This window comes from Streptomyces sp. F001 (assembly GCF_004187715.1).
GTDB classification, from domain to species: domain Bacteria; phylum Actinomycetota; class Actinomycetes; order Streptomycetales; family Streptomycetaceae; genus Streptomyces; species Streptomyces flavusporus.
This window is the reverse complement of sequence record NZ_QZWF01000016.1, coordinates 1-57,671: the sequence shown is the minus strand read 5'-3', so window position 1 is coordinate 57,671 and position 57,671 is coordinate 1. Positions and strand designations below refer to the sequence as shown.

General features: G+C 69.9%; 43 protein-coding genes and 9 pseudogenes (1 of these 52 running past the window's edge). 28 read left to right on the top strand and 24 right to left on the bottom strand.

The window, feature by feature from the left end:
* The 6 genes and pseudogenes from StrepF001_RS34560 to StrepF001_RS34535 all read left to right on the top strand — a co-directional run.
* Positions 1-748 carry the 3' portion of an amino acid ABC transporter ATP-binding protein gene (locus StrepF001_RS34560; RefSeq protein ID WP_129802126.1) on the top strand. 17 nt of this gene lie to the left of the window's left edge, so the window shows 748 of its 765 coding nt (coding positions 18-765); its start codon lies beyond the left edge, outside the window; its stop codon occupies positions 746-748.
* Between the two features lie 37 nt (positions 749-785).
* Positions 786-1,772, top strand: coding sequence for an ABC transporter substrate-binding protein (locus StrepF001_RS34555; protein ID WP_129802125.1), 987 nt, complete (start codon positions 786-788; stop codon positions 1,770-1,772).
* Positions 1,773-1,845: 73 nt separating this feature from the next.
* Positions 1,846-2,232, top strand: a pseudogene (locus StrepF001_RS34550) (FMNH2-dependent monooxygenase); the annotation flags it as partial.
* Positions 2,233-2,348: 116 nt separating this feature from the next.
* The gene (gene ssuE, locus StrepF001_RS34545) at positions 2,349-2,906 is read left to right on the top strand and encodes an NADPH-dependent FMN reductase (RefSeq protein ID WP_129802123.1); all 558 of its coding nucleotides are present in this window, start codon (positions 2,349-2,351) and stop codon (positions 2,904-2,906) included.
* Between the two features lie 141 nt (positions 2,907-3,047).
* Positions 3,048-3,289 (top strand): annotated as a pseudogene (locus StrepF001_RS34540) (acyl-CoA dehydrogenase family protein); the annotation flags it as partial.
* Positions 3,290-3,334: 45 nt separating this feature from the next.
* Positions 3,335-4,438, top strand: a complete 1,104-nt coding sequence (locus tag StrepF001_RS34535; protein WP_129802122.1) for an LLM class flavin-dependent oxidoreductase — start codon at positions 3,335-3,337, stop codon at positions 4,436-4,438.
* A 126-nt stretch (positions 4,439-4,564) separates the two neighbouring features.
* On the opposite strand, the gene ssuE (StrepF001_RS34530) is transcribed toward StrepF001_RS34535, so the two are convergent.
* From ssuE (StrepF001_RS34530) to StrepF001_RS45880, 10 genes and pseudogenes are all read right to left on the bottom strand, one after another.
* Positions 4,565-5,119, bottom strand: coding sequence for an NADPH-dependent FMN reductase (gene ssuE / locus StrepF001_RS34530; RefSeq protein ID WP_129802121.1), 555 nt, complete (start codon positions 5,117-5,119; stop codon positions 4,565-4,567).
* A gap of 12 nt (positions 5,120-5,131) precedes the next feature.
* Complete coding sequence (locus StrepF001_RS34525; RefSeq protein ID WP_129802120.1) at positions 5,132-6,517, bottom strand: FAD-linked oxidase C-terminal domain-containing protein; 1,386 nt, start codon at positions 6,515-6,517, stop codon at positions 5,132-5,134.
* The gene (locus StrepF001_RS34520) at positions 6,514-6,732 is read right to left on the bottom strand and encodes a hypothetical protein (RefSeq protein WP_206307025.1); all 219 of its coding nucleotides are present in this window, start codon (positions 6,730-6,732) and stop codon (positions 6,514-6,516) included. Before StrepF001_RS34520 ends, StrepF001_RS34525 begins: the two co-directional genes overlap by 4 nt.
* Positions 6,729-7,831: pseudogene (locus tag StrepF001_RS34515) on the bottom strand (LLM class flavin-dependent oxidoreductase). Before StrepF001_RS34515 ends, StrepF001_RS34520 begins: the two are co-directional and overlap by 4 nt.
* An 8-nt stretch (positions 7,832-7,839) precedes the next feature.
* Entirely contained in the window at positions 7,840-8,859 is a 1,020-nt protein-coding gene (locus StrepF001_RS34510) for an ABC transporter substrate-binding protein (RefSeq protein WP_129802119.1), read from the bottom strand.
* Positions 8,856-9,593: an ABC transporter ATP-binding protein gene (locus tag StrepF001_RS34505; RefSeq protein WP_206307024.1), complete on the bottom strand. Its 738-nt coding sequence runs from the start codon at positions 9,591-9,593 to the stop codon at positions 8,856-8,858. The genes StrepF001_RS34510 and StrepF001_RS34505 overlap by 4 nt, the downstream gene beginning before the upstream one ends.
* A gap of 8 nt (positions 9,594-9,601) precedes the next feature.
* A complete protein-coding gene (locus tag StrepF001_RS34500; protein ID WP_240797805.1) occupies positions 9,602-10,561 on the bottom strand; it encodes an ABC transporter permease in 960 nt (319 codons plus the stop codon).
* A 41-nt stretch (positions 10,562-10,602) separates the two neighbouring features.
* Entirely contained in the window at positions 10,603-11,466 is an 864-nt protein-coding gene (locus tag StrepF001_RS34495; RefSeq protein WP_129802118.1) for a sulfurtransferase, read from the bottom strand.
* A complete protein-coding gene (locus StrepF001_RS34490; RefSeq protein WP_129802117.1) occupies positions 11,463-12,209 on the bottom strand; it encodes an alpha/beta hydrolase in 747 nt (248 codons plus the stop codon). Before StrepF001_RS34490 ends, StrepF001_RS34495 begins: the two co-directional genes overlap by 4 nt.
* A 176-nt stretch (positions 12,210-12,385) precedes the next feature.
* Positions 12,386-12,547, bottom strand: coding sequence for a hypothetical protein (locus tag StrepF001_RS45880; RefSeq protein ID WP_165396454.1), 162 nt, complete (start codon positions 12,545-12,547; stop codon positions 12,386-12,388).
* A 96-nt stretch (positions 12,548-12,643) separates the two neighbouring features.
* Between StrepF001_RS45880 and StrepF001_RS34485 the strand changes: the two genes are divergently transcribed.
* The 5 genes and pseudogenes from StrepF001_RS34485 to StrepF001_RS34465 all read left to right on the top strand — a co-directional run bounded on the left by StrepF001_RS34485 (position 12,644) and on the right by StrepF001_RS34465 (position 18,006).
* Entirely contained in the window at positions 12,644-13,522 is an 879-nt protein-coding gene (locus StrepF001_RS34485; protein ID WP_129802116.1) for a LysR family transcriptional regulator, read from the top strand.
* A gap of 369 nt (positions 13,523-13,891) precedes the next feature.
* A complete protein-coding gene (locus tag StrepF001_RS34480) occupies positions 13,892-14,848 on the top strand; it encodes a glutathione S-transferase C-terminal domain-containing protein (protein WP_129802115.1) in 957 nt (318 codons plus the stop codon).
* Positions 14,849-15,135: 287 nt separating this feature from the next.
* Positions 15,136-15,720 (top strand): annotated as a pseudogene (locus StrepF001_RS34475) (LLM class flavin-dependent oxidoreductase); the annotation flags it as partial.
* Positions 15,721-15,734: 14 nt separating this feature from the next.
* Positions 15,735-16,862: an LLM class flavin-dependent oxidoreductase gene (locus tag StrepF001_RS34470; protein ID WP_129802114.1), complete on the top strand. Its 1,128-nt coding sequence runs from the start codon at positions 15,735-15,737 to the stop codon at positions 16,860-16,862.
* 16 nt (positions 16,863-16,878) lie between these two features.
* Positions 16,879-18,006 carry an LLM class flavin-dependent oxidoreductase gene (locus tag StrepF001_RS34465; protein WP_129802113.1) on the top strand — a complete coding sequence of 376 codons (1,128 nt, stop codon included), beginning with the start codon at positions 16,879-16,881 and terminating at the stop codon, positions 18,004-18,006.
* Between the two features lie 49 nt (positions 18,007-18,055).
* Here StrepF001_RS34465 and StrepF001_RS34460 read toward each other — a convergent pair whose 3' ends face one another.
* From StrepF001_RS34460 to StrepF001_RS34445, 4 genes are all read right to left on the bottom strand, one after another.
* Positions 18,056-20,122, bottom strand: a complete 2,067-nt coding sequence (locus tag StrepF001_RS34460; protein WP_129802112.1) for an iron ABC transporter permease — start codon at positions 20,120-20,122, stop codon at positions 18,056-18,058.
* Between the two features lie 3 nt (positions 20,123-20,125).
* Entirely contained in the window at positions 20,126-21,112 is a 987-nt protein-coding gene (locus StrepF001_RS34455; protein ID WP_129802111.1) for an iron-siderophore ABC transporter substrate-binding protein, read from the bottom strand.
* Complete coding sequence (locus StrepF001_RS34450) at positions 21,109-21,969, bottom strand: ABC transporter ATP-binding protein (RefSeq protein WP_129802110.1); 861 nt, start codon at positions 21,967-21,969, stop codon at positions 21,109-21,111. The genes StrepF001_RS34455 and StrepF001_RS34450 overlap by 4 nt, the downstream gene beginning before the upstream one ends.
* Before the next feature lie 278 nt (positions 21,970-22,247).
* Entirely contained in the window at positions 22,248-22,649 is a 402-nt protein-coding gene (locus tag StrepF001_RS34445) for an aldo/keto reductase (RefSeq protein ID WP_346656979.1), read from the bottom strand.
* Positions 22,650-22,770: 121 nt separating this feature from the next.
* Here StrepF001_RS34445 and StrepF001_RS34440 point away from each other — a divergent pair.
* Positions 22,771-23,427, top strand: a pseudogene (locus StrepF001_RS34440) (nucleotidyl transferase AbiEii/AbiGii toxin family protein).
* Between the two features lie 32 nt (positions 23,428-23,459).
* Here StrepF001_RS34440 and StrepF001_RS34435 read toward each other — a convergent pair.
* Entirely contained in the window at positions 23,460-23,912 is a 453-nt protein-coding gene (locus StrepF001_RS34435) for an ATP-binding protein (protein ID WP_129802109.1), read from the bottom strand.
* 168 nt (positions 23,913-24,080) lie between these two features.
* Between StrepF001_RS34435 and StrepF001_RS34430 the strand changes: the two are divergent.
* The 4 genes and pseudogenes from StrepF001_RS34430 to StrepF001_RS34415 all read left to right on the top strand — a co-directional run.
* Positions 24,081-24,524: pseudogene (locus StrepF001_RS34430) on the top strand (Scr1 family TA system antitoxin-like transcriptional regulator); the annotation flags it as partial.
* A gap of 11 nt (positions 24,525-24,535) precedes the next feature.
* Positions 24,536-25,207, top strand: a complete 672-nt coding sequence (locus StrepF001_RS34425; RefSeq protein ID WP_129802108.1) for a hypothetical protein — start codon at positions 24,536-24,538, stop codon at positions 25,205-25,207.
* Between the two features lie 29 nt (positions 25,208-25,236).
* Positions 25,237-25,542, top strand: coding sequence for an RNase A-like domain-containing protein (locus StrepF001_RS34420; RefSeq protein ID WP_129802107.1), 306 nt, complete (start codon positions 25,237-25,239; stop codon positions 25,540-25,542).
* A gap of 37 nt (positions 25,543-25,579) precedes the next feature.
* Positions 25,580-26,275 (top strand): contact-dependent growth inhibition system immunity protein, encoded by a 696-nt coding sequence (locus tag StrepF001_RS34415; RefSeq protein ID WP_129802106.1) that lies wholly within the window; start codon positions 25,580-25,582, stop codon positions 26,273-26,275.
* 173 nt (positions 26,276-26,448) lie between these two features.
* Here the strand turns inward: StrepF001_RS34415 and StrepF001_RS34410 are convergent, their stop codons facing one another.
* The 3 genes from StrepF001_RS34410 to StrepF001_RS49725 form a co-directional block, all read right to left on the bottom strand.
* Positions 26,449-27,978 (bottom strand): UDP-N-acetylglucosamine 1-carboxyvinyltransferase, encoded by a 1,530-nt coding sequence (locus tag StrepF001_RS34410; protein ID WP_129802105.1) that lies wholly within the window; start codon positions 27,976-27,978, stop codon positions 26,449-26,451.
* A 64-nt stretch (positions 27,979-28,042) separates the two neighbouring features.
* On the bottom strand, positions 28,043-28,240 hold the full coding sequence (locus tag StrepF001_RS34405) for a DUF4236 domain-containing protein (RefSeq protein WP_129802104.1): 198 nt from the start codon (positions 28,238-28,240) through the stop codon (positions 28,043-28,045).
* Positions 28,241-28,286: 46 nt separating this feature from the next.
* Positions 28,287-28,409, bottom strand: coding sequence for a hypothetical protein (locus StrepF001_RS49725; RefSeq protein ID WP_276322864.1), 123 nt, complete (start codon positions 28,407-28,409; stop codon positions 28,287-28,289).
* Positions 28,410-28,649: 240 nt separating this feature from the next.
* On the opposite strand from StrepF001_RS49725, the gene acnA reads away from it, so the two are divergent.
* Positions 28,650-31,382: an aconitate hydratase AcnA gene (gene acnA, locus StrepF001_RS34400; RefSeq protein WP_129802103.1), complete on the top strand. Its 2,733-nt coding sequence runs from the start codon at positions 28,650-28,652 to the stop codon at positions 31,380-31,382.
* A 127-nt stretch (positions 31,383-31,509) separates the two neighbouring features.
* On the opposite strand, the pseudogene StrepF001_RS34395 reads toward acnA, so the two are convergent.
* Positions 31,510-32,419, bottom strand: a pseudogene (locus StrepF001_RS34395) (sigma-70 family RNA polymerase sigma factor).
* 172 nt (positions 32,420-32,591) lie between these two features.
* Positions 32,592-36,395, bottom strand: coding sequence for a GH92 family glycosyl hydrolase (locus StrepF001_RS34390; RefSeq protein WP_129802102.1), 3,804 nt, complete (start codon positions 36,393-36,395; stop codon positions 32,592-32,594).
* Positions 36,396-36,746: 351 nt separating this feature from the next.
* Here StrepF001_RS34390 and ngcE point away from each other — a divergent pair, with 351 nt between their 5' ends.
* The 10 genes and pseudogenes from ngcE to StrepF001_RS34340 all read left to right on the top strand — a co-directional run bounded on the left by ngcE (position 36,747) and on the right by StrepF001_RS34340 (position 50,442).
* Positions 36,747-38,228: an N-acetylglucosamine/diacetylchitobiose ABC transporter substrate-binding protein gene (gene ngcE / locus StrepF001_RS34385; RefSeq protein ID WP_129802101.1), complete on the top strand. Its 1,482-nt coding sequence runs from the start codon at positions 36,747-36,749 to the stop codon at positions 38,226-38,228.
* Positions 38,229-38,363: 135 nt separating this feature from the next.
* The gene (locus StrepF001_RS34380) at positions 38,364-39,299 is read left to right on the top strand and encodes a sugar ABC transporter permease (protein WP_129802100.1); all 936 of its coding nucleotides are present in this window, start codon (positions 38,364-38,366) and stop codon (positions 39,297-39,299) included.
* A 15-nt stretch (positions 39,300-39,314) separates the two neighbouring features.
* Positions 39,315-40,238, top strand: a complete 924-nt coding sequence (locus tag StrepF001_RS34375; protein ID WP_129802099.1) for a carbohydrate ABC transporter permease — start codon at positions 39,315-39,317, stop codon at positions 40,236-40,238.
* A 182-nt stretch (positions 40,239-40,420) separates the two neighbouring features.
* Positions 40,421-41,632 carry an ROK family transcriptional regulator gene (locus StrepF001_RS34370; RefSeq protein ID WP_129802098.1) on the top strand — a complete coding sequence of 404 codons (1,212 nt, stop codon included), beginning with the start codon at positions 40,421-40,423 and terminating at the stop codon, positions 41,630-41,632.
* Between the two features lie 132 nt (positions 41,633-41,764).
* On the top strand, positions 41,765-42,865 hold the full coding sequence (locus StrepF001_RS34365; RefSeq protein WP_165396458.1) for a substrate-binding domain-containing protein: 1,101 nt from the start codon (positions 41,765-41,767) through the stop codon (positions 42,863-42,865).
* A 191-nt stretch (positions 42,866-43,056) separates the two neighbouring features.
* The gene (locus tag StrepF001_RS34360; protein WP_165396453.1) at positions 43,057-43,848 is read left to right on the top strand and encodes an ATP-binding cassette domain-containing protein; all 792 of its coding nucleotides are present in this window, start codon (positions 43,057-43,059) and stop codon (positions 43,846-43,848) included.
* On the top strand, positions 43,845-45,140 hold the full coding sequence (locus StrepF001_RS34355; protein WP_129802095.1) for a sugar ABC transporter permease: 1,296 nt from the start codon (positions 43,845-43,847) through the stop codon (positions 45,138-45,140). The genes StrepF001_RS34360 and StrepF001_RS34355 overlap by 4 nt, the downstream gene beginning before the upstream one ends.
* A 190-nt stretch (positions 45,141-45,330) precedes the next feature.
* A complete protein-coding gene (gene dxs / locus StrepF001_RS34350) occupies positions 45,331-47,253 on the top strand; it encodes a 1-deoxy-D-xylulose-5-phosphate synthase (protein ID WP_129802094.1) in 1,923 nt (640 codons plus the stop codon).
* Between the two features lie 137 nt (positions 47,254-47,390).
* Positions 47,391-48,914, top strand: a complete 1,524-nt coding sequence (locus tag StrepF001_RS34345; RefSeq protein WP_129802093.1) for an amino acid permease — start codon at positions 47,391-47,393, stop codon at positions 48,912-48,914.
* A 74-nt stretch (positions 48,915-48,988) separates the two neighbouring features.
* Positions 48,989-50,442, top strand: a pseudogene (locus tag StrepF001_RS34340) (glycosyltransferase family 39 protein).
* A gap of 148 nt (positions 50,443-50,590) precedes the next feature.
* Here the strand turns inward: StrepF001_RS34340 and StrepF001_RS48605 are convergent.
* Positions 50,591-50,949: pseudogene (locus StrepF001_RS48605) on the bottom strand (NTP pyrophosphohydrolase).
* A gap of 67 nt (positions 50,950-51,016) precedes the next feature.
* On the opposite strand from StrepF001_RS48605, the gene StrepF001_RS34330 reads away from it, so the two are divergent.
* Entirely contained in the window at positions 51,017-52,045 is a 1,029-nt protein-coding gene (locus StrepF001_RS34330) for a hypothetical protein (protein WP_129802092.1), read from the top strand.
* Between the two features lie 93 nt (positions 52,046-52,138).
* Here StrepF001_RS34330 and StrepF001_RS34325 read toward each other — a convergent pair whose 3' ends face one another.
* The 3 genes from StrepF001_RS34325 to StrepF001_RS34315 all read right to left on the bottom strand — a co-directional run bounded on the left by StrepF001_RS34325 (position 52,139) and on the right by StrepF001_RS34315 (position 57,021).
* Positions 52,139-54,268, bottom strand: a complete 2,130-nt coding sequence (locus StrepF001_RS34325; protein ID WP_129802091.1) for a 3-hydroxyacyl-CoA dehydrogenase NAD-binding domain-containing protein — start codon at positions 54,266-54,268, stop codon at positions 52,139-52,141.
* Complete coding sequence (locus tag StrepF001_RS34320) at positions 54,265-55,482, bottom strand: acetyl-CoA C-acyltransferase (RefSeq protein WP_129802090.1); 1,218 nt, start codon at positions 55,480-55,482, stop codon at positions 54,265-54,267. Before StrepF001_RS34320 ends, StrepF001_RS34325 begins: the two co-directional genes overlap by 4 nt.
* A gap of 237 nt (positions 55,483-55,719) precedes the next feature.
* Entirely contained in the window at positions 55,720-57,021 is a 1,302-nt protein-coding gene (locus StrepF001_RS34315) for a ribonuclease D (RefSeq protein WP_129802089.1), read from the bottom strand.
* Positions 57,022-57,671: the final 650 nt, after the last annotated feature.

Sequence of the window (57,671 nt, the reverse complement as noted above, 5' to 3'; positions counted from 1 at the left end):
GGACGTCCACGGTGTCCACAAGAGCTTCGGCCCCCTGGAGGTACTGCGCGGCGTCGACCTCCAGGTCCGGGCCGGTGAGGTCACCGTGATTCTCGGCCCGTCCGGCTCCGGCAAGTCCACGCTGCTGCGCACCATCAACCACCTGGAGAAGGTCAATCGCGGCTGGATCAGCATCGACGGCGAGCTCATCGGCTACCGCCGCTCCGGGAGCAAGCTGCACGAGCTGAAGGAGAAGGACGTTCTGAAGCAGCGCACCCACATCGGGTTCGTCTTCCAGAACTTCAACCTCTTCCCCCATCTGACCGTGCTGGAGAACCTGATCGAGGCCCCCGCCTCCGCACTGCGCCGCCCGCGCAAGGAGGCCGAGGACGCCGCCCGCAGGCTCCTGGAGCGGGTCGGCCTCGCCGACAAGGCCGGCGCCTTCCCGCGGCAACTCTCCGGCGGCCAGCAGCAGCGCGTGGCCATCGCCCGCGCACTCGCCCTCGAACCGAAGGTGCTGCTCTTCGACGAGCCCACCTCGGCACTGGACCCGGAACTCGTCGGCGAAGTCCTCGACGTCATCAAGGACTTGGCCCGCACCGGAACCACCATGATCGTCGTGACCCACGAGATCGGCTTCGCCCGCGAGGTCGCCGACACCGTGGTGTTCATGGACGACGGAGTCGTCGTGGAGCAGGGGCCGCCCGCGGCCGTCCTGGACACCCCGCAGCACGAGCGCACCCGCGCATTCCTCTCCAAGGTCCTCTGACCAAGCCTCACCTCACGCCAACGCAAGGAGAACGACCGTGTCCACCAGCCTCGCCCGCCGCCGCGCCGCCGCAGCCGCGCTCGGACTCGCCGCCGCCCTCGTCCTGGCCGCCTGCAGCAACCCCTCCGACGGCGGCACGACCGAGGTCGCGGGCAAGTCGGGCAAGACGACGAAGATCAATATCAGTCCCGATCAGGACCGCATCACCACGGACAAGGTCGACTCCATAGCCGCCGAGGTCCCGGAGGAGATCCGCAAGAGAGGCACCCTGGAGATCGTCGACTCGTCCGGCTCCGCCGCGCCGCTCACCTTCTACGCCACCGACAACAAGACCGTCATCGGCGTCGAGTCCGACATCGCCTCTCTGGTCGCCGACGTGCTCGGCCTCGAGCTGCACATCAACACGGTCTCCTGGGAGAACATCTTCGTCGGCCTCGACAGCGCCAAGTACGACGTCGGCTTCAGCAACATCACCGTCACCGAGGAGCGCAAGGAGAAGTACGACTTCGCCACCTACCGCGAGGACAACCTGGGCTTCGAGGCGAAGAAGGGCAGCGGCCTGAAGGTCACCGGACCCGAGGACGTGGCGGGCAAGAAGGTCGCCGTGGGCAGCGGCACCAACCAGGAGAAGCTGCTCATCGAGTGGAGCAAGGAGAACGAGAAGGCCGGCCGCAAGCCGGCGGACATCAAGTACTACCAGAACGACAGCGACACCTACCTCGCCCTCCAGTCCGGCCGCATCGACCTCTACCTCGGCCCCAACCCGACCGCCGCCTACCACGCGGCCACCACCGGCAAGACCGAGGTCGTCGGCACCTACTCCGGCGCCGGCGCCACCCTCCAGGGCCTCATCGCGGCCACCACCAAGAAGGACAGCGGCCTGGTCAAGCCGCTCGCCGATGCCCTCAACCACGTCATCGAGAACGGCATCTACGCGAAGGTACTTGAGCGCTGGGGCCTGTCCGACGAAGCCGTGACCAAGTCCGAGATCAACCCGCCCGGCCTGCCCAAGACCAACAAGTAGCCGACCCGGGGTGCGCAGGCCGCACGACGCCTGCGCACCCCTGCCTTCGCACACGAGCACAGGACACGAGGTCATGCCCCGCGAACTCCACCCCTTCCTCGCCCTCGACGGGGCCGGCCACCGCCCCGCCGAGTCCCTCATCACCGCCCACCGGACGGACCTGATCGGCCTCGCCGAGCAAGGCGCCCTGGACTTCGTCACCGTCGGCGACTCCCTCGCGCCACCGCCCGACGACAGCGCAGGCCGGCTCGACGCGGTGACCGTCCTCGCCCGCGTCGCGCCCCTGACCAGCAGGATCGGCCTGGTTCCGACGGTGACCACCACCCACACCGAGGCCGAGGCCCGTGCCGTGGGCCGCCGCGAGGTCCCGCCCGCGGCCGAGCTGTGGGCCGAGGCGGCCGACGCCGCCGAGGTCGCCGCCCGGCTGTGGGACAGCTGGGAGGACGACGCGGAGATCCGGCAAGTGGGTGCTGCCTCTCGTGCGCGAACTGGAGGCTGCCGAACCCGCCGTCGACAGGCCCGTCCTCACCAGCCCCACTCCCTGACCCCAGTCCGACATCTCTGAAAGGTCCCCTCATGGCGACCGTTCTCTCCGTTTCCGGAAGCCCTTCCCCCACCTCCCGCACCGCCCGCCTCCTGCGCGACCTCGACGCCCGGCTCACGGCCCAGGGACATGAGGTGGTCCCGCTCGACGTGCGGACGCTCCCGCCCCAGGCCCTGCTGCACGCCGACTTCCGTCATCCGGCGATCGTCGAAGCCACCGCCCTGTTCGAGCAGGCTGACGGGGTCGTGATCGGTACCCCCGTCTACAAGGCCGCCTACTCCGGCCTGTTGAAGTCCCTGCTCGACCTGCTCCCGCAGTACGCGCTGGCGGGCAAGACCGTCCTCCCGCTGGCCACCGGCGGCACCACCGCCCACGTCCTGGCCATCGACTACGCCCTGCGCCCGGTCCTCGCCTCCATGGGCCCCGCCCACATCACCCCCGGCTGGTTCACGCTCGACAAGGACATCACCGTGGGCGACGACGGCACGCTGACCGTCGCGCCGGGCTCGGCCGAGGCCCTGGCCCAGGTCACGGACCAGTTCTCGCTCGCGCTGGGCGGTCGTACGACGTTGCTGGCGGCCACCGGATGAGCGCCCCGACCGTGATCGTCGACGACGCCGAGGCCCTCGCCGTCGCCGTAGAGCGGGACGCGCGGCGCCGGCTGCCGCACGCGGAGCTGGAGCGGCTGTCCGCCTCCGGGCTGCTCGCGGTGACGGTGCCAGCCGAGTGCGGACGCAGCCCGCGCCGACCTGACCGACGACTCGGTCGCCGAGGCTTCGATCGCGGTGGCCGCGGCCAAGGTGACGGCGGCCGAGACGGCCGTGGAGGTCGGCAGCTCCCTCTTCGAGGTGTCCGGCACCCGCTCGGCGCTCGACTCCCTGGACCTGCACCGTCACTGGCGCGACGCCCGCACCCGGCCCGCTGGAAGGTCCAGCACATCGGCCGTTACGTGCTGAACGGCACCCAGCCGCCCGCCACGGCCTGCTGTAAACGGACACCCCCTGAACGGAGAACCCCCGTGTCCCTCACCTTCCACTGGTTCCTGCCCACCAACGGTGACAGCCGCCACGTCGTCGGCGGCGGCCACGGCACCCCCGCCACCGCCTCCGGCCGCGACCGGCCGCCGACGGTCGCCTACCTCAGCCAGATCGCCCGCGCAGCCGAGGACCTCGGTTTCGTCGGCGCACTCACTCCCACCGGCGCATGGTGCGAGGACGCCTGGCTGACCACCGCCATGGTCAGCCAGAACACCGAGCGACTTAAGTTCCTGGTCGCCTTCCGCCCCGGCTTCGTCTCGCCCACGCTCGCCGCGCAGATGGCGTCCACCTTTCAGCGGCAGACCGGCGGACGACTGCTGCTCAACGTCGTCACGGGCGGTGAGAGTCACGAGCAGCGCGCCTACGGCGACTTCCTCGACAAGGACGACCGGTACCGCCGTACCGGTGAATTCCTGGAGATCGTACGGGGGTTGTGGGAGGGCAAGTCTGTCGACCTGCGCGGTGAGCACCTCCAGGTCGAGAACGCGAAGCTCGCCCGGGTGCCCGCCCCGGTTCCCGAGGTGTACTTCGGCGGATCCTCGCCGATGGCCGGGGAGGTCGCCGTCCGGCACGTCGACGTCTATCTCACCTGGGGCGAGCCGCCCGCGCAGGTCGCCGAGAAGATCTCGTGGATCCGGGGGCTGGCCGCGAAACAGGGGCGCACCCTGCGCTTCGGCATCCGCCTGCACGTCATCACTCGCGACACCGCCGAGCAGGCCTGGGCCGAGGCCAACCGGCTCGTGGACGGCTTCGACCCGGAGAGCGTCAGGGCCATCCAGGCCGGGCTGGCTCGCAGCGAGTCCGAGGGGCAGCAGCGCATGCTCGCCCTGCACGGCGGCGGGAGCCGCGAGCGCCTGGAGATCCACCCCAACCTGTGGGCCGGCATCGGCCTGGTGCGCGGCGGCGCGGGCACCGCGCTGGTCGGCAGTCACAACGAGGTCGCTGAGCGGATCAAGGAGTACGCGGCCCTGGGCATCGAAGAGTTCATCCTCTCCGGCTATCCGCATCTGGAGGAGGCCTACTGGTTCGGCGAGGGCGTCCTGCCGAAGCTTCAGGCACAGGGCCTGTGGCAGCACCCCTCCTGACGTGCGCGTCAAAGGCAAGGCGGCTGCCGCTTGTCGTGCTCGACGCCGATGCGGCAGCGGCGTCGGCGTCGCACCTCGGCGCGCTCCGGTACATGAAGGTTGCCGTACGGCCCGCACGACGATCGCTCACGCCGCCGCCCTCTGCGGCCGACGTTCGCTGAGGGCCGTGGAGAACTGGTCGACGACCTGGTCCAGTGCCTCCCTCGTGCCCGGCTCGACGACGATGTTGCTGTCCTGCCGTATCTCGATGTGCTTGTCCAGGACGAACCAGCCGGGGGTGATGTGGGCGGGGCCCATGGAGGCGAGGACCGGGCGCAGGGCGTAGTCGATGGCCAGGACGTGGGCGGTGGTGCCGCCGGTGGCCAGCGGGAGGACGGTCTTGCCCGCCAGCGCGTACTGCGGGAGCAGGTCGAGCAGGGACTTCAACAGGCCGGAGTAGGCGGCCTTGTAGACGGGGGTACCGATCACGACCCCGTCAGCCTGCTCGAACAGGGCGGTGGCTTCGACGATCGCCGGATGACGGAAGTCGGCGTGCAGCAGGGCCTGGGGCGGGAGCGTCCGCACGTCGAGCGGGACCACCTCATGTCCCTGGGCCGTGAGCCGGGCGTCGAGGTCGCGCAGGAGGCGGGCGGTGCGGGAGGTGGGGGAAGGGCTTCCGGAAACGGAGAGAACGGTCGCCATGAGGGATCTCCTTCAGAGGGCCTTGCCTGGGTTGAGGATGTGGTGGGGGTCGAAGGCCGCCTTGATGCGTTGCTGCAACGCGTGCTGTTCCGGGCCGAGTTCGTCCGCGAGCCATCGCCGCTTGAGGGTGCCCACGCCGTGCTCCCCGGTGAGGGTGCCGCCCAGGCGCAGGGCGGCGGCGAAGATGTCGCCGGCTGCCTGCCAGGCCGCGTCCGGGATGCCGACGGTGTCGGGGTCGAGGACGAGGATGGGGTGGAGGTTGCCGTCTGCTGCGTGGGCGAAGGTGAAGATCCGTACATCGTGGCGCTCGGCGATGGCCTTGATCTCCCGTACCGCGGCGGCCAGTTGGGTCCTGGGCACCGCGATGTCCTCGATCAGCACCCGGCCCAGCCGCTCCAGGGCGGGCAGCGCGAGCCTGCGGGCCGTGAGCAGCCGGTCCGCCTCCGCCGGGTCGGAGGTGGTCTCGACCGATGTCACGCGCCCGCGCAGCAGCCGTACCGCCAGTTCCGCCTCGGTCGCCGCCGCGCGTCCGTCGCACTGCAGCAGGAGCAACGCTCCACCACGGGATCGCAGGTCCGTGCCCTGCGTGTCGTCCACGGCGCCGAGCACCGGCCCGTCCAGCAGCTCCGCCATGGAAGGCTCCAGGCGGGCGGCGGTCAGCGCCGAGACGGCCTCGGCGCCCTCGGCGAAGGTGCCGAAGAACGCGGCGACGGTGGCCGTCGACTCCGGCAGCGGACGCAGCCGCAGCGTCGCGGCGGTGATCACGCCCAGGGTGCCTTCGGAGCCGGTGAACAGGGCCGTCAGGTCGTAGCCCGTGACCCCTTTGACGGTGCGCCGGCCGGTCCGTATCGGAGTGCCGTCCGCGAGCACCACGTCGAGGCCCAGCACGGCGTCCCGGGTCACCCCGTACTTGGCGCAGCGCAGCCCGCCCGCGTTGGTGGCGATGTTGCCGCCCACGGTGGAGATCGCCGCGCTCGCCGGGTCCGGCGCATAGCGCAGTCCGAACTCGCCTGCCGTGCGGTCCAGGTCGGCGGTGACGACGCCCGGTTCGACGACGGCGATCTGGTCGTGCGGCTCCAGGTCGAGGATCCGGTTCATCCGCGACAGGTCCAGCACGACCGTGCCCGGGCCGGCGTTCGCGCCGCCGGACAGTCCGGTCCCGGCCCCGCGCGGCACGACCGGCACCCGCAGCGCGTGCGCATGCCGCAGCGTCGTCCGCACGTGCTCGGCGTTCGCCGCGTGGACGACGGCCAGGGGGCCGCCGTCCGGACGACTGCCGGAGCGGTCGGCGGCGTACGGGGCGGTGGCCTCGGGGCCGGTGGTGAGCGCGTCCCCCGGCAGGTCGCGGCTCAGGGCGGTTAGCAGGGCCTCGACGGTGCCGAGTCGGGTGACGGTCATCCGGCGGCCTCCAGCGCACGGCTGCCGACGGCGAGCAGCGCGATGTCCTCCTGCGGGGCGTGCACCGCGGCCTCCCGCTTCCAGCCCGTCGCGCCGACGCGCAGGGTGACCGAGGATGCTTGTCCGTTGTCCTCCGCTCCTGCCGATCCTCCGCAGCCGGTCAGTGCCGTCCCTGTCAGGGGCACGGCAGCGAGCACCCGTCCGACCCGCCTCACGCGGCTGCTCCCGAGGCGGCGCGGTGCGCCAGCTCCTGACGGACCAGCGGAAGGACGTAACGGGCGTAGTCGATCGCGTCGTTGAGCGGGTCGTAGCCGCGGATGGACAGCAGCTCGCAGCCGATGTCGACGTAGTCGAGCAGTGCCTTGGCGACCGTCTCCGGCGAACCGACCAGCGCCGTGGAGGCGCCGGCGGCGTTGGTGGCCGCGGCGGGCGCGGTCCACAGGCAGCGGTCGTGGACCTCACCGCGCTCGGCGATGGCCAGCAACCGCTGGGAGCCGACGTTGGCGGGGGTGCCCTGGCCGACCGGCGGATAGTGACGGTGCTCGGCCCGCTCGGCATGGCCGGCCTTGACCGCGCCCAGGATGCGGTGCGCCTTCTCCCAGGCGAGCTCATCGGTGGGGGCGATGATCGGGCGGAAGGAGACCCAGATGCGCGGGCGGGGCCGGCCGGCGGCGTCGGCGTACTTGTTGACCGCGGCGATCTGCTCGGCGGTCTCCTTCAACGGCTCGCCCCACAGCCCGAAGATGTCGCCCTGCTGCCCGCCCACCGGTAGGCGTCCTGCGAGGAGCCGCCCACCGAGATGGGAATGGTGCCGTGGTACGGGGTGACGTCGGAGCGGAAGCCCTCGAAGCGGTAGTACGGGCCCTCGTGGGAGACCGGCCCGTCGGCCGCCCACACCTCACGCAGGATCCGGATGTATTCGTCGGACCGCGCGTACCGCTCGCTCTTGCTCAGGTAGTCGCCCTCGCGACGCTGCTCCTCGTCGCTGCCGCCGGAGATGATGTGCAATACCAGGCGCCCCTTGCTGATCCGGTCCAGGGTGGCCAGGGCGCGGGCCGCGTGGGTCGGGAAGATCACGCCGGGGCGGTGGGCGAGGACGGGCTTGATGCGCTCGGTGTGGGTCGCCACGAACTGCGCCAGCTGCAGCGCGTCGGGGGAGGCCGAGTGGTAGGTGACGAGGGTGTAGTCGAAGCCGCCGTCGTCCAGTGCGCGGGCGTAGCGGCGGGCGTAGTCGACGTCGATGCCGTTGCCCGCGGTGGGGTCACCCTCGGTGGCGGGGTTGGGATGGACGGCGCTGATGAACTCGACCGGCATGGCGGGGCTCACTCCTTGATCAGGCTGGTGTCGACGTGGTCGGCGACGGTCGGGTTCGGGGTGAGGACGCCGATGCCGTGCATGGTGTCGCCTACCCTCTGCACGGCCTCGACCACCTGCGAATTCACCGGCAGCAGCTCGCTGTTGGACTGGCTGACCAGCGTCTTGGCGATCTCGGCGGAGGCGCCGTTGTTCTGCTGGATGGCCTTGGCGTAGTCGTCCGGGTTTTTCTGCGACCAGGCAAGGGCCTCGTCCAGGCGGCGCAGGTAGTCCGCGATCGCGGCCTTCTTGCCCCGGTCGGCGAGTGCCTTCTCGGAAGCGCCGATGAAGCCGTAGCCGCTCACGCGCCCGTCGGCGCCGTTGACGAGGAGGCGGCCGCCCTGCTGTTCGGCGACGGCCTTGTAGACCCCGAAGGTGGCCCAGACCTCGATCTTGCCGGAGGTGAACGCGGCCTGGGCGTCGGTCGGCAGCAGGTACTGCACCCTGACGTCGTCGTAGCTCAGCCCCGCCTGCTCCAGCACATGCGCGAGCAGGTATTCGGCGATGGACCCCTTGGCCGAGGAGACCACGACCTTCTTGCCCTTGAGGTCCTTGACGCTCCTCACCGACGAGTCCCCGCGGACCACGATCCCGGTGTGCGTGCCGTCGTTGTGCAGAGCGCCCACCGCCTTGACCGGCACACCGCCGGAGAGGGCCTGGAGCGTGGGGAGATCGGCGGCGTACGAGGTGTCCGCGGCGCCCGCCTGCACGGCCTGGAAGAGCGGTGCGGCGCCTTCGAACTCGGCCCATTTCACCTTGTACGACGTCCCCTTGAGGGCGCCGGAGGCGTTGAACAGGGTCTGCAGGTTCTTGGCCTGGTCGCCGATGGTGAGTGTGACCGATGAGCCGCTCCCGTCGGATGCGGCCTCGCTGCTGCCACCGCAGGCGGTGGTGGCGAGCAGAGCGGCGAGGGAGAGTGCGGCGCCGAGGGCGCGCACCGTGCGGGGGGTCGTGCGGGTCATGAGGTGTGTGCCGTTCCTGTCGTTCATGTCGTGGCCTCTTTGCGAGGTGCCGAGGCGTCGTGGACGCCGAGCCGGTGAAGCAGTTCGCCGCGCAGCCGTACGAAGTCGGGGGAGCCGAGGTCGCGGGGCCGCTCCAGGCCGGCCTCGGCCTCGTACGCGATCCGCCCGCCGTCCATCACGAGCACCCGGTCGGCGAGCAGCAGCGCCTCCTCCACGTCGTGGGTGACCAGCAGTACCGAGCAGCCGTGCCGCTGCCACAGGTCGGCCACCAGCCGCTGCGCCCGGCCGCGGGTGAGGGCGTCCAGTGCGCCGAACGGCTCGTCCAGCAGGAGGAGTTCGGGCTCGCGGACGAGCGCGCGGGCCAGCGAGACGCGCTGGGCCTGGCCACCGGAGAGCGTCTTGGGCCAGCTGCCCGCGTACTCCTCGATGCCGACCTCGGCCAGATAACGCTCGGCGAGCGCCCGGTCCGGGGAGCCGGGCAGGCCGAGCACCACGTTGCGCCACACCCGCAGCCAGGGCATCAGCCGCGGCGACTGGAAGGCCACCGAGCGGCGCTCGGGTACGGTCACCTCGCCCTCGGTCTCGCTGTCCAGGCCGGCGAGAATCTTCAGCAGCGTCGACTTCCCGCAGCCGCTGTGACCGAGCAGGGCGACGAACTCGCCTTGGCGGATGGTGAGATCGAGCCTGTCGATGACGGTCTTGTCGTCGAAGGCGCGGCTCAGGCCGCGGACCTCGACATGCGTGCGCACAGTTGTGCTCATCAGCTCTCTCACGCCCCTTCGCCGTCGAACGAGGCCCGCCAGGCCAGTAGCCGCCGCGACAGCAGCCGTACGGCGAAGTCGCACAGCAGCCCGAGGACCGCGTAGACGGCGAGGCACAGGACGATGACGTCGGTCTGGAAGTACTGCTGGGCGTTGCTCATCAGGTAGCCGATGCCGGCGTCCGCGTTGACCTGCTCGGCGAAGACCAGGGCCAGCCAGGCGGTGGACAGCGCGTAGCGCAGGCCGACCAGGGCGCCGGGCAGCGCGGACGGCAGGATCACATACCGGATCAGGCCGATGCGGCCGAGTCCCACCATCCGTCCGGCCTCGATGAGTTGGGCGTCGGCGGAGCGGATGCCGCCGTAGATGTTGAAGTACAGCGGGTAGGTGACGCCGAGTGCGACCAGCGCGACCTTCGGGGTCTCGTCGATGCCGAACCAGACGATGAACAGCGGGATCAGGCCCACCCACGGGATGGCCCGGAACATGCCCATCGACGCGTCGATCACGTCCTCACCCAGCCGGAACAGCCCTGCGGTGAGCGACAGCGCGAGCGCGGCCGCCGCGCCGATGAGGAATCCGATCGCCGCGCGGCGACCGGACGCGGCGATGGCCTGCGGCAGTTCACCGGTGCCGGTCAGGTCGACCGCGCGCCGGACGACGTCCACGGGGGAGGCCAGTACGGACTCGGGGAGCACGCCCGTGGTGCTTGCCAGGAACCAGACCAGCAGCAACCCGACGGGCCCTGAGGCCCGTCGCACGCCACGCGGCACATGGAAGCGGGATCGGGGCCGCTTGCGCGGTGCGCCGGGGTGGGCGTTCTTCGTGACGCTGGGGCGAAGAGGCTTCGCCGAGGGGGCGGCTGGTTCGGTGGGTGCCGTGGCCTTTTGCACGGTGCGGGTCGTCGGCGGTGCGGACCCATGGGCGGGCGGTGAGGTTCCGGACACGGCGGAGTGCGGGGAGGGCATGACGCGGCCTCTCGGTCGGGACGGGGGAGGAGGGGCAGGGGTCAGCCCGGCTCTTCTCCCTGTGCTGCGGGGCGTGCGGGGTCGGCGGACCAGGCGGACCAGGAGCCGGCGTAGAGCGCGGCCGGGATGCCGGCGTGGGCCAGGGCCGCGATGGTGTGGGTGGCCGTGACGCCGGAGCCGCAGTAGACACCGACCTCGGTCGCGTCGTCGGCGCCCAGCGCGGTGAAGCGCAGCGCGAGGTCCTCGGCGGGGCGGAAGGTGCCGTCCGCCGCCAGATTCTCGCCGGTCGGGGCGGACAGAGCGCCGGGGATGTGTCCGGCGCGCGGGTCGACCGGCTCGTCCTCGCCCCGGTACCGCTCGGCGACCCGTGCGTCCAGCAGTACGCCGGTACGGGCGACTTCGGCCGCGGCGTCGGCGTTCAGGACGGGCAGCTGCCCGGGGGCGAGCACAATGTCGCCGGGCGCGGGCGCCTCCGGCTCGCCTGTCTCCGTCGGCAGCCCGGCGGCACGCCAGGCGTCCAATGCCCCGTCCAGCAGCCTGACGTGCTCGACTCCGGCCCAGCGCAGCAGCCACCAGGCGCGGGCGGCGGCGGTGTTGCCGTTGTCGTCGTAGACCACCACCGCGCGGCCTGACGAGAGTCCCCAGCGGCGCGTCGCCGCCTGCAGCGACGCCGGGTCCGGCAGCGGATGACGGCCGCCTCCCGGTGTCGCGGGAGCGGCGAGCTCGGTGTCGAGGTCGACGTACAGCGCGCCGGGAAGGTGCTCCTTGAGGTACTGCTCGCGGCCGTACGGATCGCCGAGCCGCCACCGGACGTCGAGGACGACAGGGGCCGGATTGCCGGTGCGCAGCAGGGAGTCCAGTTCGGCGGCGGTGATCAGGACGGGGACGGTCTCGAACGCGGTCATGCGATGTCCTCGGTGACGGCGATGGGCGGCAGGTCGGGGGAGAGTCGCAGCCGCTCCAGGAAGAGCACGACGGTCGCGGCGGCAGCGCGGTGGGTGACGTCGTTGAGGACGTCGTGCCGGGTCCCGGCCAGGCTCACCAGCTCCGCTCCCGGGAGCGCGCTGTAGACGCGACGGGCCTCTTCGAGAGGGCTGATGCTGTCGTCGGTGCCGTGCAGACCGAGCACCGGGAGGGAGATCCGGTCCAGCGCGGGCAGTTCGTGTGCCGGAGCGCTTTCCAGGGCACCGCGCCGGAAGGCGGTGTCGGCGGTCAGTCGGCCCCGGTGCGTGGGGCAGGCGGTGCGCTGCTCCAGCTCGCCCTCCCAGTCCGAGACCGTGGTGTCGGTGTCGGTACCGGCGGAGTGGGAACCGGTCGGCAGGCCGGCGAGGATCAGTGCGTCCAGGCCGGGGGTGTTGCGGGAGGCCAGCGTCGCCGCGTACGACGCGCCGGTGTCGGAGCCGGCCAGCACGCGCGGGCCGGGCAGCGTTTCGTCGCGCAGCAGCTTGGCCGCGGCGTCGGTGACGGAGGCCGGGTCCAGGGAGGCGTCCCCCAAGGCCCGTACGCGGTACCCGTCGGCGGCGATGCGACGGCCGAACCGCTCGTACACACCGCCGTGTTCACCCCGACCGGGGAGGAGGACGAGGGTGCCGCGCGGGGCGATTCCTTCTGGTTCGTCCCAGGCGTGGACAGGTTGAGAAGAGCTCATGGCGACTCGATTCATCGACAGCGGCGATGCGCCCGCACGGGGGCGGGCGTGCCGGTGCGGTGGGCAGGAGTGGAGGAGGGGCGCAGGGCGGTTCCGAAACCCGCGCGGCGTCCGCGGCATCGCGCGGATTGGCGAAATGGGGTGCGCTCGAAGAGTGCGCGAAAGGGGCGAAGGGGTCAGCGACAGCGCATGGCGCCGCTGCGGCCGAAGTCGACCACGCGCCGCTGCGTCAGCCAGGTGCCCGCGCCGCAGCGCGCCGCCGACCCGGTGGCCGACGGCCAGGGTCCGATGCGGTGGGCGCGCGGCCGACGGGCCGTCACGATGGCTGTACGCAGCATGGGCTCAGCATGCCCGAGGCAGGAGACCGGCGTCCAACGACGATTCGCCATCAAAATCGATCATGATTCGTCATCAATGGATGCTAGCCTGCGGCCATGCGGCCGGTCCTGGACATCGTGGCACTGCGCAGCCTCATCGCCGTCGCCGACTACGGCGGCTTCCACCGGGCTGCCGGGGAGCTCACCCTCAGCCAGTCCGCGGTCAGTCAGCACGTACGACGCCTGGAGAAGGCCCTCGGGCTCCCCGTCGTCGAACGCGACGGCCGCAAGACCCGGTTCACCGCCCACGGCGCCCAGCTGCTGGAAGAAGCGCGGCTGATCGTCGGTGCGCACGACGCCGCTGTCCGACGCCTCCTGGGCGAGGAAGGGGCAACAGCCGCAACCGTCGTCGTCGGTGCCACCGAGCACGGCGCCGACCAGATCCTCCCGGCGCTCACCGAGGCCGTCCGTGAGGTCCGGCCGGACGCCGAGGTGCGGGTGCGGATCGACCGCTCGGCGCGGCTGACCGAGGCGGTCGAACGCGGTGAGCTCGACCTCGCCGTCTACGTCACCGAGGCGACCGCCACCGAGGGCGCTCCTGCGGGCGACCTTCCGCTGCGCTGGTACGCCGCCCCCGGCTGGAAGCCGCCCGCCGCCGGCCCGCTGCCGCTGGTCGCCGTCAACGCGCCGTGTGTCATCCGCCGTCGCGCCCTCACCGAACTGGCCGCCCGCCGTACCCCGGCCACCGTGGTCGCCGAGGCCGGATACCTCGCCGGCGTCCTGGACGCGGCCCGGGCCGGACTCGGCGCCGCGCTGCTCGCCGTCCCCGGCGGGCAGGACCCCGACGGGCTCACCCAGTGCCGGGACTTCCCCCCGGTTCCGCCGGTCCGGCTCAGCGCCCTCGCACGACGGGGCTCCGACCCCTCCCTGACCGGTGCCGCCGTCGAGGCCGTGCGCACCCTGCTCGCCTCCTGCGGGACGGACCGGGTGGCGTAGCGTCCTCCCATCATGTGAGACGGCGGGCGAGAGACGGGAAGGCCCTCTTGACGTGGCACGAAGGCCGCCTGACACTCCAGAGCAGAGATCCCTAGTGAATCGGTAGGAAATTATGGAGCGTCTGGAGTCGCTCGCCGACCGAGCCCTGCGCGCGGGCCGGTCGCCGCTCCTCCTGACCTCCCGCCGCCACATCGATCTCCTGCGTGTCTGCAGCGCGGCGAGCCCTCGGCGCTGAACCGCGGTGCCCACCGGCACCGCATCCCCGCCGCGTACGGGTACGCGCCGACGCCGCCGCGCGCCCATCACCCCACGTGCGCCGCCCGCCACACCTCTGAGAACCAGAAGCCGGACCCGGACCCAGGGAGACACATGCCCGCCGCACCCCTGACCACCGTCCCGTCCCTCCCCTCCCCGCCGTCGTTCCGGGGCAGAATCGGCTGCGACGCGAACAGCGGCTACTACGCCGTGTCGCGCCGTTACCGCCTCCACCTCTCGCTGTCCTGCCCCCACTGTCTGCGGATCGCCATCACCCACAGCCTGCTCGGTCTGGAAGAAGCCCTCCCGGTCGTGCTGCTGCCGACCGTGCCCGACAGGCCCAACGGCGGACACTCCGCTCTGCGCCCCTTGTACGAGGCCAGTTCGCACCGGCATCCCGGACCGGCCGCCGCACCGGTGCTGAGCGACGACTGGACAGGGCGGATCGTCAGCACGCACACGCCGGACATCCTCCGGGACCTGGCCCGGCACTTCGGTGGTGACGGCTCCGACCGGCCCGCCCTCTACCCGCACGGCGCGGAGGAGGAGATCGAGGCCGTCGAACGCCTCTGCGAGTACCGCATCAACGAAGCCGCACAGCACGCCGGGCAGGCCGACGCCGACGCCACCGTGCGTCGGACCGCCCTCAGCTCCCTTCTCCGCGTCCTCGGCTCACTGGAGTGTCGGCTCGCCACCCAGGACTTCCTCCTCGGCGACGAAATCACCGCCGCCGACGTGCAGTTGTGGGTGACCCTGGTGCAACTCGACACCGTGCACCGTCTGCACCTGGACGCCGCCGCGGTCCACCGCATCGCCGACCATCCGCACCTGTGGGCCTACGCCCGGCGACTGGCCGCCCACCCCGGCTTCGGCTCCCACCTCGACCTGGACGGCATCGCCCGCAGGCACCATGCCCACTGCCAAGGACTGGAAGCCGCAGGGGCGGCGGTGCAGATCCTGGACTGGGCGGTGCACATCGCGGACGGGTCAGCTCAGCAGCCCCAGGAGGATCTGGACGGTTTCATGGAACCGCAACACGCTCTCCACCTTCGTCCGTCCAGCTCCGCCTAACCTGCGACGACATGGGGCCTGCCATGCCGGAACACGGCAGGCCCCATTCCGAGCAGGACAAGCGGCCGGAAGAGCGGAGGCGACGGTGTTGTCCCCCGTTTCCCGCGTGCTCGTCCCGGCTGTCGGGGCTCTCGTCGCGCGCGGCTGCGTCCGCCTGTACTCCCGGCCCCACATCGATCTGCAACGGGTGGCAGGCGCCCTCTGTCGTTCCTGACCTGTTCCCCGCCATCGAGCCCTCTGCAGGGGGCCGGTGATCACGTACGGTCTACCAGGAAGGCACCCTTTTCGTGTCCGCACCTCCCCCTCTTCACCTTGCCGTGGTGCTGGACGGCACCGGCTGGCACCCGGCTGCATGGCGTGAGCCGGGCGCCCGGCCCCACGACCTGTTCACTGCCGGTTACTGGGCCGACCTCGTGACCGAGGCCGAACGCGGCCTGCTCGACTTCGTGACCTTCGAGGACACGCTCGGGCTGCAGTCCTCGCACCTCACGGAGCCGGACGGGCGCACCGACCAGGTGCGGGGCCGACTGGACGCCGTGCTGGTCGCCGCCCGGGTCGCGCCGCTGACCCGGCACATCGGGCTGGTGCCGACCGTGGTCGTCACCCACACCGAGCCGTTCCACATCTCCAAGGCGATCGCCACCCTGGACTACGTCAGCACCGGTCGCGCGGGCCTGCGCGTCCAGGTGACGGCACGGCAGAACGAGGCCGCGCACTTCGGCCGCCGTACCTTCCCGCCCCTCCGCGTCGAGGACTGGGACACCCCGGCCGGCCGGGACCTGATCACCGAACTCTTCGCGGAAGCCGCGGACTACGTCGAGGCGGTGCGCCGCCTGTGGGACAGCTGGGAGGACGACGCGGAGATCCGCGACCCGGGAGCGGCGTCGTGAAGTTCCTGGCCATCACCCTCATCGTGCACGCCCCGGATCCGGTGACCGGCATCCAGAAGCCCACCAACGAGCGCTTCCGCGAGGTGATCGACAATGCGCTGCTGGCCGAGGAGCTCGGATTCGACGGCTTCGGCGTCGGCGAACGCCACGAGCGGCCGTTCATCTCCTCCTCGCCACCGGTCGTACTGAGCCATATCGCCGCCCTGACCTCCCGGATCCGGCTGTTCACCGCCGTCACCACCCTCAGCCTGCTCGACCCGGTGCGCGCGTACGAGGACTACGCGACCCTGGACCATCTGTCCGCGGGCCGACTCGACCTGATCATCGGCAAGGGCAACGGCACCGCCCAGCGTGAGCTGTTCCACGTCACGCCCGAGGACCAGTGGGACCGCAACGCCGAGAGCTACGAGCTGTTCCGCCGGATCTGGCGACAGGACAAGGTGAGCGCCTCCCCGCGCTTCCGCCCCGAGCTGACCGACGCCGAGGTGTGGCCGAGGCCGCTCCAGCAGCCCATCCGAGTCTGGCACGGCAGCGCGACCAGCCGGGAGTCGGTCGACCTCGCCGCCCGCTACGGAGATCCGCTCTTCTCCGCCAACGTCACCCACCCGATCGAGCCGTACGCCGAACTGATCCGCCACTACCGGGAGCGGTGGGAGCACTACGGCCACGACCCGGCGCGGGCCGTCGTCGGCGCGGGAACGGCCGGCTACTACACGGCCCGCACCTCGCAGGAAGCCATCGCCGCGTACCGGCCGGTGTTCGAGGGCCATCTCGCGTTCCAGAAACGGCTGGGCGTCGAGCCGGTGTTCGCCACGCTGGAGGACTTCGTCGAACGCAGCTCGGCCCTGATCGGCAGCCCTCAGCAGGTGATCGACAAGGTGCACCGCTACCACGAGCAGTTCGGACACAGCGTGCTCCACCTGCACGCCGACGCAGGCGGTCTCACCCACGCCCAGCACCGTGCCTCGCTCGAACTCTTCCAGTCCGACATCGCCCCCGTTCTGCGGCGCGAGATCCCCGACCCGCCGTTCCCCTGGGCTCCGGTCCTCGCCGAGCCCGAGCCCGAACCTGAGCCCGAGTCCGCATCCGCGCCCGCATCGGCACCCGCGTCCACCGACCGCTGAGGAGCAACACCCGACCATGTCCGGCATCCCACTCGGAGTCCTCGACCTCGTTCCGATCTCGTCCGGCTCCACCGCCGCAGAGGCGCTGCGCAACACCATCGATCTCGCCCAGCAGACCGAACGTTTCGGCTACACCCGCTACTGGTTCGCCGAGCATCACCTCAACCCGGGCGTGGCCGGGACCTCACCCGCCGTCGTGCTGGCCCTGACCGCCTCCGCGACCTCCACGATCAGGATCGGCTCCGGGGCCGTACAGCTCGGTCACCGCACCGCCCTGTCCGCCGTGGAGGAGTTCGGGCTGATCGACGCCCTGCACCCCGGCCGACTCGACCTGGGCCTCGGCCGCTCGGGCGGACGTCCTCCCGGACAGACGGCAGGGCCCCGGCCGACCACGACCCCCGTCGTCGACGGGCGCGCCCCCAACGGGCTGAAGATCCCGCCACGGTTCTCCCCCGAGCACCTGATCGGTTCGCCCCGTTTCCTGCTCCAGCAGCAGCTCCTGCACCAGCCCGGCGCCGGCCCTCAGGACTACGGTGAGCAGGTCGACGACATACTCGCGCTCCTGCGCGGCGACTACCGCTCCGCGGACGGGACCGAAGCGCACGCCATCCCCGGCGAGGGCGCCGAGGTGCAGGTATGGATCCTCGGCAGCAGCGGCGGACAGAGCGCCGACGTCGCGGGTCGCAACGGTCTGCGTTTCGCCGCCAATTACCACGTCAGCCCGGCCACCGTACTGGAGGCGGCCGAGGGCTACCGCGCCGCGTTCCAGCCGTCCTGCCACCTCGACAAGCCCTACGTCAGCGTCTCCGCCGACGTCGTCGTCGCCGAGGACGACGAAACCGCCCGCGAACTGGCCACCGGCTACGGCCTGTGGGTCCGCAGCATCCGCACCGCCGAGGGCGCCATCCCCTTCCCGACCCCGAAGCAGGCCCGCGCCCACGCCTGGACCGACGCGGACCGGGCACTGGTCGCCGACCGCGTCGACACCCAGTTCGTCGGTTCCCCGGGGCGCGTCGCCGACCAGCTCGAACAACTACAGGAGGCCACCGGCGCCGACGAGCTGATCATCACCACCATCACCCACAACCACGCCGACCGCGTGCGGTCCTACCAACTCCTCGCAGAGGAATGGCAACGCCGATGAACCGGTCGCGGCCGCGAGGACATCGCCCGTGCGTCCGTCGAGGCTGTCGTCACCGGCGGCCGCGCATGAGCAGATGGAGGAAGTACGGGGTGCCGATCACGGCGGTCATCAGGCCGGCGCCCAGCTGAGCCGGCGCGATCACGGTTCGGCCTGTCAGGTCCGCGGTGCAGACGAGCACCGCGCCCAGGAGTACCGCGACCGGGACCACCCGGGCGTGCTGCCGGCCCACCAGGGCCCGGGCCGCATGCGGTGCCACGAGCCCCACGAAGCCGATCGTGCCCGCGGCGGCCACGGCGGTGGCGCTGAGCAGGACGCTCAGCACGAGGAAGCCCAGGCGGCCACGTGACAGGTTGAGCCCCAGGAGTTTGGGGGTGTCCTCGTCGAGCGATATGAGGTCGAGTTCGGTGCGCCGCAGCACCGCGACGAGCACGCCTGCGGTGAGCACGGCCGCGAGCGGTGCCACGTCCGGCAGGGTTCGGCCGTAGGTGGAGCCCGACAGCCAGGTCAGAGCCTTCGTCGCGTTGAACGGGTCGGTGAGGACGATGAGCAGGCTGATGAGTGCGGCGGTCCCGGTGGCGATGCCGAACCCGACGAGGACGAGCCGGTTCTGCTGGAACCCGCCGCGCGCGGCGAGCCCGAAGACGATGACGGAGCTGATCGCGGCGCCCGCGAACGCGGCACCGGCCAGGCTCCATGATCCGGCCACGGGCGCCGTCGTCACAAGGAGCACGGCGCCGAGCGCGGCCCCGCCGGAGACGCCCAGGATGCCGGGTTCCGCGAGCGGGTTGCGGGTGACGGCCTGGACGAGCGTGCCGGCCAGAGCGAGGGCCGCGCCGGCGAGGAGTGCCGCGAGGACCCGGGGCACCCGGGTGTCCAGGACGAAGCCGACGGTCCGTCCTGCCCTGCCCTGGGCCCAGTTGACCACGTCGCCCAGCAACAGCTTGCTGTCACCGAGCAGTACGGCGGCGATCGTCACGCCGACGAGGACGGCCACCAGGACGGCCGTGGTGGTCAGGAAGACGGCCCGGCTCCTGATGCGCAGCCGTTCGGACGCGGCGGCTCCCGCGGTGTCCCGGACCCGTGTGGCCATCACGATCAGGAACACCGCGCCGACGAGGCTGGTGGCGACGCCCGTCGGTACGGCGACCGCGAGGTCCGCCGGTACGACGGCGCGCAGAAGTACGTCCGAGCCGAGCACCAGCGCGGCACCGGTCAGGCCCGCGAGGGGAAGGCTCGCGCGCGCCCGGGTGAACGCACGGAATCTGCGGGCGAGGGGGCGTACGAGGGCGGGGGCGCACAGGCCGACGAAGCCGATCGGTCCGGCGAGGGTGACGGCCGCCGCGGAGAGCAGCGCCGCGAGCACGACCGCGGTGATCCGGGTGGGGCGGACCGGGACGCCAAGTCCGCGGGCGGCGTCGTCACCGAGGGCCAGGGCGTCGACCCGGCGGGCGACGAGGAGCAGCCCGACGAGACCGGCGACTGCGAGCGGCGCCATCTGCAGCACGCCGTCGAAGCCGTTCTGGGAGATGCTGCCCTGGTTCCACTGGTAGAGGCCCTCGGTCTGCTGGGGGAACAGCAGGAGGAGCCCTTCGGTGATGGCGGTGAGGCCGAGGGTGAGGGCGCTGCCGGCGAGTACGAGCCGGACGGTGCCCGCGCCCAGGCCGGACAGGCCGAGCACGACGGCCGCCGCCGCGAGGCCGCCGACGAACGCGACGCCGGAGGAGGCGAACAGCGGAAGCGAGACACCGGTGACCGCTGCCAGGCCGAGGGCCAGGTAGGAGCCGGCGTTCACCGCGAGGGTGTCGGGTGAGGCGAGTACGTTGCGGCTGACCGCCTGCAGGGCGGCGCCCGCCATTCCGAGGACGGCCCCGACGAGCAGCCCCGCGGTCGCCCTCGGCAGCCGGGAGGCGATGACGACGGAGGCGTCGGCGGGGTCGGCCCGGCCGGTGAGCGCCTTGAGCACCTCACCGGCGCCGACGGCGGCCGTGCCCTGCGTGATGTCCACGACCGCGAGGGCCGCGACCAGCAGGGCCAGGGCGGCCGTCACCGCGGCCGCGCCCGTCCGGGACGTGGCCGCCGACGGACGGGTGGCGGGGGTCGTTGCGGTGACGGCCATCGGTTACTTCGTCAGCGCGGCGACGACGGAGTCGATGTACTGGTCCATCGACTCGGGACCGCCGAACATCCAGATGCCGTCGGGCAGTCGGTGCACGTTGCCCTTCTTCACGAACGGCAGCGACGTCCACACCTTGTCCTTGACCAGGGCGTCGGTGAACGGGGTGCTGCTCTTGTCGCCGTCGTTGCCGATGTAGGCGAACTGGACGTCGTCGCTCAGCTTGGTGAGTCCCTCGACGTCGGTGGTGCCGAGCCCGTAGTCCTTGTCGCCTTCGACCGTCCAGTCGTTCTTCAGGCCGAGCTGTTCGTTGACCGCGCCGATGAGCGAGCCGCTGGTGAACGGCCGGATCGAGACCTGGTTGGAGATGTCGTAGCCGTCGGCGAAGGCGTACTTGGCGCCGTCGAGACCGGCGTCCGCGAGGGCCTTCTTGCCCTCGGCGATCTTGGCGTCGAAGTCCTTCTTGAGCTTCTCGGCCTGCTCGGTGGTGCCGGTGGCCTGCGCGAGGAGGTCGAGGTTCTTGTTCATCTGCCCGATGGGGTCGGCGGCGTTGGCGGACTGCACCTCCACGACCGGGGCGACCTTGCGCAACTGCTTCACGGCGGCCGGCGGCAGGTCGGTGCTGGCGACGATGAGGTCCGGCGACAGGGCGGCGATGGTGTCCATGCTGGGCTCGCCGCGGGTGCCGATGTCCTTGGGCTCGTTCTTCAGCGGGACCGCCTGGTCCCAGGTCTGGTAGCCCTTGACGTCGGCGACGCCGACCGGGTCGACACCCAGCGATATCAGGAGCTCGACTTCGTGCCACTCGGTGCCGACGACCTTCTTGGCCGGCCCGTCGAGTTCCACCTTCGCGCCGGAGGCATCGGTGAGGGTGATGCCCTCACCGGCCTTCTTCGCGTCGTTGCTGTCGGCGGCGGGCTCGGTCGTGCCGCACGCGGTCAGGGCAAGGGCCGCGGCGGTGGCGGCCGCCGCGGTCATCATCAGGCGTCTCATGAGGGTGTGGTGAGCCTTTCGCTTCGCGTGTGGTGTCGGCCGATCGCGCGGGTGCGCAGCCGGCCCGTGACGGGGTCGGTGTCGACCTCGACGCGGGTGCCGTACGTGTCGGTCAGCCGCTCCGGTGTCAGTACGTCCTGGGGGAGGCCGTCGGCGACGACCCGTCCCTTGTGCAGCAGCACGATCCGGTCGGCGACGGCCGCAGCCTGGTCGAGGTCGTGCAGGACGGCACCGACGGCGATCCCGTGCTCGTCCGCCAGATCGCGGACGAGGTCCAACAGCTCGATCTGGTACCGCAGATCGAGATAGGTCGTCGGCTCGTCGAGCAGCAGCACACCGGTCTCCTGCGCCAGGCAGCCGGCCAGCCAGACGCGCTGGAGCTGCCCTCCGGACAGGTGCTCGACGCCGCGCTCGGCGAGCTCCGTGACGCCCGTCATGGCGAGCGCGCGGTCCACCGCCGCCCGGCCGTCCGGATCCGCCCTGCCCCAGCGGCCCCGGTAGGGGTAGCGGCCGAACTCGACGACGTCCCGTACGGTCAGCCCGCTGGGGGTGGGGCGCCCTTGGGTCAACAGGGCGACATGGCGCGAGAACTCACGAGATGTCAGGGCCAGGCCGTCGATGTCGGCGTCGATGACGAGCGTGGCGGTCCGGGGCCGCTGCAGCCGTGCGAGCGTACGCAGCAGCGTCGACTTCCCGCTGCCGTTCGGACCCACCAGGACGGTCACCTCGCCGGGCCGCAGCGCCAACGACGCGTCGTGCACGACGTCCACGCCCTCGTACGCCACGGTGACACCCGTGGCCGACAGTTCATGGCCGCGGGGACGCATGGCCGCAGAGATCTCATCACCGGCTTTCACGGCAGGTAGGTTAGCCTACCCTTAGGGGCTGCTGTGAAGGGGGAGAGGTGGCCGGGCGCAAGACGAAATTGCGCCAGGCTCAGAAATGCCCGGGATCGGGCAAGTCGCACGGCCCAGTGGGTGTCACTGTCGATCCACTTGCGGGGACGCTCCCGGCCCAAAGTCCCATACGGGTGAATGGCGTTTGGCCTGTGCCCTCCGGGACCGTGGGCTGCCGGGTCCTACGGGCCAGGACCCCGGCGCCATCCGCGGAGGTGGGCGGCCATGCCCGGGCGGTGTCAGATCCAGGTGGGCACGTGACCCTCGGCGTAGCGGGCGCCGAAGCCGCCGTGGGGCAGGATCTCGTCGATCGCGGCGAGGTCGGCCTCGGTCAGGGTGACGTCGGCGGCGCCGGCGTTCTCCTCGATGTGCTTGGGGCTGCGGGTGCCGGGGATGGATACGATGTGTTCGCCCCGGGTGAGCAGCCAGGCCAGGGCCAGTTGGGAGACGGTGATGCCCTTGGCGGCGGCCAGGTCGGCGAGGCGGTCGGCGGCCTCAACGTTCTTCTCGAAGTTGCCGGGCTGCCAACGTGGGTCGTGGTTGCGCATGTCGGTGGCGTCGTACTGGCCGGCGGGCTTGGCGGTGCCGGTGATGAAGCCGCGGCCCAGCGGCGAGTAGAGGACCTGGCGGCCTTCCTTCACCACCGGCTGCTGGCCGAGCAGTGGCCCGTTCTGCGTCGCTTGGTCAGCCCCTGCATCCGCGAGGTCTGGGAGGACGCCTTCCCCAACTGCCCCGCACCGCTCCGGCCGGCACGACCGCCGCGTGAAGCTCACTGCGCTCCACGAGCGTCTCCTCGCCGACATCCTCGACCTCGGCTCCCTCTACCCTCTGGTCCTCACCGGCGGATACGCTGTGCAGGCCCACGGCCTGTCGAACGCTTCAGCCGCGACCTCGACGTCGCCACCGAGAACCCCGCCCCCGATGCAGGAGATCGTCGCCTCACTCACAGCGGGCCTCAGCGCGCGGATGGCGAACCACACACGTCCAGACCGACCCGCTCAGCGGCCGGTTCCTCGTCACCGACCCGGACACCGGCGAGGAGTGCGAGGTCGACGTCCTCAAGGAGGCGTTCTGGGCCCGCCTGCCCAGACCCCCTACGGCCCCGTCCTCTCCCTCGACGATGTGATCGGCACCAAGGTCCGTGCCCTCGCCGACCGCGGCACCGTCCGCGACCTCATCGACGTTCAGGCTGCCTCTCGCCACCGCTCCACCGCCGACCTCGAATTCCTGGGCCGCCGTCGGGCCCACGACGAGTTCAGCCTCGAGGACCTCCACGACCGGCTCACCGGCGCGGACTGCTACGAGGACGAGGACTACGCCGCGTACGGGCTCACCTCCCGGCAGATCGAAGAGCTCAAGACGTGGGCGCTGGAGTGGGCGGAGGGCCTGGGGGCGCAGATCCACGACGAGAACGCCTGACAGGAGGCCGTACCTCTCTCCCATTGGCATGATCACGCGCTGGTCGTGGTGTCGAGGAGCTCGGCCCGGACGGTCTTGCCGCCGGACGGGTAGGGGACGCAGTCCCAGTGGTCGGCGAGGGTGGCGACGAGCGACAGGCCGCGCCCGTCGGCGCGGAGCGCATCGGACTCGGCGCCCGCCGGAAGGATCTGCGGGTAAAAGTCCCCGCGGGCGTCGGTGACTTCCGCGCGCAGGCGCCCGGCCGACGGTTCGAAGACGAGCGTGAGCCGGAAGCCGCGGCCCGGCACGCGGCCGTGAAGGACGGCATTGGCAGCAAGCTCTGCGACGACGATTTCAGCATGCTCCGTAAGGCCCTGCGGAGCGCCACAGGAGCGCAGCTCGGTCACGGTGAGGAGCCGGGCGAGCCGGGCGGCGCGCCGCGTGGACGACAGCAGTTGCGTGAAGATGCGAGCGGGGGCGTCGAGTTGGGGAACGGCGTGGTTCATGACGCCAGCGTGGCGGCCGGGGGCGGGTGGGTACGAGCGTGACGCCCCGTACGCGGAGTCAATGTACGGACACGCGGAGTGGACGGTACGCCGGGAGTGCCATCACGCTGTGAGTGGGGGGCGGTAAGGAGCTCGTCGCGGTGCGGTACGGAGAGAGAGGGGCGGCGGATGGGCATCGTCGAAGGGGACGCGGCCGGGGCCGAGCACGCAACCGGAGGCGCCGGCGCACGGGCGGTTCCGGCGGGGGAGTGGGAGAGGGAGCCTCACCCGTCCGACAGCTTGCGCACGTTCGGCGCGGTCGTCCAGGCACTGCGCGAGCACGCGGGGCTCAGCCGGGTCGACCTCAGTGGCCGGGTCCAGTACTCCAAACACGCTGTGGAATCAGTGGAGTTGGGTCGCCGGATGCCGGACCAGGCGTTCGTGGAGCGCGCGGAGGAGGCACTCGGCAACACCGGTGCGCTGCGGAAGGCCGCCCGTCATCTGACCCGGGGCGAGGCGGGTCTCGCGACGTGGTTCCGCCGGTGGGCGCGGCTGGAGCGGGAGGCGGTGAGCCTGTGCACGTACGAGTGCCGGTTGGTGCCGGGGTTGTTGCAGTCGGAGGCGTATGCGCGGACGGTGACGGCTTGATCTTGCACACCGCGCGTCTCTTCACCGACGGCCCGATGAGAAGGGTCCTGGAGCTCGCCGCCGCGGTGCGGGATTCCGGGGGATCGCTGTCCCTCGACACTGAGCTGCGGCGTTTCATCCGGACTACGCGCGCGACCGTCGCCACGGACTGGGTGTGCCCGCTCGCCACCGTGACTGCGCTGCTCGACCATGTCGCCGGTCTCTGCGCCGACGGTACAGAAGCCCCGCCCCGGGAATTCCGGCAGCTCCTGGAGCGAGCCGGCGCCGGAGCGGACGCCGCCGCGTACCTGCACTCCCTGGCGGAGAAGCTCCGCGCCCTGGAACAGGACCCGCAGGACGACTACGACGAGCTCCCTTTGTCCCGCTGGGAGATCGACGTCAGATTCCCCCAGCTTTCCGGATTCGGGGTCAACTGGGTGTACGAGGGGGAATTCGCGACTCTTAAGGAGTCCCTGGAGGCCGCGATCGATTCCGAGCATCCCTACTGCGGTGAGTTCCTGGCTCCGCTCGCCGCGGAGGCCCAGTCCGCGCTGGTGCTCTTCCCGGGGGAGCGGGCCATGCAGGACGGCTTGTCCCCCGTCGTCGGCTGGGCGACCCCCCAGGCGCTGCGTGACCTGCTCCAGGCCGTCGACGACCACATGCAGCAGGAACACGTCGCACTGCCCTGACCCCACATCCACCAGAGGTCCCGTCTGCCATGCCGTCCGTGAACCGGTCCGCCACCTATTCCGACCGTGAAACCGCCCTGTGGGCCACGCAGCAGGTCATCACCGCCAACGAGCAGCTCATCCACCGCTGGCTCGCCCAGGGCACTCGCCCGCGCCTGACCATCGAGGCGTCCTGGCCGTCGCGGCCGGAACCGGTCGGCCGGGTGCTGTTGCAGGCGATGATGCTGGCGGGACGGGAGCCCGTCGATGTGCGTGCCGCGCGGGTCGTGCTCAGGCGGGACCCGTCCGCCCCGCACGGTTTCGTCGTCCACGCCACGTTCCCCGTCTACCTGTAGCCAGTCCACCACCGATCATCCGTAAAGGCCGATCCCCGTGCCCTTGAGCCCTCTCGAACACGACCGCCGCTACGGCGAACTGGACCAGGTGGTCCGTGCCTACGTCGGGCAGCCGGCGGACGACACCCCGGACGCGCCCGGCGAAGCCTTGACGGCCTACCTCCGGTATACCTGGCACACCCGGCCCTGGGCACTGGCTGTTGCCGAACGACAGGTGCGGGAGTATGCCGAGAACCCGCCCGGACGGCTCCGGCTGCGACTGGGCGAGTTCTACGCCATTCCCGACGTGGGTCTGCCCGAAGGCGAGGTCCAGGGGTGGCTGTTCACCCTCGCCGACCACCTCAAGCGCAGCATCGAGCAGGGCGAGGTGCCGCCGCCCGCCACGCCCGCCACCCACTGGGAGTGGCATGCTCGCTTCCCGGAGCTGGGCCAGTTCCTCGGCGGATGGTTCTCGCAGGACATGCCGGACGAGTTCGCGGACCACGACGCGGCCGTCGCCGACTACCGGGCCGCCACGGCCCCGTGGCTTGTCGCCCGCCTCGTCGGTGAGCTGCACGAACTGCTCGCCCTCGACCTCGATGAGTCCGACTACGCACTGGCTGTCGGTGAGCTGGGCATGGAGGTTGACCCGCCCGCCCCGTACACCCCGAGTGGCTGGCTGGCCCACGTAGCCGACCGGCTCGCGCAGCCGATCGCCGAGTACGGGCCGTCGCCGCGGGCCGGGCAGGAGTAGCCCGGACTCTGCCGACACCAGGTCGACGACAAGGTGTTGTCGCAGTCCAGAGGTACCGGATCACACCGACCGTCGTCAGGCGAACAGCGCGATGCCCCGCGACTCTCCGAGAAGAGTGACGGGGCCTCGGCCGAACGAGAACGCGTGGCATTTTCGCCGATCTGTTCTGCTCGCTAGATGTCCCGGAAGATCTCGATCTGCGCCCCGATCGAGTTCAGCCGCTCGGCCAGATCCTCGTAACCCCGGTTGATGACATACACGTTGCGCAGTACGGACGTGCCCTCCGCCGCCATCATCGCCAGCAGGACGACCACGGCCGGACGCAGGGCCGGCGGGCACATCATCTCGGCGGCGCGCCAGCGGGTCGGGCCCTCGACCAGGACGCGGTGCGGGTCCAGCAACTGGAGGCGGCCGCCGAGGCGGTTGAGGTCGGTCAGATAGATCGCGCGGTTGTCGTAGACCCAGTCGTGGATGAGGGTCTTGCCCTGTGCGGAGGCCGCGATCGCCGCGAAGAACGGCACGTTGTCGATGTTCAGGCCGGGGAACGGCATCGGGTGGATCTTGTCGATCGGCGCCTCCAGCTTGGAGGGCTTGACGGTGAGGTCCACCAGTCGCGTACGGCCGTTGTCGGCGACGTACTCGGGCGTGCGGTCGTGGTCGAGGCCCATCTCCTCCAGGACCGCGAGCTCGATCTCGAGGAACTCGATCGGTACCCGACGCACCGTCAGTTCCGACTCCGTGACGACTGCGGCGGCGACCAGGCTCATCGCCTCGACCGGGTCCTCGGAGGGGGAGTAGTCGACGTCGACGTCGATGTTCGGCATGCCGTGCACGGTGAGCGTGGTGGTGCCGATGCCCTCGACCTTGACACCGAGCGCCTCCAGGAAGAAACACAGGTCCTGGACCATGTAGTTGGAGGAGGCGTTGCGGATCGTCGTCACGCCGTCGTGGCGGGCGGCGGCCAGCAGCGCGTTCTCGGTGACCGTGTCCCCGCGCTCCGTCAGCACGATCGGGCGGTCGGGGCGGACGGAGCGGTCGACCACCGCGTGGTACTGGCCCTCCGTCGCCGCGATGTCCAGGCCGAACCGGCGCAGCGCGATCATGTGCGGCTCGACGGTCCGGGTGCCGAGGTCGCAGCCGCCGGCGTAGGGCAGCATGAAGCGGTCCATGCGGTGCAGCAGCGGGCCGAGGAACATGATGATGGACCGGGTGCGGCGGGCCGCCTCCGCGTCGATGGAGTCGAGGTCGAGGTCGGCCGGCGGCACGATCTCCAGGTCGATGCCGTCGTTGATCCAGCGGGTGCGCACGCCGATGGAGCCGAGTACCTCCAGCAGGCGGTACACCTCCTCGATGCGGGCGACCCGACGCAGTACCGTGCGGCCCTTGTTGAGCAGTGAGGCGCACAGCAGTGCCACGCACGCGTTCTTGCTCGTCTTCACATCGATGGCCCCGGACAGCCGGCGACCGCCGACCACCCTGAGATGCATCGGGCCCGAGTAGCCCAGGGAGACGATTTCGCTGTCCAGGGCTTCACCGATACGGGCGATCATCTCAAGGCTGATGTTCTGGTTGCCGCGCTCGATGCGATTGACGGCGCTCTGGCTGGTTCCGAGCGCCTCGGCAAGCTGCGACTGTGTCCAGCCCCGGTGTTGCCGGGCGTCACGGATGAGCTTGCCGATGCGTACGAGGTAGTCGTCTGCCATGGGGCTGAGGTTATCTCAGATATGAGATGGCGCCTGTCGGGGGGTCCATTCGGGTGATGGGCCGTCAACGCCGCCGCGCTGAACGGGTTCGACGCCATCCGAAAGGTCCGGGCAAATCCACCGATGTCGTACGACGTCCTGTGCTGCTGTGGGTGCGACGCGGCCCGTGCTTGCCGCCCGTAGTGATGGACCAGGAGTGCCGGTTGATGTTCAGGCGCACTCCGGGCAGGATTCGGAAGCTCTTGCGGAACGTGAGTGGCATATGTGCCTCCCTTCGGTGTTCGCCGGGCGGCCCCGGCTCCCATCGGTTACCCCGCCTCGGCGTACTGATGGGCGTATTCCACCGACTCTTCGAAGGTGTCGTCCGGCCGCAACTCCAGCAGGCTCCCGCTCCGCCCGTCCGCCTCGAACCCGGCCTCCGGGGCCTCCATCACTTCGTGGTGAGTGGGCGCCGGGCCGCCGTTTCCGCGCGGCGCGACGTTTCGGGCGGGGCCGGGCATGACCATCCCGGCCCCATGTACTAGAGTTATCTCGACATCGAGATATCTGCCGAGGCGCACCGCGGCTGCACGCCCTCACCGGTCCGACAGTAAGGGTTGCCTAACTTAGCCTTACCTTAGCGGATCGGCCAAGACGGCGTGGCGGCAGGATGCGGTGGTACGCGCACATGAATGAAGGAGACTGTCGTGTCGGCGAACAGCTTCGACGCCCGCAGCACGCTGCAGGTGGGCGACGAGTCGTACGAGATCTTCCGCCTGGACAAGGTGGAGGGCTCGGCCCGGCTCCCCTACAGCCTTAAGGTCCTGCTGGAGAACCTGCTCCGCACCGAGGACGGCGCGAACATCACCGCCGACCACATTCGCGCCCTCGGCGGCTGGGACTCGCAGGCCCAGCCCTCGCAGGAGATCCAGTTCACGCCGGCCCGCGTCATCATGCAGGACTTCACCGGCGTTCCCTGTGTCGTCGACCTCGCCACCATGCGCGAGGCCGTCAAGGAGCTCGGCGGCGACCCGGCGAAGATCAACCCGCTGGCCCCGGCCGAGCTGGTCATCGACCACTCCGTCATCGCCGACAAGTTCGGCACCAACGACGCCTTCCAGCAGAACGTCGAGCTGGAGTACGGCCGCAACAAGGAGCGCTACCAGTTCCTGCGCTGGGGCCAGACCGCCTTCGACGAGTTCAAGGTCGTCCCGCCCGGCACCGGCATCGTCCACCAGGTCAACATCGAGCACCTGGCCCGTGTCGTCATGGTCCGCGACGGCAAGGCCTACCCCGACACCCTGGTCGGCACCGACTCGCACACCACGATGGTCAACGGCCTCGGCGTCCTCGGCTGGGGCGTCGGCGGCATCGAGGCCGAGGCCGCGATGCTCGGTCAGCCGGTCTCGATGCTCATCCCGCGCGTCGTCGGCTTCAAGCTGACCGGCGAGCTGAAGCCCGGCACCACCGCCACCGACCTGGTGCTGACCATCACCGAGATGCTCCGCAAGCACGGCGTGGTCGGCAAGTTCGTCGAGTTCTACGGCGAGGGTGTGGCCGCCACGAGCCTCGCCAACCGCGCCACCATCGGCAACATGTCGCCGGAGTTCGGCTCCACCGCCGCGATCTTCCCGATCGACGACGAGACCCTGAACTACCTGCGCCTGACCGGCCGCTCCGAGCAGCAGGTCGCGCTCGTCGAGGCGTACGCCAAGACGCAGGGCATCTGGCTGGACCCGGCCGCCGAGCCGGACTTCTCCGAGAAGCTGGAGCTCGACCTCTCCACGGTCGTCCCGTCCATCGCCGGCCCGAAGCGCCCGCAGGACCGCATCGTCCTTGCCAACGCGGCCGAGCAGTTCAAGCAGGACGTCCGCAACTACGTCAGCGACGAGTACGAGGCCAGCAAGGAGTCCTTCCCCAGCTCCGACGCGCCCTCCTCGATCCCGAACGGCGCGCCGTCCAACCCGGTCACCGTGACCGCCCCCGACGGCTCGGCCTACACGCTGGACCACGGCGCCGTGACTGTCGCCGCCATCACCTCCTGCACCAACACCTCCAACCCGTATGTCATGGTCGCCGCCGCCCTGGTGGCCAAGAAGGCGGTCGAGAAGGGCCTGACCCGCAAGCCCTGGGTCAAGACCACCCTCGCCCCGGGTTCGAAGGTCGTCACCGACTACTTCGACAAGGCGGGTCTGACCCCGTACCTCGACAAGGTCGGCTTCAACCTCGTCGGCTACGGCTGCACCACCTGCATCGGCAACTCCGGCCCGCTGCCGGAGGAGGTCTCCAAGGCCGTCAACGACCACGACCTCGCCGTCACCTCGGTCCTCTCCGGCAACCGCAACTTCGAGGGCCGCATCAACCCCGACGTCAAGATGAACTACCTGGCGTCCCCGCCGCTGGTCGTCGCCTACGCGATCGCCGGCTCCATGAAGGTGGACATCACCAAGGATGCCCTGGGCACGGACCAGGACGGCAAGCCGGTCTACCTGTCCGACATCTGGCCGACCGAGGCCGAGGTCAACGACGTCGTGGCGAACGCCATCGGCGAGGACATGTTCAACAAGTCCTACTCCGATGTCTTCGCCGGCGACGCCCAGTGGCAGGCGCTGCCGATCCCGACCGGTAACACCTTCGAGTGGGACCCGGAGTCGACGTACGTCCGCAAGCCCCCGTACTTCGAGGGCATGACGATGGAGACCACCCCGGTCTCCGACATCTCGGGCGCACGCGTCCTCGCCAAGCTGGGCGACTCGGTCACCACCGACCACATCTCCCCGGCCGGTGCCATCAAGGCCGACACCCCGGCCGGCACGTACCTCACCGAGCACGGCGTCCAGCGTCGTGACTTCAACAGCTACGGCTCCCGCCGCGGCAACCACGAGGTCATGATCCGCGGTACGTTCGCCAACATCCGCCTGCGCAACCAGATCGCGCCGGGCACGGAAGGCGGCTACACCCGCGACTTCACCCAGGACGGCGGCCCGGTCTCCTTCATCTACGACGCCTCGCAGAACTACCAGGCCGCCGGCATCCCGCTGGTCGTCCTGGCCGGCAAGGAGTACGGCTCCGGTTCGTCCCGCGACTGGGCGGCCAAGGGCACCGCACTCCTGGGCGTCAAGGCCGTCATCGCCGAGTCGTACGAGCGCATCCACCGCTCCAACCTCATCGGCATGGGCGTCCTGCCGCTGCAGTTCCCGGAGGGCCAGACCGCCGAGTCCCTCGGCCTGACCGGCGAGGAGACCTTCTCCATCTCCGGCGTCACCGAGCTCAACGAGGGCACCACGCCGCGCACGGTCAAGGTCACCACCGACACGGGCGTCGAGTTCGACGCGGTCGTCCGCATCGACACCCCCGGTGAGGCCGACTACTACCGCAACGGCGGCATCATGCAGTACGTGCTGCGCAGCCTGATCCGCAAGTAAGGGACGCATACGGCGGTTGGGCCGCATCCCCGGGCAGCGGGGGTGCGGCCCTCGTCGTATCCGGGGAACCGAGGCGGGTCGCACGCCGTACCCGGCCGCTACGAGGACCGGCCGGGGCTCTCCCGCGCTACGGGTAGCCGGTGAGCCGGTGAGCCGACTGCTCGTACGCCTTCAGCTTCTCGGGCGTCAGGACCCAGTAGAGCCCGTCGATACCGTCCGGCCCCACGGTGAGGCTCACCAGAGCGACCATGACCCCGTCCTCGGCCAGCAGCACGCTGGGCCTGCCGTTGGCCTGGACCACGCTGTACTCCGCCCGGGGGTAGTTCTTCTTGGCGGAGGCGCAGATCATGGCCACCCGCTCGGCCCCCACAACCTTGACCCGGGCCACGCCGCGCATGCCGTTGCCGTCGGCGTAGGCGACGGCGTCGGCCGAGAGCAGGTTCTCCAGCCCGGCGACGTCACCGTTGCGCGCGGCGGCGACGAAGGCGTCCAGCAGGCGCCGGTACTGCGCCGTGTCGACGGGTTTCCTGCGCTCGGCGGACAGGCGCTTGCGGGACCGGCTGACGATCTGCCGCGTGTTGGCCTGGCTCAGCTGCAGCATGTTCGCGATCTCGTCGTAGGCGTAGTCGAACGCCTCACGCAACACGTAGGCCGCCCGTTCCACGGGGTTCAGCTTCTCCAGGACCAGCAGCATGGCCTGCTCCAGCGCCTCACCGCGCTCCGCGCCGACCTGCGGATCCACACTGGTGTCGACCAGCTCCGGCAGCCACGGCCCCACGTAGGCCTCACGGCGGACCCGCGCCGACTGTGCCACGTTGATCGCCAGCCGTGGTGATCTTCGCCAGGAACGCGGCGGGCTCCAGCACCGCGCTCCGGTCGGCGTCCTGCCAGCGCATCCACACGTCCTGCACCACGTCCTCGGCCTCGGACGCGCTGCCCAGGATGCGGTAGGCGATGCCGAACAGCCGGGGACGCAACTGCTCGAACGCTTCCGCCGCCTTCAGCGAGTCATCGCCGGGGGGCTGTTCCTGGTCCATGGTGCCGTTGCCTCCGCTGTTCGACCGTCGCGCACGTCGGCAGGCGTACCTCCTGCACGAGGACGGGCCGTTCAGCGTGATCCTACGGCGGCCAGGCGGGAGAGGCGCAAAGCGGGTGTGGCGCCTCCCGCGAAGAAGCGTGCGGGAGGCGCCACACCGGATCCCGGTGTCCTTACCGGCCGAGCAGTTCGACCTCCGAGAGCGTCGCCCCCGCACCGGTGAGGACCAGGCGGTACCTCACATAGTCACCGGCCCGGGTCACGGAGAACGCCCGCGTCTGCCGGTCCCACCGGAAGGATTCGCCCGCGCGCTCGTCCAGCGTCCGCCACGTCTTGCCGTCCGCCGAGCCCTGGAGCGTCCACCCGGTCGGGGCCTGCGCATGGTCGGCGGACGTCAGCGTGTACTGAACGGCCTTCACCCGCCCGGACACCGGCAGGTCCACGGACGTCACGCTCGCGTTGGTCGCCGAGGTGTTGTCGAAGAGGGCGCCCTCGCCCGTGGTCAGGTCCGTGCGAGGCGCCGGCACCTTGTCGTCCTGGGTGATGGAGACCGGTGCCGCGTTCTTGCCCGTGCCCCACTTGGACGGCTTCGGCCCCATGTCGAACTCCAGCACCCCACCCTTCGCGAGCAACGAGTGCGGAAGCGACGTCGACGTCCAACTGCGGCCGTTGACCTTCAGCCCCTGGACGTAGACGTTCTTCGCGCTGTTCTTCGGCGCCCGTACCACCAGGTCCCGGCCGTTCTCCAGATGGACGGTGGCCTTGGTGAACAGCGGGGAGCCGACCGCGTATTCACCGCTGCCCATCACCAGGGGGTAGAAACCGAGGGCCGAGAAGAGGAACCAGGCCGACTGCTCACCGTTGTCCTCGTCGCCGTGGTACCCCTGGCCGATCTCGCTGCCGGTGTAGAGCCGGGACAGCACCTCGCGGACGTGTCTCTGCGCCTTCCAGGGCTGTCCGGCCGCGTCGTACATGTAGATGGCGTGGTGGGCGACCTGGTTGGAGTGCCCGTACATGCCCATCCGGACGTCCCGCGCCTCCGTCATCTCATGGATCACGCCGCCGTACGAGCCGACGAACTCCGGCGACGCCGTCTCGGGCGTGCTGAAGTACTCGTCCAGCTTCTCCGCGAGCCCGGACCGGCCGCCGTACAGGTTGGCCAGGCCCCGGCTGTCCTGCGGGGCGGTGAAGGCGTAGCCCCAGCCGTTGGTCTCGGTGTAGTCGTAGCCCCACACGCGCGGGTCGTACCTCGAGGACTCCACACGCCAGTTGCCCTGAGCATCCCTGCCCTGGAAGAAACCGGCCTCGGAGTCGAAGAGGTGCACGTACTCCTGGGCGCGGTCGAGGAAGTACGCGGACTCCTCCTTGTAGCGCTTCTCGCCGGTCTCCCGGTACAGGGCCCGGCCCATCTGCGCGATGCCGTAGTCGTTGAGGTAGCCCTCCAGCGCCCACGACAGGCCCTCGTGCGTGTCGGTGCCGGTGTAGCCGAGGAAGGGTGAGGTCGCCATGCCCTTGCGGCCCACGCCCGACGACGGCGGCACCACCGTCGCGTTCTTCACCGCCGCGTCGTACGCCGCCTTCGCGTCGAAGTCGACGCCCTTGACGTACGCGTCCGCGAAGGCCACGTCCGAGGACGTGCCGGTCATCAGGTCGGCGTACCCCGGCGAGGACCAGCGCGAGGTCCAGCCACCGTCCTTGTACTGCTGCACGAACCCGTCGACCATCTCGCCCGCCTGAGAGGGTGTCAGCAGCGAGTACGCCGGCCAGGTCGTCCGGTAGGTGTCCCAGAAACCGTTGTTGACGTACACCTTGCCGTCCACGATCTTCGCGCCGGTGTGCGTTGGCGTGTCCGGGCCGGGCATGGGCGAGAACGGGGAGGCGTACTGATACTTCGAACCGACCTTCTCGAAGCCGGAGTTGGGGTACAGGTACAGCCGGTACAGGCTGGAGTACAGCGTCGTCAGCTGGTCCGGCGTCGCGCCCTCGACCTCGACCTTGCCGAGCAGCCGGTCCCACTGCCGCTGGGCGCGGTCCTTGACCTCCTCGAAGGACGTGCCGTCCGGGATCTCCTGGCGCAGGTTGTCCCTGGCCTGGTCGACGCTGATGAGGGAGGTCGCGAGCCGCAGCGTGACGGTCCGGTCGTCGGCCTTGAACCGCAGGTACCCCTTGACCCCGCTCGACGTCCCGTCCGTCACCGGCTTGTCGAACTTGCCGTAGACGAAGAGGCGGGTCGCTCCCGTCGACAGCCCGGACTTCACGTCGGAGTAGCCGGTGACGATCCCGTTCTCCTTGTCGAGCGTGAGGCCCGCCTGGTCCGTCACGTTGTCGAAGAGAACGCTCGCGTCGTCGCCGGGGTAGGTGAAGCGGAGCACCGCCGCGTGGTCGGTCGGCGCCATCTCGGCCTTCAGCCCGTTCTCGAACCGCACGCCGTAGTAGTACGGCCGCGCGGTCTCGTTCTCGTGCCGGAAGGCCAGCTCCCGTGCCTCACGGCCGTGGTCCGGGGTTCCGGTGGCGGCGGACGGCATCACCTGGAAGGTCTGCCGGTCACCCATCCAGGGGCTGGGCTCATGGCTGGCGCTGAACGCCTGGATCGTCGGCAGGTTGTCCGCGTTGTTCGCACGTGCATAGTCGTACAGCCAGCTCAGCGAGCCCGCGTTGGTCACCGGTGTCCAGAAGTTGAAGCCGTGCGGCACGGCGGTCGCCGGGAAGTTGTTGCCGCGCGAGAAACCGCCGCTGGAGTGGGTGCCGCGGGTGGTGACGGCATAGTCCGACAGATGTGCCTTCGGCTTCTCGGGGGCCCTGACCTTCAGGGACACGTCGTCGACCCAGCCCCGGAACTTCGCCGGGCCCGCGGGGGAGTCGTACGCCACCAGGATCCGGTCGACGGTCTTGCCCGCCGCGACCGAACCGATCCGCGAGACGACGTTGTTCCACTGGTTGACGTACAGCACCTTGGCGGTGCCCTGCCCTCGCGGGGACAGCGCGAAGCCGTGCTGGTCGGTGGCGCTCAGGTCGCTCAGGTGGGTGCCGTCGGTGAACGCCAGGTCCACCGAGACGTTGGTGGCGTCGTAGTCGCGGTCGCCGTCCGCCATCGACGGGAAGATGCGGTACGCGAGTTCGGTGTCGCGGCCGACGGCCACGTCGACGTCGAAGACCTTGTTGTACGAGTACGCCCGCCCGTCCGCGGTGTGCCGGCCGGCGTAGCGCAGTGCCCGCTTGCCGGTGAAGCCCGCGCCCGCCTTCGCGGTGGGCGAACCGCTCGGGCCGCGGTCGACCAGGGAGAGCATGTCCTGCGGTACGGGGCCGTCATCGCCGCCCGTCGAGAACTGCACGTCCGCGAGCTGGAGGATGTCGCCGCCGTGGTTCTTGCTGACATCGAGCCGGTAGTGCCGGTACTCGGCGGCGGCGGTCTCGGCGATGTCGTACGTCCTGGTCTGGAAGCGTTCCGGGAAGGACTCGCCGGTGCGGGTGTCGAGGGTTTTCCAGTCCTTGCCGTCGGTGGAGCCCTGCAGGGTCCAGTCCGCGGGGTCGCGTTCGTCGTGGTCGTTGGCCGAAGTGAGGGCATATCTGGTGATTTTGGCCGACTTGTCCAGGTCGAACTCGACCCAGCCGGTGGGCTCGAACGTCAGCCACTTGGTGCTCGGCTCCGTGTCGACGAGGTTCTCCTTCACCTCGCCGGCGCCGGAGTTCTCGCCGCTCGCCCGTACGTCGGTGACATGGTCGGTCACATTGCCCGGAATGCCGCTGCTGTACCCGCCGTCGACGCCGGCGGCGCGCTTGCTGCCGTCCGGTGCGGTGTCGACGGTGTTGAGCCAGTCCGGGGCCGGCTCCCCGGCCTCGAACGAGGATGTGAACTCCCGGTCGGCGGTGGGTGCTTCCGGCAGTGCGACTGCCACACCCTGTGAGCCCACGGCCAAAGCGAAGGCGGTCGCCGTCACGACCGCCGGACCCCATCTGTGCCGAACTCTGTGCTGCATGAGCGAGCACCCTCCCTGTGCGCTGGACAACGTTGTCAACTTCCGTGCGCAAGGTCCAGTAGTGGCTCAAGTTGTCAGTGCTGTCAAGGGTGTTGGCTGTGGCATTCGGGCTCAATGTCGCGGATTTTTCCGGCAAGGCGCACACAGGCAGCTCATATTTCCGCGAGGTCTCAACTCGGAAAAGCCGACGGCCAACCTTGCATTCGATCTTGCCCCGTTGGCGGGAAGTGGACTATACCTGTCGGCGATTCAAGGGATCCGCACTTCCTGCACGAACCTGTTTGACCCCACCGCGGTGCCGGGGAGGATCCGGTTCACCGCCTGAGTCCTGGAGAAGGCGAGGACTTGAGCATGGGATCCACTTCCGCCGAGAACACCGAGAACGCCCGGAACGCCCAGAACGCCGAGAACAGCGGTTCTGAAGGGGTCGGCCGCCGCGCACTGATCAAGCGGTCCGCCGCGCTCGGCCTGGTCTCCGTCCCCGCGATGAGCTTCCTGTCCGCGTGTGCCAGCGGCGGTGGGGGCGAGGACACGGGCGAGGACACCAAGGGCAAGACGTCCAAGGACAATCCCTTCGGAGTGAAGAAGGGCAGCAAGCTCGACGTCGTCATCTTCAAGGGCGGTTACGGCGACGACTACGCCAAGGCCTGGGAGGCCGCCTTCCAGAAGAAGTGGGGGGTCACCTCCACCCACACCGGCACCCAGGAGATCACCGGCAAGCTCCAGCCCCGCTTCAACGCGGGCAACCCGCCGGACATCGTGGACAACTCGGGCGCTCAGAAGATCAAGATCGACGTCCTCCACAAGAACGGCCAGCTCCTGGACCTCGCCGAGGTCCTCGACGCCCCGTCGGTCGATGACCCGAGCAAGAAGGTCCGCGACACCGTCATCCCCGGCACGCTCGACCCGGGCCTTCAGGAGGGCAAGGTCGTCGCCCTCAACTACATCTACACGGTGTGGGGCCTGTGGTACTCCGGCAAGCTCTTCCAGGACAAGGGCTGGGAGGAGCCCCAGACCTGGGACGACTTCCTCGCCATCTGCAAGGACGCCAAGTCCCAGGGCATCGGCGGCCTCGCCCACCAGGGCAAGTACCCGTACTACATCAACGTCGCCATCATGGACCTGATCGCCAAGAAGGGCGGTCTGGACGCCATGAAGGCGATCGACAACCTCGACCCCAAGGCGTTCGTCGGCTCGGACGCGGCACAGGCCGCCGTCGAGGCGGTCTACGAGGTCGTCGAGAAGGGCTACTTGATGCCCGGCACCAACGGCCTGACCCACACCGAGTCGCAGACCCGGTGGAACCAGTACAAGGCCGCGTTCATCACCAGCGGTTCCTGGCTGGAGAACGAGCAGCTGAAGCAGACGCCGTCGGACTTCGACATGAAGTTCCTGCCGATGCCGCTGCTGCCGGACAGCGTGATGCCGTTCGAGGCGATCCGGGCCGGCTCCGGTGAGCCGTTCATCATCCCGTCCAAGGCGAAGAACCTGCCGGCGGCCAAGGAGTTCATGCGGCTGATGCTCTCCCGGGAGTGGTCGACGCTGTTCGCCAAGGAGGCGAACTCGCTGACGATCCTCCAGGACGGCGTCGACCCCAGTGTCCAGTTGCGGCCGGGAACGCAGTCCACCGTCGAGGCGTCCAAGGCGGCCGGGGACAACACCTTCCGGTTCCTGTACACCGAGTGGTACAGCGAGATGGACACGGCGATTCAGAACGCGTCCAACGAACTGATGGCGAAGCGGATTCAGCCGAAGGAGTGGCTGAAGCGGGCGCAGGCGGCTGTGAACAAGGCGGCTGAGGATCCGGCGTCGAAGAAGAACCGTCGGGAGTAGGTGCGCGGTCGTGCCGTTGGGGGGTGCGGTGGTATTGCGTGTGCGGGCCGTGGGTGGCTGGTCGCGCAGTTCCCCGCGCCCCTGGAGCGGCGTTGAGCGAACCGTCGGGAACATCTTCAGGGGCAGGAACGCCTTATGCGCAAAGGGCAGTACCGGTTCGTCGCGGGGTTTCTTCTCGTTCCCGTGGCGCTATATCTGATCTTCGTGATCTGGCCGTACATCCAGACGTTCGGGTATTCGCTGACCGACTGGAAGGGGCAGTCGCAGACCTTCAGCTTTGTCGGACTGGACAACTACACGGCGCTGTTCCAGGACGACGTCTTCATGGACGCCATCTGGCACAACATCCTGTTCCTGGTGTTCATCCCGGTGATCACCATTCTGCTCGCGCTGTTCTTCGCCTTCATGCTGAACGCGGGCGGGCGCAGCCGGGCCGGTGGGGTCACGGGGGTTGCCGGGTCCAAGTTCTACAAAATCATCTACTTCTTCCCGCAGGTGCTGTCGCTGGCGATCATGGCCGTGCTCTTCGGCGCGGTCTACCGCAGCGACAGCGGCGGCATGCTCAACGGTTTCCTCGTCAAACTGGGGCTGGTCGACGCGAACGACCCCGTCGAGTGGCTCAACGAGCCGAACATGGTGCTCTGGGCGCTGATCCTGGTCGTCGTATGGCACGGCGTCGGTTTCTATCTGGTGCTGTTCTCCGCCGCCATGCAGTCGATCCCGAAGGACATCTACGAGGCCGCCCTCATCGACGGCGCCGGCCGAGCCCAGTCCTTCTTCCGCATCACCCTGCCGCTGCTGTGGGACTCCGTGCAGACGGCGTGGGTCTACCTGGGCATCGTCGCGATGGACATGTTCATCCTGGTGTCCACCATGACCACGCCCGGCGGTGAGTTCGGCGGCGGCCCAGACCACGCCAGCGAGGTCATGTCGACCGTGATGATGCGTAACTTCCTGATCTACGGGAAGAGCGGCTACGCCTGCGCCATGGGCGTGGTCATGCTCCTTCTCACCCTGATCCTGTCCGTGGTCATGCTGCGCGCCACCCGCCGCGAGCGCGTCGAGTTCTGAGCGGGAGAGACGACGATGAGCGCACCCATCAAGGAGACCGCGGCCATTCCTGACCAGCGGTCCGTGGACAAGCGTCCGGCGCGGGCCGGCGAGCGGCGCGGCGAGGGCGTCGTCCTGAACGCCTTCTCGCACGGCTTCCTCGCCGTGTGGGCCCTGTTGATCGTCCTGCCGCTGCTGTGGCTGGTGCTCAGCTCCTTCAAGACCGACGCCCAGATCGCGGGCTCGGCCTTCGGCTGGCCGGGGAACTGGTCCTTCGACGTGTTCACGCGCGCGTGGGAGAAGGGCATCGGGGATTACTTCCTCAACACGGTCATCGTGCTCGCCTTCTCGGTGCCGCTGACCATGTTGTTCGGCTCCATGGCCGCGTACGTGCTGGCACGCTACGAGTTCTGGGGCAACCGCCTGTTGTACTACTTCTTCGTCGCGGGCGCCATGTTCCCCGTGTTCCTGGCCCTCGTCCCGCTGTTCTTCATGGTGAAGCGGCTGGACATGCTGAACACCTACCAGGGCCTGATCCTGGTGTACGTCGCCTACTCGATGCCGTTCACGGTGTTCTTCATGCACGCCTTCTTCCGGACCCTGCCCACGGCGGTGTTCGAGGCGTCGATCCTCGACGGGGCCTCGCACACCCGGACCTTCTTCCAGGTCATGCTGCCGATGGCCAAGCCCGGTCTGATCAGCGTGGGGATCTTCAACACGCTCGGTCAGTGGAACCAGTTCATCCTGCCGACGGTTCTCATGCAGCCGCAGAGCGGCGACGATCCCGAGCGCTATGTCCTCACCCAGGGGCTGATCCAGCTCCAGCAGCAGCAGGGATACGCCACCGACCTGCCCGTGCTGTTCGCAGGCGTGACGATTGCGATGATCCCGATGCTGGTGGTCTATCTGTCCTTCCAGCGTCAGGTGCAGGCGGGTCTGACCTCGGCGACCCTGAAGTAGCGTTCCGTAACCGATTGCGCGCACACCGCTTCCGCGCCGGGGAGCGGTGTGCGCGCTGTGTGCGCGACCCCGGAAATTGTTCAACCTCTTGACGGGACGCGCCCTGTACGGCTCAGCTTAGAGTTCACTAGTTGGACATAGACGGGGCCTCGTCGAGGCGGTCCCGTGCGCAGGAGGTCGTCGTGGAGACTCCGGGGTCGCAGTCGTCGCTGCACCGAGCCAACCTGGAGCGGGTCGTACGAGCCGTGCGGCTGGCGGGATCCCTCACCCAGGCGGAGATCGCCAGGACGACCGGACTGTCCGCGGCGACGGTCTCCAACATCGTCCGGGAGCTCAAGGACGGCGGAACGGTCGAGGTCACGCCCACCTCGGCAGGTGGCCGGCGAGCCCGCAGCGTCTCGCTCAGCGGTGACGCCGGGATTGTCATCGGGGTGGACTTCGGGCACACGCATTTGCGCGTCGCGGTCGGGAACCTCGCCCATCAGGTGCTGGCCGAGGAGTCCGAGCCGCTGGACGTGGACGCCTCCGCGGCGCAGGGCTTCGACCGGGCGGAAGTGCTGGTCGACCGGCTGATCGCGGCGACCGGAGTGGACCGGGCCAAGATCGCCGGGGTGGGCCTCGGCGTCCCCGGCCCGATCGACGTGGAGTCCGGGACGCTGGGCTCGACCGCCATCCTGCCCGGCTGGACCGGCGCCAAGCCCGCCGAGGAGCTGCGGGGGCGGCTCGGCGTGCCGGTGCACGTGGACAACGACGCCAACCTGGGCGCCCTGGGCGAGCTGGTCTGGGGCAGCGGCAAGGGCGTGCGGGACCTGGCGTACATCAAGGTCTCCAGCGGTGTCGGCGCCGGCCTGGTGATCGACGGGAAGATCTACCGGGGTCCTGGCGGCACCGCAGGTGAGATCGGGCATATCACCCTCGATGAATCCGGGCCCGTCTGCCGTTGCGGAAACCGCGGCTGCCTGGAGACCTTCGCGGCCGCGCGCTATGTGCTCCCGCTCCTCCAGCCCAGTCACGGCACCGACTTGACCATGGAAGGGGTCGTACGGCTGGCGCGGGACGGCGACCCGGGCTGCCGTCGGGTGATCGCCGACGTCGGCCGTCACGTCGGCATGGGAGTCGCCAATCTCTGCAACCTGCTGAACCCGAGCCGCGTGGTGCTGGGCGGTGATCTCGCGGAGGCCGGTGAGCTGGTGCTCGGGTCGATCAGGGAGTCCGTCGGCCGCTACGCCATCCCGAGCGCCGCGCGTCAACTCTCCATTCTTCCTGGGGCACTTGGGGGCCGGGCGGAGGTGCTCGGAGCGCTCGCCCTCGCACTCAGTGAGATGGGTGATTCGACCCTTTTGGACGGAAGCGCGGCCGGTGTGCTGAGGGCTGCGGCACCCGCCTTCACTTAGAGAACGGATGGCACCGTTGCCAACCCGTTAAGGATTTACTTCTTGACGTCGCACGTGCGGCCGAGTTGACTTCCAGCCACCTCGGCCGCAACGTCGCGGCCTCGTCAGGGAGGTTATGAAGTGAACACGCGTATGCGTCGTGCCGCAGTTGCCATTGCCGCGGGTGCGATGGCCGTTTCTCTCGCCGCCTGTGGCAGCGCTGAGGAAGCGGGCGGCGGTGACAACGACTCCACCGGCTCCGCCGCCAAGGGCGACGACATCAAGGTCGGCCTCCTCCTTCCGGAGAACCAGACCGCGCGCTACGAGAAGTTCGACCGGCCTCTGATCGAGCAGAAGATCAAGGAGCTGACGAACAACAAGGCGGAGATCCAGTACAACAACGCCAAGCAGGACGCCAACCTGCAGGCGCAGCAGGTCGACACCATGATCACCAACAAGGTGGACGTGCTGATCCTGGACGCGGTGGACGCCAAGGCCATCAAGAACTCCGTGCAGAAGGCCGTCGACGCCGGCATCGAGGTCGTCGCCTACGACCGCCTGGCCGAGGGCCCGATCAGCGCCTACACCTCGTTCGACAACGTCCAGGTCGGCAAGACCCAGGGCGAGGCCCTCCTGGAGGCGCTCGGCGACAAGGCCAAGGACGGCCAGATCGTCATGATGAACGGCTCCGTCACCGACCCGAACGCCAAGCAGTTCCGGGACGGCGCCCACTCCGTCCTCGACGGCAAGGTGAAGATCGGCAAGGAGTACGACACCAAGGAGTGGAAGCCGGAGAACGCCAACTCCAACATGGAGGCGGCCATCTCCGCGCTCGGCAAGAACAAGATCGTCGGCGTCTACTCCGCCAACGACGGCATGGCGGGCGGCATCATCACCGCCCTGAAGTCGGCCGGCATCGAGGTTCCGGTCACCGGCCAGGACGCCGAACTCGCCGGCGTCCAGCGCATCGTCACCGGTGAGCAGTACATGAGCGTCTACAAGCCGTACGCCCCCGAGGCCGAGGCCGCCGCCGAGATGGCCGTTGCGCTCGCCAAGGGCGAGTCCCTGGACTCCATCGCCAAGGACAAGGTCTCCAGCGGCAGCGCCAAGGATGTTCCTTCGGTTCTGGTCCCGGTCACCTCGCTGACCCAGGACAACATCAACGACACCGTCATCAAGGACGGCGTCTACACGGTCGACGAGATCTGCACCGGCAAGTACAAGTCGGCCTGCGCCAAGATCGGCCTGAAGTAAGCAGCCGCAAGTCCCTTTGAAGTACGGGAATCACCCAGGAACTCGTCCTTGGATTCCCGTACGGGACTGCAGTTCTCCAGGCTCCTCCGGCGCCCCGCGTACATACAGCCCCGCAAGCTCGTGCGGGGCGCCGGACGGAACATCCCCCCAGTCTTCTGCACAACCTCCCGCCGGGTCAGGCGGCGAAGGAGATGGTTCACGTGTCCGCTACGCCCGTGCTGGCGTTGCGCGGGGTCTCCAAGCGGTTCGGTGCCGTTCAGGCGCTCACCGACGTAGAGCTTGAGGTCCACGCCGGGGAAGTGGTCGCCCTGGTCGGCGACAACGGCGCCGGAAAGTCCACGCTGGTCAAGACGATCGCCGGCGTGCACCCCATCGATGAGGGCGTCATCGAGTGGGAAGGCAAGTCCGTTTCGATCAACAGGCCGCACGACGCCCAGGCCCTGGGCATCGCGACGGTCTACCAGGACCTCGCGCTGTGCGACAACATCGACGTCGTCGGCAACCTGTTCCTCGGCCGTGAGCTGCGGAAGTGGGGCGTCCTCGACGAGGTCGAGATGGAGCGCCGCGCCCAGGAGCTGCTCAAGACGCTGTCGATCCGCATCCCCAGCGTCCGCATCCCGATCGCCTCGCTCTCCGGCGGTCAGCGCCAGACCGTGGCCATCGCCCGCTCCATGCTCGGCGAGCCCAAGCTGGTCATCCTCGACGAGCCCACCGCCGCCCTCGGCGTCGAGCAGACCGCCCAGGTCCTCGACCTGGTCGAGCGGCTGCGCGAGCGCGGCCACGCCGTGATCCTGATCAGCCACAACATGGCCGATGTGAAGGCCGTCGCCGACAAGGTGGCGGTGCTGCGCCTGGGCCGCAACAACGGCGTCTTCGAGGTCAAGACGACCTCGCAGGAAGAGATCATCTCCGCCATCACCGGCGCCACCGACAATGCCGTGACCCGCCGTGCGGCGCGCACGACCGGGGAGGTTTCCCAGTGAGCATCGACAAGACCTCCACGTCCCCGCAGGACGAGACCGTCGTCGAGAACCCCGAAGCCGCCGCGGCCGCGGTGACCGCGGTCGACCCGCGGCTCCTGGTGCGCGAGCAGGGCCTCGCCGGCTACCTCGGTGAGTTCAAGCGCAAGATGAAGGCGGGCGAGCTGGGCTCCCTGCCCGTCATCGTCGGCCTGGTCGTCATCTGCATCGTCTTCCAGTCCCTCAACTCGGCGTTCCTGTCCGCGCAGAACATCAGCGACATCACCGTCACGATGGTCGGCACGGGCATGATCTCCGTCGGTATCGTCTTCGTGCTGCTGCTCGGCGAGATCGACCTGTCCGTCGGCTCGATCAGCGGCGCGTCCAGCGCCATCGCGGCCGTGATGGCGGTCAACCAGGGCTGGCCCGAGTGGCTGGCGGTGCTGTTCGCCGTCGGCGCGGGCGTCGTCATCGGCGCGGCGCACGGCTTCTTCTTCGCGGTCCTCGGCGCTCCGGCGTTCGCGGTCACCCTGGCCGGTCTGCTCTTCTGGCTGGGCTTCATGCTCCAGACGCTGGGCGAGAACGGCACGATCAACCTCGACAGCGAGGGCCTCATCGGCCGGCTGACGACGTACTTCTTCACGGACATCGCCGCCGCGTACGGCCTGGCGGCCGTGGTGACCGCGGTCTTCTTCATCACCTCGTTCCTCGGCAACCGGCGCCGTGAGGCGGCGGGTGTCCCGTCGCGGCCGCTGAGCGACACGCTGCTGCGGACGGGGCTGCTGGCGGTGGTCTCCTTCGCTGCGGCGTTCATGTACAACCAGTACAAGGGCCTGCCGCTGGCCACGGTGATCTTCCTGGTGTTCCTCGTCGGCACGGACTTCGTGCTGCGCAGGACGGCGTACGGGCGCAAGGTGTTCGCGCTCGGTGGCAGCGTCGAGGCGTCGCGTCGTGCGGGTATCAACGTCACTGCGGTGCGGATCTCCGTCTTCGCGATCTCCGGTGGGTTCGCGGCGATCGGTGGTCTGTTCCTGGCGTCGAAGATCGCGTCGGCCAACCAGAGCGCGGGCACGGGTGACCTGCTGATGAACGCGATCGCGGCGGCGGTCATCGGCGGCACGAGCCTCTTCGGCGGCCGGGGCCGCACCTGGAACGCTCTTCTCGGTGTGCTGGTGATTGTTTCGATCCAGTACGGGCTTCAGCTGGAGTCCATCGCCGAGCCGGTGAAGTACATGATCACGGCGGGCGTGCTGCTGACGACGGTGGTTATTGACTCCATCACTCGTCGTACGCAGAAGACTGCCGGTCGAGCGTAGGAGTAGGCGGCGTGACTGTGCCCGGTACCAATGGGGTACCGGGCACAGTCACGCCGTAAGAAAGCCATGAGCTGGGTAGAGCCGAACGCGTGATGTATGACGCACCGCCCCGGCGTCGGTCGCCTGGGCGGAACATTAGACTCGTCAGGCCCGGCAACAGCTCGAACAGCTCTACTGCAAGGAGGCACGGGTGCCGCTGCTGACCCGCATCAGGGGACCGCGCGATCTGGACCGGCTCAGCCTGGAGCAGCTGGACCAGCTGGCAGAGGAGATCCGGACCTTCCTCGTCGAGGCGGTTTCCAAGACCGGCGGCCACCTCGGCCCCAACCTCGGTGTGGTCGAGCTGACCATCGCCCTGCACCGGGTCTTCGACTCGCCGAAGGACAAGGTGCTCTGGGACACCGGCCACCAGTCCTACGTCCACAAGCTGCTCACCGGCCGTCAGGACTTCAGCAGGCTGAAGATGAAGGGCGGCCTGTCCGGCTACCCCTCGCAGGCCGAGTCCGAGCACGACGTCATCGAGAACTCGCACGCCTCGACCGTCCTCGGCTGGGCCGACGGCCTCGCGAAAGCCAACCAGCTGCGCAAACGCGACGACCATGTCGTGGCCGTCATCGGTGACGGCGCGCTCACCGGCGGTATGGCCTGGGAGGCGCTGAACAACATCGCCGAGGCCAAGGACCGCCCTCTCGTCATCGTCGTCAACGACAACGAGCGGTCGTACGCGCCCACCATCGGCGGCCTCGCGAACCACCTGGCGACGCTGCGCACGACCGACGGGTACGAGCGCTTCCTCACCCGCACCAAGGAGATCCTCGACCGCACCCCGGTCGTCGGCAAGCCCCTCTACGAGACCCTGCACGGGGCCAAGAAGGGCCTCAAGGACTTCATCGCGCCGCAGGGCATGTTCGAGGACCTCGGGCTGAAGTACGTCGGGCCGATCGACGGGCACGACATCGTGGCCCTGGAGTCGGCGCTCGCGCGTGCCAAGCGGTTCGGCGGGCCGGTCATCGTGCACTGCCTCACCGAGAAGGGCCGCGGTTACCAGCCCGCCCTCCAGGACGAGGCCGACCGCTTCCACGCCGTCGGCAAGATCCACCCCGACACCGGCCTGCCGATCGCCACGAGCGGTGCCGACTGGACCTCCGTCTTCGGCGACGAGATGGTCAAGCTGGGCGAGGAGCGTGAGGACATCGTCGCCATCACCGCCGCCATGCTCCAGCCGGTGGGTCTCGACAAGTTCGCCAAGCGCTTCCCCGAGCGGGTCTACGACGTCGGCATCGCCGAGCAGCACGGCGCCGTGTCGGCCGCGGGCCTCGCCCACGGCGGGGTGCACCCCGTCTTCGCCGTCTACGCCACCTTCCTCAACCGCGCCTTCGACCAGGTCCTCATGGACGTGGCCCTGCACAAGTGCGGCGTCACCTTCGTGCTCGACCGCGCCGGCGTCACCGGCACCGACGGCGCCTCCCACAACGGCATGTGGGACATGTCGATCCTCCAGGTCGTCCCCGGGCTGCGGCTGGCCGCACCGCGGGACGCCGAGCAGGTCCGCGCCCAGCTCCGTGAGGCCGTCGAGGTCAAGGACGCCCCGACCGTCGTCCGCTTCTCCAAGGGCGCCGTCGGCCCCGCCGTACCCGCCGTCGGCCGCGTCGGCGGCATGGACGTGCTGCGCGAGCCCGGCACCACCACCCCCGACGTGCTGCTGGTCTCCGTGGGCGCCCTCGCGCCGATGTGCCTGGAGATCGCCACGCTCCTCGACAAGCAGGGCATCTCCACCACCGTCGTCGACCCGCGCTGGGTCAAGCCGGTCGACGAGGCCATGGCCCCGCTCGCCGAGCGGCACCGCGTGGTCGTCACCGTCGAGGACAACTCCCGTGTCGGCGGCGTCGGATCGGCCGTCGCGCAGACCCTGCGGGACGCGGGCGTCGACGTCCCGCTGCGGGACTTCGGCATCCCGCCGCGCTTCCTCGACCACGCCTCCCGCGCCGAGGTCATGGCGGAGATCGGGCTCACCGCCCCGGACATCGCCCGCCAGGTCACCGGGCTGGTCGCCAGGCTCGACGGACGGTACGGGCAGTCCGCGGCCGACGAGATCGAAGCCGCACGCGACTGAAACTCCCTGAATGGGCCGGTTGCACCACGGTGAAGTGGTGCAACCGGCCCATCAGCGTGAAACTGCTCACGCCGGGGCATACGCGCACTACGCCCCCTCTCGATCATGTCGAGGCCGACAAGCGTGGGAGGTATGCCGTGAGCAGCACCCTCTTCCGGACGAAGAAGGTCGAGCAGTCGATCCTCGATACCGAGGAACCCGAGCACGCGCTCAAGAAATCCCTGTCCGCCCTGGACCTGACGGTCTTCGGCGTCGGCGTCATCATCGGCACCGGCATCTTCGTCCTCACCGGCGCGGCCGCGAAGACCCACGCCGGACCGGCCGTGGCGCTGGCCTTCGTGGTGGCCGGCGTCGTCTGCGCCCTGGCCGCGCTGTGCTATGCGGAGTTCGCCTCCACCGTCCCGGTGGCCGGCTCCGCGTACACCTTCTCGTACGCCTCCCTGGGCGAACTGCCCGCCTGGATCATCGGCTGGGACCTCGTCCTGGAGTTCGCGCTGGGCACGGCGGTGGTGGCCGTCGGCTGGTCCGGCTACGTCGCCTCGCTGATGGACAACGTGGGCTGGCACATGCCCGAGGCGCTCGGCACCCGGGAGGGCGCCGAGGGCTTCGGCTTCGACATCCTCGCCGCCGCCCTGGTGCTCGTCCTCACCGTGATCCTGGTGCTCGGCATGAAGCTGTCCGCGCGCGTCACCTCGCTCGTCGTCGCCATCAAGGTGACCGTCGTCCTGGTCGTGATCATCGCGGGTGCCTTCTTCATCACGGCCGACAACTACAAACCGTTCATTCCCGAGGCGAAGCCCCAGGAGGCGGGGAGGAGCCTGGAGTCGCCGCTCATCCAGCTGATGTTCGGCTGGGCGCCGTCCGACTTCGGCGTGATGGGCATCTTCACCGCCGCCTCGGTCGTCTTCTTCGCGTTCATCGGCTTCGACGTCGTGGCCACCGCCGCCGAGGAGACCAGGAACCCGCAGCGTGACATGCCCCGCGGCATCCTCGGCTCCCTGTTCATCTGCACCGCGCTCTACGTCCTGGTGTCGATCGTCGTCACCGGTATGCAGCACTACAGCCGGCTGTCGGTGGACGCCCCGCTCGCCGACGCGTTCAAGGCCACCGGGCACCCCTGGTACGCGGGCTTCATCAGCTTCGGCGCCGCCGTCGGCCTGACCACCGTCTGCATGATCCTGCTGCTCGGCCAGACCCGGGTGTTCTTCGCGATGAGCCGGGACGGCCTGCTGCCCCGCTTCTTCTCCCGCGTCCACCCGCGGTTCAGGACCCCGCACCGGCCGACCATCCTGCTCGGCGTCCTCATCGCGATCCTCGCGGGCTTCACGCCCCTGCAGGAACTCGCCGCGCTGGTGAACATCGGCACCCTGTTCGCCTTCGTGGTCGTCGCTCTGGGCGTGATCATCCTCCGCAGGACCCGCCCCGACCTGCACCGCGCCTTCCGCACCCCCTGGGTGCCCGTGCTCCCGATCGTGTCCGTGCTGGCTTCGCTGTGGCTGATGCTGAACCTGTCCGCCGAGACCTGGGTGCGGTTCGCCATCTGGATGGCGATCGGCTTCGTCGTCTACTTCATCTACGGCCGCTCCCACAGCCGTCTCGGACGCCATGAGGAGACCACCCTCGCCGAGGTGATGAAACCGGCCCGCGGCGACGAGGAGTGACCGTCGCAGTTTGAGGCCCCATCCCCGTATGTCCTGTTTCAGTGGGGCATACGGAGCCGGATAGCGTACGGCGTATGCGCGCCGAGCCCCTCGCCCCGACACGCTCCGTGTCCGCACCGGGGGAGAAGCGCGGCTACTGGCCCCGGCTGCTGCCTCTGCTGGCCGGGCTGGCCTGTCTCACCCGGGCCCCCTCCTTCGTCCGGCCGCTGTGGAATCCCGACGAGGGCTATCTCGCCGTACAGGCGCGGATGCTGGCGCACGGGGGAGAGCTGTACGAGACGGTCGTGGACCGCAAGCCGCCGCTCGTGCCGTGGCTGTACGAGGGGATGTTCGCGGTCGCCGGATCCGAGTCGCTCACACCGGTCAGGGTGCTGGCGGTGCTGGCCCACCTGCTCACCGCCGTCCTGCTCGCCTCGCACGCCCGGCGCCGCTGGGGCGACCGCGCCGGCCGCACCGCCGGCTTGCTGTACCTGCCGGCCTCCGTGGGGCTCAACCCCGAGGACGCGCAGGCCGCCGGCTTCGAGGTGTTCATACTGCCCTGCACGGCCGCCGCGATGTGGTGCGCGGACCGCCGCCACTGGGGAGCCGCGGGGGTGGCCGTCGCCTGTGCCTTCCTCACCAAGCAGACCGGGGCGGCCGTACTGCTGCCGGTGATGTGGCTGTGCATCCGGGCGGGCGGGGCTCGCGGGGAGGGCTGTTGCGGCTGGGTGCGGGGGCCGTGCTGCCGGTACTGGGCGCGGCCCTGGTCACCGACCCGGCCGGTTTCCTCTTCTGGACGGTCACCGGATCGGGGGCGTACGCCTCCTTCACGGGCTCCGAACTCCACGTACTGGGCCGGGCCCTGGCCAACACCGCGATCCTGGCCGTGGGGTGCGCGGGCCTGATCCCGCCGGTCGTGCGGGTGCTGCGCATCGCCCGCACCGGCGCTGCCGACCTGTGGCTGTGGTGCGCCGCGTCGGCTGGGGCGGTGCTGGCCGGCTTCCATTTCTTCGGCCACTACTACCTGCAACTCCTGCCGCCGCTGGTCCTGTTGGCGACGGCCGCGCTGCACATCCTGCCCCGCGAGCGCCTGACCGCCGCCGTCCTCACCTCGGCCTGCTGCTGCACCCTCTTCCTGGCCTGGGGCCTGCTGGCCCCCCGCACCGAACTCGCCCACGCCCAGCGCCTCGCAGACGCCACCGCACGCCGCACCGACCCCGGCGACCGCGTCCTGATCTGGGGCATGCACCCGGAGACGTACTGGCTCGCCGACCGCGCCCCCGCCAGCCGCTACCTCACCGCCGGCCTGCTCACCAACTACAGCGGCGGCCGCAACGGCCCCCAGGTCGGCGAGAAACACGCCGTAGCGGGAGCCTGGCCGGTCCTCCGCGCGGAGTTGACGGCACATCCCCCTGCCCTGATCATCGACGACTCCCGAGGAAAGTCGTACGCACCGGAACGCCTGCCGAGCCTACGACGCTTGCTGTCGGCGGGATATGAGGAGGTGGGTGAGGTGGACGGGGCGGTGCTGTACGCCCGAGTGGATTAGCTGCGGGCAGCCGTGCCGCACGCAGCTGCGGGCAGTCGTGCCTCCCCCGGTGCCTTAAGGGCCTGGGGGGACCCCAGGGCGGCACGGGTGGGCGCAGCGGCACCCGCAGCGCCGGGCTGCGCGACCCTTGCGCCCACACCAACCCCGCTCACCTCACAGCCCGCGGCCCCACAACCTCCGCCCCAACTCCCCCACCCGCCCCCGCAGTTCCCGATCAGCCGTGACGACCAGACAGCGCCGCTCGCCGACCTCGGCAACAAGCTCGACAATACGGTCGTCCCCACTGCCGGGCGCCGCCTCCACCCGTACCCCGGCACCGACTCCACACCACGCGCCGCGCCCTCCACCACAAGGACGATGTCCACAGGCTCCGCCGCCCCGGCACCCCGTCCGCCGCCAGCCGATCCCGCAACCGCTCCGCGCCCCGTGCCGGTCCCGCCACCAGCCATCAGGCACCGAACCGACCACGTTGGCGGCGTCGACGATGACCAGGAGTGGCGCACTCATGCCACCCAGGGTCGCACGAGCCGCCGAGAGGGAACCCGGCAGACCCGATTAAAGTAGGGGCGTGTCAATGGTCCGTGCAGTGAACGGCGACTGGCTCATACGCGGCCGTGACGGGCGGCTCAGCGCCTACGCCCCGAGTGACGAGGCCGTGTGGTGCTGGGCCGAGCGCCATCCGGGCGGCTCCTGGCTGCCCTCCCGCAAGGTGGGCGGAGACCAGCGTCTGCACCCCGGGCTCGCCGTGGGTCAGGGCGCCGACGGATACGCGCACCTCGTGGCCTGGCGGCCCACCGCGGGCGGCGAGGCGGGGTTGGTTCACTCCACACACTTCCGCCCCCACCTCGCCGCCCTCGACTGGATACCGATCGGTCACCCCAACAAGAAGGGCCAGCGGACGGGGATGCCCGCCGTGGCCGTCGACGCCGAAGGACGCGCCTACGTCTTCGTCCGCAACCGCGGCAGGGGCGTCCACACCATCAACCAGAAGGAGCGCGGCGGCTGGAACGGCTGGCACGACCTCAGGGGTTCCAAGGTGGACGAGGAACTCGTCGCCGTCACGGGGGAGTCGGGACGGGTCGAGGTGTACGCCACCAGCCCCGTGGGCGTCCTGCGCTGGTTGCAGCAGGAGCCGGGCGCGCGTCCGGTCGCGGCCGACCCGCTGCCCGTACGGATCGAGCCGGGCACGCTGAGCGCGCTGCCCACCTCGAAGGAGTACACGACGCTGTTCTACACGGACCCCGAGGGCATGGTGTACGCCTGGCGTCCCGGCGGTGAGCCGATCGCGCTGGTCGCCGCCGCGGGGCCAGGGCCCGTGGCGGTCCTGCGCTGCGTCCTCGAGGGCCATGACTGCACCCTGCTGGCCCAGCGTTCGTCCTCCGGGAGGGTGACCTTCGCGGCGTATCCCACCGAGCAGGAGGCGGCGGGCCTGTGGTGGACCGAGTCCGGACCCCAGCTGCCGGCGGGCGCGCGGGTCGCGCTGGCGGAGGACGCCGAGGGGCGCGTGGTGGCCGCGACGACGACACCGGACGGTGTCCTGCGCCTTGCCCGCCAGAAGGACGAGCCGGGGCTTGCACTGGCGGCTTGGCGGGAGAACATCTAGCCATTCGTTCCGGTCCCCCCGCTGGGGCAACCGGAACGCCGGTGCCCTGCACACCAGTCGGCATGCAGGGCACCTGTGTACACAGCGAAGCGCTTACACCGGAACCGATGCCACACCCGGGGCCAGGAACCGCTTCCCGTTCACCCGCTCGGAGACACCCTCACGGTCCAGGTACGGCGTGATGCCGCCCAGGTGGAAGGGCCAGCCGGCGCCCGTGATCAGGCAGAGGTCGATGTCCTGGGCCTCGGCGACGACGCCCTCGTCGAGCATGAGCCCGATCTCCTGCGCCACCGCGTCCAGCACCCGGGCCCGCACCTGCTCCTCGGTGAGGACGGTGTCGCCCTGCTTCAGCAGCGCGGCGACCTCCGGGTCCAGCTCGGGCTTGCCGCTGTCGTAGACGTAGAAGCCGCGCTTGCCCGCCTCGACGACCGCCTTGAGGTTCGGGGAGACCGTGAAGCGGCCCGGGAACGCCTTGTTGAGTGTCTCGGAGACATGCAGGCCGATCGCCGGACCGACCAGCTCGAGCAGGACCAGCGGCGACATCGGCAGGCCCAGCGGCTCGACCGCCTTCTCGGCGACCTCGACCGGCGTGCCCTCGTCGATGACGTTCTGGATCTCGCCCATGAAGCGGGTGAGGATGCGGTTCACGACGAACGCCGGGGCGTCCTTCACCAGAACCGCCGTCTTCTTCAGCTTCTTGGCGACACCGAAGGCGGTGGCCAGCGAGGCGTCGTCGGTCTGCTCGCCGCGGACGATCTCGAGCAGCGGCAGGACCGCGACCGGGTTGAAGAAGTGGAAGCCGACGACCCGCTCGGGGTGCTGCAGCTTCGACGCCATCTCCGACACCGACAGGGAGGAGGTGTTGGTGGCAAGGATCGCGTGCGCCGGGGCGACCGCCTCGACCTCCGCGAACACCTGCTGCTTGACGCCCATCTCCTCGAACACGGCCTCGATGATGAAGTCCGCGTCCGCGAAGCCCTCGGCCTTGTCCAGGACACCGGAGACCAGCGCCTTGAGGCGGTTGGCCTTGTCCTGGTTGATACGCCCCTTGCCGAGCAGCTTGTCGATCTCGGCGTGGACATAACCCACACCCTTGTCGACGCGCTCCTGGTCGATGTCCGTCAGGACGACGGGCACCTCGAGGCGGCGCAGGAAGAGCAGGGCGAGCTGCGAGGCCATGAGGCCCGCGCCCACGACGCCGACCTTGGTGACCGGACGGGCCAGCGACTTGTCCGGAGCACCCGCCGGACGCTTGCCGCGCTTCTGCACCAGGTTGAACGCGTAGATACCGGCGCGCAGTTCACCGCCCATGATCAGGTCGGCGAGGGCCTTGTCCTCGGCGTCGTAGCCCTGCTGGAGGTCGCCGTTCTTGGCGGCGGCGATGATGTCGAGTGCGCGGTAGGCGGCCGGGGCGGCCCCGTGCACCTTGCCGTCGGCGATGAAGCGGCCCTTGGCGACGGCCTGGTCCCAGGCCTCGGTGCGGTCGATGACCGGGCGCTCGACCTCGATGTCGCCCTTGAGGACGGAAGCCGTCCACAGCAGCGACTGCTCCAGGAAGTCGGCGCCCTCGAAGATCGCGTCGGCGATCCCGAGGTCGAAGACCTGCTGGCCCTTGAGCTGCTTGTTCTGGTTGAGCGAGTTCTCGATGATGACGCTGACCGCGCGGTCCGCGCCGATCAGGTTCGGCAGCAGTGTGCAACCGCCCCAGCCCGGGACCAGGCCCAGGAACACCTCGGGGAGCGAGAACGCCGGGACGGCCTTCGAGACGGTCCGGTACGTGCAGTGCAGACCGACCTCGACGCCGCCACCCATGGCCGCGCCGTTGTAGTACGCGAAGGTCGGCACGGCGAGGCCGGCGAGGCGCTTGAAGACCTCGTGGCCGCCCTTGCCGATGGCGAGCGCGTGGTCGTACTCCTTCAGCAGCTCGACGCCCTTGAGGTCGGCGCCGACCGCGAAGATGAACGGCTTGCCGGTGATGCCGACGCCGACGATGTCGCCGTCCGCGGCCTCCTTCTCGACCTGGTCGATGGCGGTGTTGAGGTTCGCCAGCGAGGCCGGGCCGAAGGTGGTCGGCTTGGTGTGGTCGTGCCCGTTGTCCAGGGTGATCAGGGCGAACCGCCCGGTCTGGAACGGCAGATCGAAGTGGCGTACGTGCGCGCTCGTGACGACCTCGTCCGGGAACAGCTCGGCCGCACCCTTCAACAGCTCAGCGGTGGTGCTCACTTGTCCCCCTCGAAGTGCGGGTTCTCCCAGATGACCGTCGCGCCCATGCCGAAGCCGACGCACATGGTGGTCAGGCCGTAGCGGACGTGCGGCTGCTCCTCGAACTGGCGGGCCAGCTGCGTCATCAGACGGACGCCGGAGGAGGCCAGCGGGTGGCCGAAGGCGATGGCGCCGCCGTACTGGTTGACGCGCTCGTCGTCGTCGGCGATGCCGTAGTGGTCCAGGAAGGCCAGGACCTGGACGGCGAAGGCCTCGTTGATCTCGAAGAGGTTGATGTCCTCGATCGACAGACCGGCCTTGGCGAGGGCCTTCTCCGTGGCCGGGATCGGGCCGTAGCCCATGACCTCCGGCTCGACGCCCGCGAAGGCGTAGGAGACCAGGCGCATCTTGACCGGCAGGTTGTTCTCGCGGGCGAAGTCCTCGCTCGCGATGATCGACGCGGTGGCGCCGTCGTTCAGACCGGCCGCGTTACCGGCGGTGACCCGGCCGTGGACGCGGAACGGGGTCTTGAGGCCCGCCAGGTTCTCCAGGGTGGTGCCCGGCCGCATCGGCTCGTCGGCGGTGACCAGGCCCCAGCCCGTCTCGCCGGCCTCGGCGTTCGTGCGGCGCACCGAGATCGGCACCAGGTCCTGCTGGATCTTGCCGTTGGCGTACGCCTTGGCGGCCTTCTCCTGCGAGCGCACCGCGTACTCGTCGGCGCGCTGCTTGGTGATGTGCGGGTAGCGGTCGTGCAGGTTCTCCGCGGTCATGCCCATGAACAGGGCCGACTCGTCGACCAGCTTCTCGCTGACGAACCGCGGGTTCGGGTCCACGCCCTCGCCCATGGGGTGGCGGCCCATGTGCTCGACACCACCGGCGATGACGGCGTCGTAGGCGCCGAAGGCGATGGAACCGGCGGTGGTCGTCACCGCGGTCAGGGCGCCGGCACACATGCGGTCGATGGAGTAGCCGGGGACGGACTGCGGGAGGCCCGCGAGGATGCCGGCGGTGCGGCCGAGGGTCAGGCCCTGGTCGCCGATCTGGGTGGTCGCAGCGATGGCGACCTCGTCGATCTTCTTCGGGTCGAGACCCGGGTTGCGGCGCAGCAGCTCCCGGATCGCCTTCACGACGAGGTCGTCGGCGCGGGTCTCGTGGTAGATGCCCTTCGGGCCCGCCTTGCCGAACGGGGTGCGGACGCCGTCGACGAAGACGACGTCCCTGACGGTACGAGGCACGATGGCTCTCCTCCAGAGGTGCGGGGGCGCTGAGCGCGCGCTTACAACCATGCTACTAATGAGTAACGTAGCTGCACAGTCCTGCTGGGTCGAGCGGTGAAGGTCACACCAGGGGGCGTCGCTCTGTCAGGCGCCTACCAGCTTCATGAAAGAAGCGACCAGGTGAGGCTCTTAAGGGGCGCGGGGAACTGCGCGACCAGCCACCACGGGCCCGCAGCCGCCCACGACGGAATCCCTTTACGGTGCTTTGGCGGACAACGCAGCCACCAGAACCGGCGTCACCAGCGCCACCTGCCATGCCCGAGCCCCATGTCCGACCAGCGCGGCAGCAACGGCCTCCCCGTCGGCAGACTTCGGCGGCTCCCAGCACAGGCGCCGCACGGTGTCCGGCGCGATCAGGTTCTCCTGAGGCAGGTTGAGCTGCTCGGCCAGTGCGGACACCCCGGTGCGCGCCGCGGACAGCCGAGCCGCGGCCGCCGGATCCTTGTCCGCCCACGCCCGTGGCGGGGGCGGCCCGGCCACCGGCTGCCCCGGCTGCGGCAGCCGGTCCTCCGGCAGCGCCTTCGCGCGGTCCACCGCGGCCTGCCACTGCTCCAGCTGCCGCCGCCCCACCCGGTGCCCGAACCCGTTCAGGGCCGACAGAGCGTGCACATTCGCCGGCATGGAAAGCGCGGCCTCGACAATGGCCGCGTCGCTGAGAACCTTGCCCGGAGACACGTCTCTGCGCTGGGCGATCCGGTCCCGCATCTGCCACAGCTCCCGCACCACGGCCAGCTGCCGACGGCGCCGTACCTTGTGCATCCCCGACGTACGACGCCACGGATCCTTACGGGGCTCGGGCGGCGGAGCCGACGCGATCGCGGCGAACTCCTGCCGGGCCCACTCCAGCTTGTCCTGCCGGTCCAGCTCCTTCTCCAGGGCGTCGCGCAGGTCGACGAGCAGCTCGACGTCGAGGGCTGCGTACCGAAGCCAGGGCTCGGGGAGCGGGCGGGTGGACCAGTCGACCGCGGAGTGTCCCTTCTCCAGGACGAAGCCGAGCACGTTCTCGACCATGGCCCCCAGGCCGACCCGCGGAAACCCGCAGAGCCGCCCGGCCAGCTCGGTGTCGAACAGCCGCGTGGGGATCATGCCTATCTCCCGCAGGCACGGCAGGTCCTGGGTGGCCGCGTGCAGCACCCACTCCACGCCGGACAGCGCCTCGCCCAGCCCCGACAGGTCGGGGCAGGCGGCGGGGTCGATCAGCGCGGTGCCCGCGCCCTCCCGGCGCAGCTGCACGAGGTAGGCGCGCTGTCCGTAGCGGTAACCGGAGGCGCGCTCGGCGTCCACGGCTACCGGGCCGGAGCCGGCGGCGAAGGCGGCGATGACCTCCGCGAGGGCGGCCTCGTCCGCGATCACGGGCGGAATGCCCTCGCGCGGGTCCAGCAAAGGGATCGGTGACAGGTCGGGCGCCCCTGCTGCAGAAGTTCCGCCGTCGTCCGGAGGGGCGCCCCCGGTGGTTCGCAGTGAAGTGTCTGCTGCGGTGTCTTGGGCGTCGGTCACCTGTCAAGGGTATCCGTGGATGGACAGCGCCCGCCGACGGAACGTTCCGTCGACGGGCGCCTGACCTGCTTATTTCAGCCAGCGACCTGACTGACCTGCGGAAACGCCTTCGGTGAATCCGGCCTCCGTCATAGTTCCCCTCATGTGCTCGCGGGGGTCCAGCCGGGCGAGGGGTACTGGATTTCGACCAACTTGCAGTGCTCATGCCAGTTGGTCTGTTGGTTGAATGGAATTCACCATCCCCCGGCTGTTGAGCATGGCTTCACCAGGCGCACACACGGTGATCTTGGCTGGTGTTCCGAGAGGGGCTGGGGGTGGTTCGTGGGAGTCGCAGGGGCAGGAGGAGTGGCAGACGGCTAGGGGGCGCTTTGGTTCTTGCGGCAGCAATTCTGTTGCCAGCGGGAGCACTCCCCACTCCCGCTGCGTCGGCCCAGTCGACGCTCTCCGGGCGCGCGGCGTCGGCAGCAGAGCGCTCCCCGGCCTCAAGCGGTGGGAGCGGAGCCCCTGTTGCGGGCTCTGAGGATGAGGCCCTGGCTGAAGCGAAACGTTCTGGCGTAATGGTCGAAGTTGCCTCATTGCGCAGTGAGACCAGCGAGGTATTCGCTACCCCCGAGGGAGAGCTGGAGGCGCGGGAGTATCTGCGCCCCGTG

What these genes read in the sequence shown, in the direction of transcription:
- StrepF001_RS34510 (WP_129802119.1), bottom strand. Translation starts at nt 8,859, where the DNA reads ATGAACGACAGGAACGGCACACACCTCATGACCCGCACGACCCCCCGC.
- StrepF001_RS34410 (WP_129802105.1), bottom strand. Translation starts at nt 27,978, where the DNA reads ATGGCAGACGACTACCTCGTACGCATCGGCAAGCTCATCCGTGACGCC.
- StrepF001_RS34500 (WP_240797805.1), bottom strand. Translation starts at nt 10,561, where the DNA reads ATGCCCTCCCCGCACTCCGCCGTGTCCGGAACCTCACCGCCCGCCCAT.
- StrepF001_RS34485 (WP_129802116.1), top strand. Translation starts at nt 12,644, where the DNA reads ATGCGGCCGGTCCTGGACATCGTGGCACTGCGCAGCCTCATCGCCGTC.
- StrepF001_RS34505 (WP_206307024.1), bottom strand. Translation starts at nt 9,593, where the DNA reads ATGAGCACAACTGTGCGCACGCATGTCGAGGTCCGCGGCCTGAGCCGC.
- StrepF001_RS34465 (WP_129802113.1), top strand. Translation starts at nt 16,879, where the DNA reads ATGTCCGGCATCCCACTCGGAGTCCTCGACCTCGTTCCGATCTCGTCC.
- acnA (WP_129802103.1), top strand. Translation starts at nt 28,650, where the DNA reads ATGAAGGAGACTGTCGTGTCGGCGAACAGCTTCGACGCCCGCAGCACG.
- StrepF001_RS34480 (WP_129802115.1), top strand. Translation starts at nt 13,892, where the DNA reads ATGCCCGCCGCACCCCTGACCACCGTCCCGTCCCTCCCCTCCCCGCCG.
- StrepF001_RS34330 (WP_129802092.1), top strand. Translation starts at nt 51,017, where the DNA reads ATGGTCCGTGCAGTGAACGGCGACTGGCTCATACGCGGCCGTGACGGG.
- ssuE (WP_129802121.1), bottom strand. Translation starts at nt 5,119, where the DNA reads ATGGCGACCGTTCTCTCCGTTTCCGGAAGCCCTTCCCCCACCTCCCGC.
- StrepF001_RS34435 (WP_129802109.1), bottom strand. Translation starts at nt 23,912, where the DNA reads ATGAACCACGCCGTTCCCCAACTCGACGCCCCCGCTCGCATCTTCACG.
- ngcE (WP_129802101.1), top strand. Translation starts at nt 36,747, where the DNA reads ATGGGATCCACTTCCGCCGAGAACACCGAGAACGCCCGGAACGCCCAG.
- StrepF001_RS34495 (WP_129802118.1), bottom strand. Translation starts at nt 11,466, where the DNA reads ATGACCGCGTTCGAGACCGTCCCCGTCCTGATCACCGCCGCCGAACTG.
- StrepF001_RS45880 (WP_165396454.1), bottom strand. Translation starts at nt 12,547, where the DNA reads ATGCTGCGTACAGCCATCGTGACGGCCCGTCGGCCGCGCGCCCACCGC.
- StrepF001_RS34380 (WP_129802100.1), top strand. Translation starts at nt 38,364, where the DNA reads ATGCGCAAAGGGCAGTACCGGTTCGTCGCGGGGTTTCTTCTCGTTCCC.
- StrepF001_RS34405 (WP_129802104.1), bottom strand. Translation starts at nt 28,240, where the DNA reads ATGCCACTCACGTTCCGCAAGAGCTTCCGAATCCTGCCCGGAGTGCGC.
- StrepF001_RS34525 (WP_129802120.1), bottom strand. Translation starts at nt 6,517, where the DNA reads ATGACCGTCACCCGACTCGGCACCGTCGAGGCCCTGCTAACCGCCCTG.
- StrepF001_RS34360 (WP_165396453.1), top strand. Translation starts at nt 43,057, where the DNA reads ATGGTTCACGTGTCCGCTACGCCCGTGCTGGCGTTGCGCGGGGTCTCC.
- StrepF001_RS34365 (WP_165396458.1), top strand. Translation starts at nt 41,765, where the DNA reads ATGCGTCGTGCCGCAGTTGCCATTGCCGCGGGTGCGATGGCCGTTTCT.
- StrepF001_RS49725 (WP_276322864.1), bottom strand. Translation starts at nt 28,409, where the DNA reads ATGGAGGCCCCGGAGGCCGGGTTCGAGGCGGACGGGCGGAGCGGGAGC.
- StrepF001_RS34460 (WP_129802112.1), bottom strand. Translation starts at nt 20,122, where the DNA reads ATGGCCGTCACCGCAACGACCCCCGCCACCCGTCCGTCGGCGGCCACG.
- StrepF001_RS34420 (WP_129802107.1), top strand. Translation starts at nt 25,237, where the DNA reads ATGCCGTCCGTGAACCGGTCCGCCACCTATTCCGACCGTGAAACCGCC.
- StrepF001_RS34490 (WP_129802117.1), bottom strand. Translation starts at nt 12,209, where the DNA reads ATGAGCTCTTCTCAACCTGTCCACGCCTGGGACGAACCAGAAGGAATC.
- StrepF001_RS34390 (WP_129802102.1), bottom strand. Translation starts at nt 36,395, where the DNA reads ATGCAGCACAGAGTTCGGCACAGATGGGGTCCGGCGGTCGTGACGGCG.
- StrepF001_RS34375 (WP_129802099.1), top strand. Translation starts at nt 39,315, where the DNA reads ATGAGCGCACCCATCAAGGAGACCGCGGCCATTCCTGACCAGCGGTCC.
- StrepF001_RS34455 (WP_129802111.1), bottom strand. Translation starts at nt 21,112, where the DNA reads ATGAGACGCCTGATGATGACCGCGGCGGCCGCCACCGCCGCGGCCCTT.
- ssuE (WP_129802123.1), top strand. Translation starts at nt 2,349, where the DNA reads ATGGCGACCGTTCTCTCCGTTTCCGGAAGCCCTTCCCCCACCTCCCGC.